This window comes from Brevundimonas sp. SORGH_AS_0993, assembly GCF_030818545.1.
Taxonomy (GTDB): Bacteria; Pseudomonadota; Alphaproteobacteria; order Caulobacterales; family Caulobacteraceae; genus Brevundimonas.
The window spans coordinates 227,847-284,156 of the sequence record NZ_JAUTAH010000001.1 but is presented as its reverse complement, the minus strand read 5'-3'; the positions used below and the strand labels follow the sequence as shown (position 1 = coordinate 284,156).

General features: G+C 67.9%; 57 protein-coding genes (2 of these 57 running past the window's edge). 29 read left to right on the top strand and 28 right to left on the bottom strand.

All coding sequences use genetic code 11. The features are described 5' to 3' along the window. Window positions 1-105, bottom strand: partial view of a hypothetical protein gene (locus tag QE389_RS01520; RefSeq protein WP_307363988.1) — the start only. The gene continues 1,800 nt to the left of window position 1, outside the view; only the first 105 of its 1,905 coding nucleotides appear in the window; the start codon lies at window positions 103-105; its stop codon lies beyond the left edge, outside the window. A 204-nt stretch (window positions 106-309) separates the two neighbouring features. On the opposite strand from QE389_RS01520, the gene QE389_RS01515 reads away from it, so the two are divergent. Then, complete coding sequence (locus QE389_RS01515) at window positions 310-1,134, top strand: DUF5677 domain-containing protein (RefSeq protein WP_307363986.1); 825 nt, start codon at window positions 310-312, stop codon at window positions 1,132-1,134. Beyond that, on the top strand, window positions 1,131-3,032 hold the full coding sequence (locus QE389_RS01510) for a DUF4209 domain-containing protein (protein WP_307363984.1): 1,902 nt from the start codon (window positions 1,131-1,133) through the stop codon (window positions 3,030-3,032). Before QE389_RS01515 ends, QE389_RS01510 begins: the two co-directional genes overlap by 4 nt. Before the next feature lie 87 nt (window positions 3,033-3,119). On the opposite strand, the gene QE389_RS01505 is transcribed toward QE389_RS01510, so the two are convergent. Further along, window positions 3,120-4,130: a hypothetical protein gene (locus QE389_RS01505; protein ID WP_307363982.1), complete on the bottom strand. Its 1,011-nt coding sequence runs from the start codon at window positions 4,128-4,130 to the stop codon at window positions 3,120-3,122. Window positions 4,131-4,299: 169 nt separating this feature from the next. On the opposite strand from QE389_RS01505, the gene QE389_RS01500 reads away from it, so the two are divergent. After that, a complete protein-coding gene (locus QE389_RS01500) occupies window positions 4,300-5,535 on the top strand; it encodes a hypothetical protein (protein WP_307363980.1) in 1,236 nt (411 codons plus the stop codon). Between the two features lie 243 nt (window positions 5,536-5,778). Here the strand turns inward: QE389_RS01500 and QE389_RS01495 are convergent, their stop codons facing one another. The 4 genes from QE389_RS01495 to QE389_RS01480 form a co-directional block, all read right to left on the bottom strand. Further along, window positions 5,779-6,393 carry a hypothetical protein gene (locus QE389_RS01495; protein ID WP_307363979.1) on the bottom strand — a complete coding sequence of 205 codons (615 nt, stop codon included), beginning with the start codon at window positions 6,391-6,393 and terminating at the stop codon, window positions 5,779-5,781. A 44-nt stretch (window positions 6,394-6,437) separates the two neighbouring features. After that, window positions 6,438-6,824, bottom strand: a complete 387-nt coding sequence (locus QE389_RS01490) for a hypothetical protein (protein ID WP_307363977.1) — start codon at window positions 6,822-6,824, stop codon at window positions 6,438-6,440. Window positions 6,825-7,131: 307 nt separating this feature from the next. Then, window positions 7,132-10,800, bottom strand: a complete 3,669-nt coding sequence (locus tag QE389_RS01485) for an SIR2 family protein (protein ID WP_307363975.1) — start codon at window positions 10,798-10,800, stop codon at window positions 7,132-7,134. Window positions 10,801-11,500: 700 nt separating this feature from the next. Continuing rightward, entirely contained in the window at window positions 11,501-11,743 is a 243-nt protein-coding gene (locus QE389_RS01480; protein WP_307363973.1) for a helix-turn-helix transcriptional regulator, read from the bottom strand. Between the two features lie 503 nt (window positions 11,744-12,246). Here QE389_RS01480 and QE389_RS01475 point away from each other — a divergent pair. The 4 genes from QE389_RS01475 (at window position 12,247) to QE389_RS01460 (ending at window position 19,157) form a co-directional block, all read left to right on the top strand. Further along, window positions 12,247-12,735, top strand: coding sequence for an RNA polymerase sigma factor (locus QE389_RS01475; RefSeq protein WP_307363971.1), 489 nt, complete (start codon window positions 12,247-12,249; stop codon window positions 12,733-12,735). Window positions 12,736-12,745: 10 nt separating this feature from the next. Continuing rightward, window positions 12,746-13,729 carry a FecR domain-containing protein gene (locus QE389_RS01470; RefSeq protein WP_307363969.1) on the top strand — a complete coding sequence of 328 codons (984 nt, stop codon included), beginning with the start codon at window positions 12,746-12,748 and terminating at the stop codon, window positions 13,727-13,729. 91 nt (window positions 13,730-13,820) lie between these two features. After that, window positions 13,821-16,772, top strand: a complete 2,952-nt coding sequence (locus QE389_RS01465; protein ID WP_307363967.1) for a TonB-dependent receptor — start codon at window positions 13,821-13,823, stop codon at window positions 16,770-16,772. A gap of 6 nt (window positions 16,773-16,778) precedes the next feature. Then, complete coding sequence (locus QE389_RS01460) at window positions 16,779-19,157, top strand: prolyl oligopeptidase family serine peptidase (protein ID WP_307363965.1); 2,379 nt, start codon at window positions 16,779-16,781, stop codon at window positions 19,155-19,157. On the opposite strand, the gene QE389_RS01455 is transcribed toward QE389_RS01460, so the two are convergent. From QE389_RS01455 to QE389_RS01435, 5 genes are all read right to left on the bottom strand, one after another. Then, a complete protein-coding gene (locus tag QE389_RS01455; RefSeq protein ID WP_307363963.1) occupies window positions 19,090-20,805 on the bottom strand; it encodes an asparagine synthase-related protein in 1,716 nt (571 codons plus the stop codon). The genes QE389_RS01460 and QE389_RS01455 overlap by 68 nt on opposite strands. Window position 20,806: 1 nt before the next feature. After that, window positions 20,807-21,463 (bottom strand): lasso peptide biosynthesis B2 protein, encoded by a 657-nt coding sequence (locus QE389_RS01450; RefSeq protein WP_307363962.1) that lies wholly within the window; start codon window positions 21,461-21,463, stop codon window positions 20,807-20,809. Window positions 21,464-21,556: 93 nt separating this feature from the next. Further along, window positions 21,557-21,682: a hypothetical protein gene (locus QE389_RS01445; protein WP_256371839.1), complete on the bottom strand. Its 126-nt coding sequence runs from the start codon at window positions 21,680-21,682 to the stop codon at window positions 21,557-21,559. Window positions 21,683-21,774: 92 nt separating this feature from the next. Further along, window positions 21,775-21,900: a hypothetical protein gene (locus QE389_RS01440; RefSeq protein WP_256371840.1), complete on the bottom strand. Its 126-nt coding sequence runs from the start codon at window positions 21,898-21,900 to the stop codon at window positions 21,775-21,777. A 69-nt stretch (window positions 21,901-21,969) separates the two neighbouring features. After that, window positions 21,970-22,536, bottom strand: coding sequence for a GntR family transcriptional regulator (locus tag QE389_RS01435; RefSeq protein ID WP_307363959.1), 567 nt, complete (start codon window positions 22,534-22,536; stop codon window positions 21,970-21,972). Between the two features lie 236 nt (window positions 22,537-22,772). Here QE389_RS01435 and QE389_RS01430 point away from each other — a divergent pair, with 236 nt between their 5' ends. From QE389_RS01430 to QE389_RS01350, 17 genes are all read left to right on the top strand, one after another. Then, window positions 22,773-23,267 (top strand): helix-turn-helix transcriptional regulator, encoded by a 495-nt coding sequence (locus tag QE389_RS01430; protein WP_298123392.1) that lies wholly within the window; start codon window positions 22,773-22,775, stop codon window positions 23,265-23,267. 81 nt (window positions 23,268-23,348) lie between these two features. Beyond that, window positions 23,349-23,612, top strand: coding sequence for a helix-turn-helix transcriptional regulator (locus QE389_RS01425; RefSeq protein WP_307363956.1), 264 nt, complete (start codon window positions 23,349-23,351; stop codon window positions 23,610-23,612). A 76-nt stretch (window positions 23,613-23,688) separates the two neighbouring features. Further along, window positions 23,689-24,300, top strand: coding sequence for a lytic transglycosylase domain-containing protein (locus QE389_RS01420; protein ID WP_307363954.1), 612 nt, complete (start codon window positions 23,689-23,691; stop codon window positions 24,298-24,300). A 1-nt stretch (window position 24,301) separates the two neighbouring features. Beyond that, window positions 24,302-24,601, top strand: a complete 300-nt coding sequence (locus QE389_RS01415; RefSeq protein WP_307363952.1) for a TrbC/VirB2 family protein — start codon at window positions 24,302-24,304, stop codon at window positions 24,599-24,601. Then, window positions 24,601-24,783, top strand: coding sequence for a hypothetical protein (locus QE389_RS01410; protein ID WP_307363950.1), 183 nt, complete (start codon window positions 24,601-24,603; stop codon window positions 24,781-24,783). The genes QE389_RS01415 and QE389_RS01410 overlap by 1 nt, the downstream gene beginning before the upstream one ends. Then, window positions 24,776-25,111: a type IV secretion system protein VirB3 gene (locus QE389_RS01405; protein ID WP_307363949.1), complete on the top strand. Its 336-nt coding sequence runs from the start codon at window positions 24,776-24,778 to the stop codon at window positions 25,109-25,111. Before QE389_RS01410 ends, QE389_RS01405 begins: the two co-directional genes overlap by 8 nt. Beyond that, window positions 25,104-27,479, top strand: coding sequence for a VirB4 family type IV secretion/conjugal transfer ATPase (locus QE389_RS01400; RefSeq protein WP_307363947.1), 2,376 nt, complete (start codon window positions 25,104-25,106; stop codon window positions 27,477-27,479). Before QE389_RS01405 ends, QE389_RS01400 begins: the two co-directional genes overlap by 8 nt. Beyond that, window positions 27,476-28,204 (top strand): type IV secretion system protein, encoded by a 729-nt coding sequence (locus tag QE389_RS01395; RefSeq protein ID WP_307363945.1) that lies wholly within the window; start codon window positions 27,476-27,478, stop codon window positions 28,202-28,204. Before QE389_RS01400 ends, QE389_RS01395 begins: the two co-directional genes overlap by 4 nt. Beyond that, window positions 28,201-28,416 (top strand): EexN family lipoprotein, encoded by a 216-nt coding sequence (locus QE389_RS01390; protein WP_307363943.1) that lies wholly within the window; start codon window positions 28,201-28,203, stop codon window positions 28,414-28,416. Before QE389_RS01395 ends, QE389_RS01390 begins: the two co-directional genes overlap by 4 nt. An 11-nt stretch (window positions 28,417-28,427) precedes the next feature. Then, a complete protein-coding gene (locus QE389_RS01385) occupies window positions 28,428-29,348 on the top strand; it encodes a type IV secretion system protein (protein ID WP_307363941.1) in 921 nt (306 codons plus the stop codon). Between the two features lies 1 nt (window position 29,349). Next, window positions 29,350-29,556: a hypothetical protein gene (locus tag QE389_RS01380; RefSeq protein WP_307363939.1), complete on the top strand. Its 207-nt coding sequence runs from the start codon at window positions 29,350-29,352 to the stop codon at window positions 29,554-29,556. Next, entirely contained in the window at window positions 29,553-30,236 is a 684-nt protein-coding gene (locus QE389_RS01375; protein WP_307363937.1) for a virB8 family protein, read from the top strand. Before QE389_RS01380 ends, QE389_RS01375 begins: the two co-directional genes overlap by 4 nt. Then, the gene (locus tag QE389_RS01370; protein ID WP_307363935.1) at window positions 30,233-31,060 is read left to right on the top strand and encodes a TrbG/VirB9 family P-type conjugative transfer protein; all 828 of its coding nucleotides are present in this window, start codon (window positions 30,233-30,235) and stop codon (window positions 31,058-31,060) included. Before QE389_RS01375 ends, QE389_RS01370 begins: the two co-directional genes overlap by 4 nt. Further along, window positions 31,057-32,184: a type IV secretion system protein VirB10 gene (gene virB10, locus QE389_RS01365; protein WP_307363932.1), complete on the top strand. Its 1,128-nt coding sequence runs from the start codon at window positions 31,057-31,059 to the stop codon at window positions 32,182-32,184. The genes QE389_RS01370 and virB10 overlap by 4 nt, the downstream gene beginning before the upstream one ends. Continuing rightward, window positions 32,184-33,191: a P-type DNA transfer ATPase VirB11 gene (virB11, locus tag QE389_RS01360; RefSeq protein ID WP_307363931.1), complete on the top strand. Its 1,008-nt coding sequence runs from the start codon at window positions 32,184-32,186 to the stop codon at window positions 33,189-33,191. The genes virB10 and virB11 overlap by 1 nt, the downstream gene beginning before the upstream one ends. Next, the gene (locus tag QE389_RS01355; protein WP_307363929.1) at window positions 33,157-34,974 is read left to right on the top strand and encodes a type IV secretory system conjugative DNA transfer family protein; all 1,818 of its coding nucleotides are present in this window, start codon (window positions 33,157-33,159) and stop codon (window positions 34,972-34,974) included. Before virB11 ends, QE389_RS01355 begins: the two co-directional genes overlap by 35 nt. Then, window positions 34,971-35,573, top strand: coding sequence for an LPD7 domain-containing protein (locus QE389_RS01350; RefSeq protein ID WP_307363927.1), 603 nt, complete (start codon window positions 34,971-34,973; stop codon window positions 35,571-35,573). Before QE389_RS01355 ends, QE389_RS01350 begins: the two co-directional genes overlap by 4 nt. An 11-nt stretch (window positions 35,574-35,584) precedes the next feature. Here the strand turns inward: QE389_RS01350 and QE389_RS01345 are convergent, their stop codons facing one another. The 10 genes from QE389_RS01345 to QE389_RS01300 all read right to left on the bottom strand — a co-directional run bounded on the left by QE389_RS01345 (window position 35,585) and on the right by QE389_RS01300 (window position 43,206). Continuing rightward, complete coding sequence (locus QE389_RS01345) at window positions 35,585-36,427, bottom strand: hypothetical protein (protein WP_307363925.1); 843 nt, start codon at window positions 36,425-36,427, stop codon at window positions 35,585-35,587. Between the two features lie 2 nt (window positions 36,428-36,429). Beyond that, window positions 36,430-37,446, bottom strand: coding sequence for a nucleotidyl transferase AbiEii/AbiGii toxin family protein (locus QE389_RS01340; protein ID WP_307363922.1), 1,017 nt, complete (start codon window positions 37,444-37,446; stop codon window positions 36,430-36,432). Further along, complete coding sequence (locus tag QE389_RS01335) at window positions 37,439-38,032, bottom strand: DUF6088 family protein (protein WP_307363920.1); 594 nt, start codon at window positions 38,030-38,032, stop codon at window positions 37,439-37,441. Before QE389_RS01335 ends, QE389_RS01340 begins: the two co-directional genes overlap by 8 nt. A gap of 69 nt (window positions 38,033-38,101) precedes the next feature. Further along, entirely contained in the window at window positions 38,102-39,097 is a 996-nt protein-coding gene (locus QE389_RS01330; RefSeq protein ID WP_307363918.1) for a relaxase/mobilization nuclease domain-containing protein, read from the bottom strand. Beyond that, on the bottom strand, window positions 39,094-39,615 hold the full coding sequence (mobC, locus tag QE389_RS01325) for a plasmid mobilization relaxosome protein MobC (protein ID WP_307363916.1): 522 nt from the start codon (window positions 39,613-39,615) through the stop codon (window positions 39,094-39,096). Before mobC ends, QE389_RS01330 begins: the two co-directional genes overlap by 4 nt. Window positions 39,616-39,804: 189 nt before the next feature. Further along, the gene (locus QE389_RS01320) at window positions 39,805-40,530 is read right to left on the bottom strand and encodes a hypothetical protein (RefSeq protein WP_307363914.1); all 726 of its coding nucleotides are present in this window, start codon (window positions 40,528-40,530) and stop codon (window positions 39,805-39,807) included. A 1-nt stretch (window position 40,531) separates the two neighbouring features. Continuing rightward, the gene (locus QE389_RS01315) at window positions 40,532-40,915 is read right to left on the bottom strand and encodes a hypothetical protein (protein ID WP_307363912.1); all 384 of its coding nucleotides are present in this window, start codon (window positions 40,913-40,915) and stop codon (window positions 40,532-40,534) included. Window positions 40,916-41,037: 122 nt separating this feature from the next. After that, entirely contained in the window at window positions 41,038-41,922 is an 885-nt protein-coding gene (locus QE389_RS01310) for an ArdC family protein (protein ID WP_307363910.1), read from the bottom strand. A gap of 73 nt (window positions 41,923-41,995) precedes the next feature. After that, complete coding sequence (locus QE389_RS01305; protein ID WP_307363907.1) at window positions 41,996-42,289, bottom strand: DUF736 domain-containing protein; 294 nt, start codon at window positions 42,287-42,289, stop codon at window positions 41,996-41,998. Window positions 42,290-42,627: 338 nt separating this feature from the next. Then, window positions 42,628-43,206, bottom strand: coding sequence for an SOS response-associated peptidase (locus QE389_RS01300; RefSeq protein WP_307363904.1), 579 nt, complete (start codon window positions 43,204-43,206; stop codon window positions 42,628-42,630). Between the two features lie 156 nt (window positions 43,207-43,362). Between QE389_RS01300 and QE389_RS01295 the strand changes: the two genes are divergently transcribed. After that, window positions 43,363-43,542, top strand: coding sequence for a hypothetical protein (locus QE389_RS01295; protein WP_307363902.1), 180 nt, complete (start codon window positions 43,363-43,365; stop codon window positions 43,540-43,542). On the opposite strand, the gene QE389_RS01290 is transcribed toward QE389_RS01295, so the two are convergent. Further along, complete coding sequence (locus QE389_RS01290; protein ID WP_307363900.1) at window positions 43,539-44,402, bottom strand: Ku protein; 864 nt, start codon at window positions 44,400-44,402, stop codon at window positions 43,539-43,541. The two genes, QE389_RS01295 and QE389_RS01290, sit on opposite strands and share 4 nt — an antisense overlap. Window positions 44,403-44,486: 84 nt before the next feature. Further along, entirely contained in the window at window positions 44,487-44,723 is a 237-nt protein-coding gene (locus QE389_RS01285; RefSeq protein ID WP_307363898.1) for a DUF5961 family protein, read from the bottom strand. A 147-nt stretch (window positions 44,724-44,870) separates the two neighbouring features. Here QE389_RS01285 and QE389_RS01280 point away from each other — a divergent pair, with 147 nt between their 5' ends. Genes QE389_RS01280 through QE389_RS01270 form a run of 3 tightly spaced genes read left to right on the top strand, consistent with a single transcriptional unit; the run spans window position 44,871 to window position 50,306 of the window. Continuing rightward, window positions 44,871-45,629, top strand: coding sequence for an ImuA family protein (locus QE389_RS01280; protein WP_307363896.1), 759 nt, complete (start codon window positions 44,871-44,873; stop codon window positions 45,627-45,629). Continuing rightward, complete coding sequence (locus QE389_RS01275) at window positions 45,544-47,064, top strand: DNA polymerase Y family protein (RefSeq protein ID WP_307363894.1); 1,521 nt, start codon at window positions 45,544-45,546, stop codon at window positions 47,062-47,064. The genes QE389_RS01280 and QE389_RS01275 overlap by 86 nt, the downstream gene beginning before the upstream one ends. After that, complete coding sequence (locus QE389_RS01270; protein WP_307363892.1) at window positions 47,061-50,306, top strand: error-prone DNA polymerase; 3,246 nt, start codon at window positions 47,061-47,063, stop codon at window positions 50,304-50,306. The genes QE389_RS01275 and QE389_RS01270 overlap by 4 nt, the downstream gene beginning before the upstream one ends. Window positions 50,307-50,340: 34 nt before the next feature. Here the strand turns inward: QE389_RS01270 and QE389_RS01265 are convergent, their stop codons facing one another. The 5 genes from QE389_RS01265 to QE389_RS01245 form a co-directional block, all read right to left on the bottom strand. Further along, entirely contained in the window at window positions 50,341-51,387 is a 1,047-nt protein-coding gene (locus QE389_RS01265) for a hypothetical protein (protein ID WP_307363890.1), read from the bottom strand. A gap of 84 nt (window positions 51,388-51,471) precedes the next feature. Then, the gene (locus tag QE389_RS01260; RefSeq protein WP_307363888.1) at window positions 51,472-53,193 is read right to left on the bottom strand and encodes a hypothetical protein; all 1,722 of its coding nucleotides are present in this window, start codon (window positions 53,191-53,193) and stop codon (window positions 51,472-51,474) included. A gap of 18 nt (window positions 53,194-53,211) precedes the next feature. Next, on the bottom strand, window positions 53,212-53,982 hold the full coding sequence (locus QE389_RS01255; RefSeq protein WP_307363886.1) for a DNA-binding transcriptional regulator: 771 nt from the start codon (window positions 53,980-53,982) through the stop codon (window positions 53,212-53,214). 62 nt (window positions 53,983-54,044) lie between these two features. Next, window positions 54,045-55,049, bottom strand: a complete 1,005-nt coding sequence (locus QE389_RS01250) for a DUF4365 domain-containing protein (protein WP_307363884.1) — start codon at window positions 55,047-55,049, stop codon at window positions 54,045-54,047. Further along, window positions 55,046-55,960: a nucleotidyltransferase domain-containing protein gene (locus QE389_RS01245; protein ID WP_307363882.1), complete on the bottom strand. Its 915-nt coding sequence runs from the start codon at window positions 55,958-55,960 to the stop codon at window positions 55,046-55,048. Before QE389_RS01245 ends, QE389_RS01250 begins: the two co-directional genes overlap by 4 nt. A 158-nt stretch (window positions 55,961-56,118) precedes the next feature. Here QE389_RS01245 and QE389_RS01240 point away from each other — a divergent pair, with 158 nt between their 5' ends. Next, window positions 56,119-56,310 carry the start of a hypothetical protein gene (locus QE389_RS01240; protein WP_307363880.1) on the top strand. The gene runs 555 nt beyond the window's last position, so 192 of the gene's 747 nt are visible here — the first part of the coding sequence; it begins with the start codon at window positions 56,119-56,121; its stop codon lies off the right edge, out of view.

The following is a 56,310-nucleotide window of genomic DNA, read 5'->3' as shown; positions in this document are numbered from 1 at the left end:
ATGAGCCTCAGCCTCCCACAGAGGGCTCGGGTGTTCGACGATCGGTATCGGCGGCCGGCCTCTCGGGCGCTTCACCTTGGTCGCAATGCTACTGAAGTCGGGCATTGTCTCTCCTTAAGCTGCCGCCAATGCGCGGCGGGAGAGAGACGACCGAGAAAGCTGGGGCCCCTAAATCAAACCCCCGCAGCTACGTCGTCCGGGACAACGGTTCACGCTTCCCTGCGCCGCAAACGCACCCAATAATCGTAGCGAACTGGACGCGACATGCGCGCTAGTCGTCACGCACGGCCTCGGACAGGGAACCGCGGGATGTCCATCCAAGAGGAAGGCTTTCTATCTCCCGACATCAGTCAGTTCATTCGGGAGCATCGGGAGAACAGCGAGGCGGCATTTAGCCTCGCAGGCGCCCTCAACCGAACGGCTCAGCACCTCCTGCTGACCTCAGAAGCGCCAGTCGACGGCGACGGCCTCAACGCGACTAATATTGCCCAGCTCCTGTTCGTTCGGGCTCTCTCGAATTTCCAGGGGGCGATCCTCATGGCGGAGCGCGGAGCCGTCGTCGAGGCCCGCACGCTGGCGCGCACCTGTCTGGAAACCGTGTTTGCGTTGGCGTCCGCCGTCAGCATGCAAGACGGATTCATCGACCGAATTGTCGCGAACGAGATGGGCTCGAAGTCCAAAGGAGCGAACTGGCTGCTCAATCAGCCGGAGCAGACGATCAAGATCGAGCCCGCGGCTCACTCGGAACTCAAGTCCTTCGTTGACCGCCTGAAGCAAGAGGCTGAGCCGACGGGCTCATTTGCGACCGAGGAAATGGCGCGGAACGGCGGGTTGGACGGGCTCTACGTTCTGTTCAGACAGCTTTCGTCCGATGCCGCTCATCCGTTGCTGGAGGCGCTGAATCGCTACGTGGACGATGGACAGGGCGGCTTACGAGCCGAGATTCTCTGGGGGCCCGCCTGCGGGGCAGACGAGATCGAAGACACCGTCACTATGGCGTGTTGCTTCCTTCTTGTCGGGGCCGTGACGCTCAATATGGCCTGCCCCGCCGTCGGTGTTGGGGATCAACTCGGCGCCCATTTCGACACCTACAAGTCGCTGCCCTCGTCCGCATCAGCACGGGGCAAATCATGAGCGCTTCGGAGCCAGACGAGCGCGGCGATGTCCAGCCTGACTGCCCGCCGTGGGCGGAAGCGACGGTGGACGATGTGGCGGCCTGCGCCATTGACGACCTCATTCCCGCTGACGCGGCGGCGGACTGGCACTCGCTGAGCGACCTCTTCCTTGCGGCTTCAAAGCAAGACGGCGTCGCCCCAGAGTCAGCCCGAGTGTTCCGACTGGTCTGGGGGCTGACCTCGATGATGCTGGAGGCCAGAAGCCCCACCGAGCCGTTCCGCCCCATCTTAGTCTGGGCGGACGGCCGCCGATCATCGGCCCTGCAGGACTTCCGGCCCTGCGTAGACGCCGTCGCGGCGGTCGCCCAGCGCTCCCAGCATCCCGCAATCGTGTCCCGCGCGGCCGATGTCGCATGGATCCTTCAGCGACGTCGTCACGAGATGGGACGCTTGGCGATCGACGCCTACCTTCGCCTTCTGAGCGGAGTGTCCTCTGGCTCGGCGACGTTCAAGCGCCACACCGATCAGGAAGGAGGACGGCTCGGCATCGGCGTCCTCAGGCGTTGCATGATGATCGCCCGATCGCGTTCCTTCGGCGATCATGCTCCGGACTGTGCGCCTATCGCCGAGAGAATAGAGGCAGCACGGTTGAGCACCCGCGAACGAGGCGATGTCAGCCGCCACATCGCACTGGGGGATCTCCAGCTCGACTATGGCCTCGAGGAGCCCGCCGTGCTTGCCGCTGACATCGAAGCGACTGTCGACACGCTCGACGTTATCAAAGATGGCCATCTCGCGGCCGATGCTCTCAAGGTCGCGGCCCGCATCTACCATCGCGCTTCGGAGACCCAGAAGGCCCACGCCTGCCAACGGCGACTCTCTGATGTTTATGTCGGCATGTCCCAGCAGATGGCCAACTCGGCGATGCTGTCGTCCGGCTTCCTCGCTGACGCCATCAGCGCCCTGGCTGGCGTTCGAGACGCGCGTGATCGCCGCCGAGAGTTACGCCATCTCTTGATCGACGCCCAAGCCGGCATCGGGGAGGAGATGGTGACTGTCTCGCATCCGCTGGACATCGACGATCTCCGGGCAGAGCTAGCCGCGCGCGTTGAAGGCCTCGGGTTCTATGACGCTCTCTTCCTCTTCGCGGTTCTGCGAAATTCGCCGGATCCCGAGAAGGCCCGGGAAGAGGCGCTTGAGTCCATGAAAGCTCATCCGATGAGCGCCATGTTCGCGGCGTCATTCCACGACCGCGAGGGCAAGGTTCGGCATTCGGCGGCAGGCGGCGGGTTCGGCGAAGCCGCCGACGACAGCAGCGTTCAGGCGCAAATTGCGCAGCATCAGTCTCTCAGCCGAAAGATCGACGTCGGCCTGCTGGATGTCGCCCGCCGATACATCGCCGGAACGTATTACGTTGCTCCGGATGTCCTGCGCCCAGCCCTGCAGATGAGCCCCTTTGTGCCCGAGGGCCTCCGAGACACCTTCGCCCGGGGTCTGAGCAACTTCCTGCGGGGCGACGCTAGCGCCGCGCTTTACGTGCTGACGCCTCTTGTGGAGGCTGGCCTCCGGTGCTGCTTAAAGTCGTCCGGCTACGAAGTGACCACCTTCGATGACGCGGCGCAGACACAGGAGGACAAGACGCTCTCAGCGCTGTTCCGTGATCACCGCACCGACATCGAAGCCGTGTTTGGGCCGGAGCTGGCGTTCAACATCGAGCAGGTCTTTCTCCACCCTGCCGGTCCGCAGATCCGACACGGCGTCGCACATGGCCTGCTGCACGATGGCGATGCATTCGGGCCAGACGGCTTCTACGCCTGCTGGCTGGTGCTGCACCTCTGCTTAATGCCGCTCTACGATCACAGAGCAGACCTCGGTCTGCCCGATCTCGGTACAGCAGAGCCAGAGCCGAGCCGATAGCAGTCGAGCCTGCCTGTCGGCCCCACGGGCCCTCCGGCGGTTCTCGCCCGGGATCTCGTCACCACGATCGCTTGTCTCTCCAAGCGCTCAGAAGAACCAGGAGAATGGCAGGTCCTGTACTCGCCGGCAGCGGGTGCAACGATGGGATTCCGACAACACAGCTCGGGCCGCATTGTGCATGGTGAGCGTTGCCGGCGCGCTGCATCCACCGCAGTTGAGGTGATCCGCGAAAGCCTCGGCGAGATTCGCACGCGAGGCTTCCGCCCCCTCCGGCCTGGCGGCGAACATGAAGCCGTAGGTCGATCTGACCTCGAACGCGCGTCGCCCGCCAGGCTCTGACGGAGCGATGCGCTGGAAGAGCTCCATGATCACATGAGACAGGAACAGCAGGATGTCCGGCAGGAGCCCGTAGACGCTCTCATAGATGTCATCGTCGGTGGGGTTCTTGAAGATGAAGTTGAAGTTCTCGGATCTCGTCTTGATCTCGACGCGCTGAACGGTCACGAGATGCACCGCGTGCTGGAATAGACCATAGAGTCCTCCTGGGGCGCCTGGATCGAAAAGCGCCTGTAGAAGAAACTCAGGTGTCATGAAGTCCCCCGCCGCCGTCTCTGCCAAGGCGTCCCGAAGGATGGCCAGGCGGCGGTTTCCCAGCTTCGAATGGGTTAGCTCCCCGGGGTCGCCTGACGTAAACTTCGCGTAGAAGCCGTCTTCATCCCCAAGCATCCATGCCAGATAGATCAGGCTGTCGGTGAGCGGCTTGCGGAGAAGGTTCAGGGCGACCACCGTCTTGCGGCGTTCGAGGCAGCGCAAGGCCTCGAAAAGGTGCAGGAGGACATCCGACACCATCGCCATGGTGATCGAATTGAGCACCACCCTCCGGGCTTCGGCCGGATACCCGGTGGCGCGCAAAGCATCGATCGCGTTCTGCTGCTTCGCCAGTTTCGCGAAGGTTGCAGCGTCCCTGCGATTTCGGAAATCGATCTCAACCGTCGTAGCCCTCCCCTCTTCGTACTGTTGGAGTAGGCGGACGCCTTCATCGTGGAGAAAGTAGCAGTACTCGTGAGCGAGCCAGAGCCGCTTGGGGATCTGCTGCAATCGAGACCTCGGAACCAGTCCAACGGAGCTCATGATTTCGACCCTTGCTCCGCGCTGGCGTTTCCGCTTCGACGGAGACTGCCGATCTGAGCGGCGATAGTAGTCCCGAGGACCGCGGGCGCCACCCGTCGTCCAGCATCATACTACCAGCGCTTCTTGGAGGGCCGTCATGCTATCCGTTCGCTACCCTCACCTCTTCAACGCTACGCAGCGCTTCCGCTACGGCCTGATGCCGATCAGGCTGCCCGACGGCACGGTCTTCCTGGTCATCAAGACCAGCAAGGAAGCGATCCTCGCGGCTCGGCTCAAGGGCGGCTTTCGGATCTATCTGATCTCCGATGTCGGCGGCGCCACCAGCCACCTTGGTCTGGTCACGACCTTCTTCGACGATCACGACAAGCCGCTCACGATGACGACGGCGCTCTTTGCCGGCGACGACCTCACGATCGACGTCTCGGCCTTGCTCGTTCAATCCGCGTTCGAGGTCTACTTCATCGATGAGCATGATCGGGAACTGCTGAGCGTCCGGGTCGACAACCCAGCCGCCTCCCGGTTTGCAGACGCAGTCCGATCCGCTTCGTTTCCCGAGTACGACGAGGATGGCTTTGCGCGGCTTATGAGACGTCTTAACGATCTCTTCTCCATCCGCGTTGCTGCGGACGATGAGGCGGCGTTCGAGCTTCGGATTGTCGACTTCCTCGCTCCAGAGGATCTGGCGATCCTGGATGCCCGCCCCGCGGCGACCGCTTTCCAGGCCACTTCTCACGGACCCTCCATTGCCACGCTCGTGCGAGAAGACCCCGGCCCGCCACAGGAGCGCGACATCGCTGTGATGTTCGGTCGCGTCTTTCCGGCGGACGCCATCTACCTGAACCCGTTCCGCGCCGACACGGGGAAGGAGCTGTGCGATGTCCTGATCGTCACGGCCAAAGAAATGCTGTTTGTGGAAGCGAAGGACAGTCCGAACACAGAGGCGTCCCTCGCCCGAACGCTCGATCGCAAGCGACAGACGATCCAGAACCAGATCGAGAAGGCCACCAAGCAGTTGAGCGGGGCACTCCTGTACGCCCGCAGCAACGATGGCGTCGTCATCACGTCGGAAGCAGGGCCGGTGACGTTGTCGCTGGAAGGGCGCCAGCCTCTTGGCCTGGTCGTCGTGCGCGAGATGTTCGACGACACCCAGTTCGAGAACAGCGAACCGATCCTCGCCGCGGTGGAAGCCATCCAGGTCCCACTGATGCTGATCGACTACCCGGGTCTGCATATGACGACGCAGAATCTCGGAGCGCCCCACCGGTTCATCGGCGCCCTGCATGACATCTTCGACATGGCCCTCGAGCACGGGCGGTTCCCCCGGTCGATCTGGAGCGGGCCGCCACCCGAGGAGGCACCCCAGTCAGCCTGAGTATTCAGCCTCGCTCATGATGAACTGCCAGCAGGATCGCCGAGGACGGCAGCATGGAGAGGACGGGAAGGCCGGGGTCCCTAGATCAGTTCCCCCTATTCACGACCAAGTGGGGTCCGTGATGCGCCAAAGGCAGACATCGCCGGACGGGCGGAATCCGGACACTTAGCGCCTCGGTCACATCTGCTGGAACGCGGGTAATGCCGCACGCCTTGAGGCGCGGCTTGGCCGGTCCCGATCGCCTCAATACCTCTCGTCGAGCGCGGCCCCCGGCAAGCGGTCCGCCAGCCCCCAGAAGAGAAGGATCGCATTGGAGTAGCGCCGTATATGTCCCATCTCGACTCTCATGAGTTCGGCGTAAGTATAGGTTCGCTCCAGCCAGTGATGATCCTCCTCGGGGATATCGTGCCAAAGGTCCGGTGCTGCCGCTCTAAGGGCGGTCACCGACCGACCATTGCCGTGGCGCAGCACATTGCCGACCAGAACAAGCTCATCGAGCGTCGCCTTCATCTCGGGCGTGCGTCGCGCGTCGGTGAGTCGAGCCAACCCTGCCTCCAGAAGATCGGCGAACTTCATCGAGCCCGCCGAGGGCGTCCCGGCCAAGAACAGCCATCGCCGCAAGTGACGTTCGAAGGTCGCCGCGAGGACGAGCGCGAAACCGCGCCGTGCCTCGGCGGCCGTCACATTGTCGAAATGCTTCGCCGCGCGATCCAGGAACTCCTCCTGGGAGGCCGCCCCCGAAAGTACAAGGCCCTGATGGGTCGGCAAGGCGGCCAGACCCGGCAAGATGACGTTATCGACCAACCGGGCCGTCAGATTCTGACTGATCCGGGGCTGGTTATCGCCTGAACCGATCATGGACCGGTTCAGGACATGATTGATCCGAGAGGGTCCTTCGCCGCTCAATGCACAACAGCCAACGACATCACATGCGCGAAATACTGTATGGCGAAAATCAGAGCCCCGCCGACCCCGAGAGCGGCGCGTGAGCGCCCCACGAGCGCCAAGGATTCAGCCGCCGTCAGAGCGGCCTTTTGGGCCTCGTCCAGGTCCTTGAAAAGGACCTGCCGGATCCGGACGTAGGCTCCGACTACGAGAACGGCGAGTGCGAGCCAGTGAAGAAAGGACAAGCCGGGTGCTTTAACTACGCTCGCGGCGAATCCGATGGCGCCAACAACGATCGCCTTCTCGACCGTCCAGAAGAATAGGTCCGTGTACTCCAGCAGGTCCCGCTGAAGCTGTCCCCGAACTCTCGCCATTTTCGCCCCGCACAGATCGTTGCAGATCACTCTGCCCCAGTTCAGCCATTACCCAAAACGTCCCGAACGGGGCGAGATGACCAAACCGGCATCAGTTCTGCTTCGCTCGCAGTCCGAACAGGTCGCTCGCAAGAGGGGTGGTCTGCGTCAACAGCGGTCGTTCACTCGCCGACGCAAAGCGGACATTCTCGGCGCACTCGGGTGAGCGTTTGCTTCCGACCCGTTGCAACAGGGCAGTCCGTCGTTAAGGCACCGATGGCAAGACGTTGATCTAGCCTGCCCACCTCGCCCCTTCCGCCCGTCGTGAGGGCATTTTTTTGATCTCCCGGCGCGGTGATTAGGCCTGGCTCAGGCGCTGGATAGCCCTGAGGCGCCGATACGCCGGCAAGCCGACCACGGTCCCGTCCGCCTCCACACAGTCATCAAGCACCGCCCCCAGATCGTCAGGCGCCGCCGCGATCTCCGGATCAATCAGGGCGTCCAGCAGAGCGATGAAGGCGATCGGATGATCCTGGTGCAGGGTCCTGTGGCCTTCGCCGATCAGGAGCGAATGAGCGATTCGGAACAGACGGTAGGGCGCAGCAACATCCTTGATCGCCTCCACCGCCTCCGGGAAGGCGTCGCCGGCGGCAAGCGCCATATTGACCAGAAGCTTGCTGGTCTCGGCGCTGCGCAACGCGGCGTCCAGTGGCCAGATGGCATCGAACACGGGCCCGACGGTGGTCCGCCACCGTTCGGCGGCGGACTCCGCCTCCGCCCCGAGCCGGCCGGTCAGGCGCCAGAGCTGCGAGGCGACGGTTTGCCGCAAGGCGGGCCGCCCCCGGGCCAGAACGCTGCGGAGCTCGGCGGCCTCCCCCTCATACTCCGGGTTGAAGCCCTTGATGTGAGAGATGACGATCTGCAGCAGCCGCCCGACGAGATGTCCGGCGTCCCGGTCCGGTATGGCCTCGCTGAACAGCGCCGACAGCAGATCCGGCCGCAGGGCGTTGTAGAGCTCCGGCCCGCCGATCTGGTCCGAGGCCTGGGCCTTCCAGAGCGTGGCGGCCTCGGGCTGCGTCCAGGCCATGAGCGGCACGAGCGTCCGGCCGGTCCAGTCCGGCGCCGTCCGGTGCAGCCAGGCCAGATGCCGGACCAGCCGAACCCGCGCCAGCAGCCCGCCCGGCTCCGGCGCCGCGACGGCCCGGTCCAGTCTCGCCTGCAGACCCTCGGGTGCGCCGGCGAACTCCGACCCCGCCGCCGGAGACGTCGCCGACAGGGCGTCCAGCAGGATCCAGGCGAGCACGCCGCCGGCGTCGTTCAACGACCGGGTCTCAAGGTCGCCGTCCGGCTCCGCCGGCTCGCCCGGCCTGTACACGAGGTCCGCCAGACGGTCCCACAGCGCCCAGAAAGTCGCCTCCGCCAGGGCGGCGCGTTGACGCCTGAGCCAGGAGGCCACGGAGTCCGCAAGCGCCGCCAGGGTCTCTGGCGGCGCCTCCAGCAAGGCCGCCGCCAGATCGGCTTGCAGCGCTGCGTCCTCATGATCGAACGCCGCCCACAGCAGCGGCCGCCATGCCTCCGGCTCCCAGGTTCCCGCTTCGGCTCTCGCCCTGAGCCCCCGCAGAGCACGGCTAGGGTCCGAGCCCACGAAGACCCGCCACAGGTCGTGTTCCTCATAGGCGTTCTCCTGCTGGAGGCGCAGCGCTTCCTCCACCAGCCGTCCGTCCGCGACGCTCTCGAGCAGTTCGGGATGGCCGTCCGGTCCCATCCGGGTCTCGGACCAGGAGCCGAAGTCGTCCCGGTCCCCGGGGCCGGGCCGCCACTCCGGATAGGCGGCGGCGATCCCGGCGAGCCGGGCCTCGCTCTCGGCCTCCAGGGCGCAGCCGGCGCCCTGGAGGCGGCTTAGCCGGCGGTAGACCGCATTCTCCAACGTCGCCGCCCACTCCCCGTCGTCCCACTCCACGTCCTCGCGGAACAGGTCGCGCGGCATGCCCTGGCGGATGCGTGCCTCCACGGCGACCCGCCGGTGGTGCGGCAGCTCCGCCCAGCGTGCGATCAGCAGACGGGTCATTTCGACCCGGCTATTGCCGATCCAGAAGGCGTCGTCGTCCATCCGGTCGACCCCGTCCATGGCAATCTCCGCCGGCACGGCGCGATGCTCGCCGGCGAACAGGGCCAGCCGACGGACCAGAGACAGTCGGGACGCCGCCCACGTCTGCGCCAGCGCCACCGCGGCCGGCGGATCGCCGTCGGCGAGCCGCGTCCAGAGCGCCGCGATCAGCTGGACGATTGGATAGAAGCCGTCGCGATACTCATTCTGGGGATGCGGGGCGACCGAGGGCACGTCCCGGTCCGCGCCGTCCCAGCCGGAGAGGAATCCGACGTCCTCGGCCTGTTCGAGCGCCTCCGTCAGGGTCCGGATGAGGGTCTCGATCAGGGCCAGGTTCGTCTCCGGCCGGTTCGGCCAGGCTTGCAGGATCTCGTCCACCGGACCCGGCAGGGAGGACTTGAAGTCGACCCACATCAGCCGGCCGAGGGTCTCCGGGCCCTTGATCTCCTCGCCGGCGTCGAACAGGTAGGGCTTGCCCACCGACAGGCGGGGCCGCGCCATGCCGGCGATCAGCCGGCGCGCGGGAAAGCCCGTATGGCCCGCCGCGATCCGCCGTAGGGTGCGGAACCAGTCCAGGCCGTAGTCCGGCGCTTCGCCGCCGGCCCGGGTCTCCAGGAGGAGGTCCCAAGCCTGCCGCCGGACCTCCGACAGGGGCGGATCGGCCTGATCGACCGCACGCCGGATGAACCAGACGGCGTCCTCGTCGAACGCCGGCAGCCCCGCGCAGGCCGTGATCATGGCCAGATCGTCGATCCGTCCCGCGATCCAGGCGCCTGGCTTGATCCGAGGCGGCGCGTCGACCAACGGCAGGGTCGCGCCGGAGAACAGACGCCCGCGTTCCCGCAGCGTCTCGAGCCAGGCTGGATCGGGATCGAGCTCCGCGAGCAGGGCGCCGGCGTCGCCGTGCGACAGGAGCTCCACCGCCCGCGAAACCCCGGCCTCGTCGGCCGCCGACGGCGGAGCCGCCAGCAGCGGTCTGACGGCCTCCCGCCGCCAGACGGTGGGATCCCCGGCGTAGAGCGCCCACTCTCCGAGCGTGTCATAGAGTGGTGCATAGCTGCCCGCGACGGAACGATGCAGGATGGGCTCCACCCCCTTCGACCGCCACAGCGCAGTCTGCAGCGCCTCCTGACCCGGCGCGGCATGGGCGAAGGCGTAGACGGGCTGCAGGTCCGAGAACCGCTCCCGGTCGGCTTCCAGCACTTCCAGCAGATAGCGCATGGGCGGGTCGTCCGCCTGGTAGCCGACCAGCACCACCGTATAGGCGCGCACCAGATCGTAGACATAACGCGAGGCCCAGCCGGCCCTCAGATAGGCGTCGCCGAACTCCGCACTGGTCAGGACGATGTCGGTGTCGCCCAGGCCGAGGGCGTCATCCCTCAGCCGGCCGTGAAGATGCAGCACGCCCGTGCAGGCCGCGGTCAGAGGCTGGGGCATGGCGGCGCCGGCGTGAGACGGCGCCCCGCCGCCCGGCCACGCCTGTTCGAACAGCGTGTCGAAATTGGTGGTGGCCAGCCGGGTCTGTCCCTCGGCCCCGCGCGACAGGGACAGAAGGGCGGCGTGGTGGCTCAGATCGACCCCGGGCGGCGGGACGAGCGAGGCGCGAACTGCGGCTCGCATGCGGTCGCGCATGCCTTGGGCGCGGGCGACGTTGGAGGCGGCGAGCCGACGCTCGAGCGACCTCAGCACCCGATCATACTGGCCCTTGAGGCTCCCATCGGCCGCCATCACCTCGCGTTCCGCAGCATGCGGCCCCCAGTCTTCGCCGAGCGCGTCATAGATGGCCTGGACCAGACCTCTGAAGTCTGGAAGGCCGATGTGCATGGACACGCCGGCGCCGCAGATGAACAGCACCTGCCCGCGCTCCTGGGCGAACACGAGCGGGTCGGGAATGTCAGGGCCGTCCGCTCTGAATCTCATGGCCCTCCCCGTCCCGCCCGCGTCGACGATCCGCGCTTATCGGCGCAATGCCCACCGCGCCGCAACCTAGAAGCGCAGGGATCGCCGCAACCGTCTGCGGACAGTCGACAGGGACGCTACGCCGCCTGACCGGAGCGGCCTTACTGCGGGGCGCCCCCTCTCAAAGGATAAGGACGGGCCCCGAAGGACCCGCCCGTCACCCTCCACCGCGCCGGACCGTCGGGCTGGCGGTCTGTCACAGGGGGTTGCCTCGGTCGCAGCGGATGCCGGAGCCTGTCGGTGTGCCGCGGCGCCAGGACCACCAAGCCATCGGCGAAGCGTACTTGGCGAATGGCGGGTAGGGGTCAGGAGCGGTCTTTAGGGTAGCCTCCGTTCAACTTCTCACGCTCCCACCACATCGCGCACAGGTCCCCAACGCGCCAAGCCCTGATCAACGGCGTCGGAGCCGTTTCAGCGTGGCAGGCGATCGTCATCCTTCGGAGTGTCCCATGCTCGCCAATGGCGGCGCTCGGCCGCTGAATCGACAATCGCGATGCCAGTGGACAAGATGAGGGTGGCGGGTTCCGGAACGAACAGGCGCTGGTCTTGAGCCAGGGGACGCATGCGTCGGCGGCGATCAGGGCCGAAACCTCCGGCTTCTACACAGAAGTTCCAGACCCGCCCCCTTTCTTCTCAGGGGATCAAAAGGGGCTGCGTCGGCTCAGTCGTTTTCGGGGTCGACGATGCCGGTGCGCACCCCGACCGCGACCGCTTCGATCCGGGTCCGTACACCCAGTTTGGCGCAGGCCTTCTCAATATAGCTGTCGACGGTTCGTGGGGAGAGCCCAACGATCTGACCGATGTCCGCAGAGCTCTTCCCGCGGCTTACCCAGAGCAGACACTCGGCTTCTCGTCCGCTCAAAAGCGGGACAGACCGGCCTTCCGCGTGGCGATAGGACTCCACTGTCGGCTCCCTTCCGTTGACTTCCATGCACGGTGAGCGGGAATCAGCAGCCGGGCAACGACAGTGAATTGCGGGGCGACCGCCAGTTTCTTGCGGTGAAAGCCTGCTGAGTCATAAGTCGCATTGACGCGCTTGCTCCGAGGTAGGCGCCCTTTTAGACCGTTCGAGTCGGGCGCCGTGAGATAGGCGCACAGCTTGAGCCGGGGTCTGTCCAGGTGACAGGGGCGCCGCTGTGAACCGAAGCAGCGGGCCTCGCGATCGCAGAGGATTCCAACGCCCGACCCCTCCGGCTTGCACCGGGATTCCGTTTGATTCATGGTGGCGTTGCCGACGCTTGCGTTGGTGGGGCCTGGAATCCCCTGTGCGATATCAAATCATCGACGGCTTCCGCTCTGCGCGTACGCCGGTTGCCGCCTTCTGAGGTCGCGCGTCTGCGCGCCTGCCCGGAATCGCGCGGCCACGCCCGGATTCCGCCCCTCTCGTCGAGAGGTCGGAGATCCGTGGTGACCGATACGAAGCAGCTAGGGACGGAGGCGCAGGACGGGATCAACCGTCTCTACCGGCGATACGCCGTCTGGCTGGGTCGCCGGTTACGCCCGCACATCGGCGCCGACGCTGCGGCGGATGTCGTCCAGGAGACCTACCTTAGGGCGGCGCCCTACGCCTTGTCGGACATCCGGCATCCAAAGGCGTTCCTGCTTCAGATCGCCCTCAACCTGGTCCGCGATGAGAGCCGACGAGAGGGTCGCCGTCGCCAGAGCCAAGCGCTCCAAAGACCTGCCGAGGCCGAGGCCGCGCCGCAGTTCGACCAAGTCCTTCTCGAACAGGTTATCCGGTCCATGCCGCAACTCTACCGCGACGTCTTCGTCTTGAACCGCTTTGGCGGTATGACTTATCCCGAGATCGCCGTGTCGCTCGAGATCAGCGTGAAAACGGTGGAATGGCGAATGTCCAGGGCGCTCGAGTACTGCGCGTCTCGGCTGGACCTGTAGGCAACGGATGATGATCGAGGCTGAAGCCGACATCAGGCGCAAGGAAGCCGCCGACTGGTTCAGCAAGTTGAACCAGCGCAAGGTCACGACCACCGACGTCAAGGCGTTCAGCGAGTGGCGACGAGACCCGGAGAACGCGCGCGCGTTCAGCCGTCTCGAAGCCATGTGGGAGGCGGCAGGGACGCTGGCGCAAAGCCCCGCGATGGCGGTGCTCGCCGACGAGGCCTTGGGTCGGGTCGAAAAGGCGCGCCCCCGGCGTCGAATGCGGGACGCTGGCCGTCTGATCCCGCTTGGCGTCGCGGGCGCCCTGGCCCTAGTGATCGGAGTCGGAAGCCTGACCTGGTGGTCCCTGCAGCGGCCGGACGCCTACGCCACGGCCATCGGCGAGCAACGCACCGTGCGGCTGGAAGACGGCTCCCGCATCGTCCTCGACACGGACTCGCGGGTCACCGTTCACTTCACTGACGCCCGTCGCTTGGTCACGCTCTCTGCAGGACGCGCCATGTTCGAAGTCGAGGGCGACGCCGCGCGGCCTTTCCTTGTCCGGGCAGGCGACACGGAGGTCACCGCCGTCGGCACACGCTTTGACGTTCGGCGATCCGGCTCCGGGGCGCGTGTCGTCATGGTCGAGGGGCGCGTCGACGTTCACAAGCCGTCTTCGACGACGGCCCAGTGGAGCCTGTCGCCCGGCCAGCAGGTCATTACCTCGGGTCCGACGCCCCGGGTCGTCGCGGTCAATGTCCCGGCCGAAACCAGCTGGACGGTCGGCCGGCTGACCTTCGAAAACACGCCGATCGCCGCGGCCGTGACGGAGGTGAACCGCTACACCTCCAAACCGATCGAGCTTCGCGACCAACGCATCTCGTCGATACGCGTCAGTGGCGTTTTCAACGCCGGGGACATCGACGGCTTCGTCGCCGCGCTGCGCGACCTCTATCACCTGGAAGCCGCCACAGCGGCCGACGGCCATCTGATCCTCTCGGGGCCGGCCTGAAAATAATCTGCGTCCGGACTTAGGGGGCGCCCCGCGACCCAACGTCTCCTCCCCGCCCCGCAAAGCCGCGGGTAGAAAAGAGGGGGAGATCATGGGTCACACGTTTACTTCAACCGCGCTCGCCGCGCTCATGCTGGGTGTCGCGACGCCGGTTATCGCGCAATCGACCCAGGCCGTCCGGACGTTCAGCATCGGCGCCGGTCCGCTGGAGCGCAGCCTGCCGGTGTTCGCCCAACAGAGCGGCCTGCAGATCCTTTATCCCAGTGCGCTCGTCGCCGGCCGGCAGGCCCGCGCCCTCACCGGCGACTACACCCCTGAGGCCGCGCTCGCGGAGCTCCTGCGCGGGACGGGCTTGACCTATCGCCAAAGTCGTCCGACGGTCTTCGTACTCGTTGATCCCTCGGCCCGCGCCGAAGCCGAACCACAGGCCACCCAGCTTGAGGAAGTCGTGGTCACGGGGACCTATCTGCGCGGGGCCGACAGTCCGTCGCCGGTCACCGTGATCACCCAGGACGACATCGCCCGGCAGGGACGCGCGACGGTCGCCGAGACGCTCGCCGCCCTGCCCCAGAACTTCACGGGCGCCGCCTATGAGGGCTCAGCCGGAACGGGCGCGGACCGCACGAGCCGCAACTCGGCCTGTGCGACCGGGGTGAACCTGCGTGGCTTGGGGGCGGATGCAACCCTCGTTCTCGTCAACGGACGGCGCATCGCGGGCACCGGCAGCGCCGGCGACTTCTCGGACATCTCCAATCTTCCCAGCAGCGCCATCGCCCGGGCGGATGTGCTGCTCGACGGCGCCTCGGCCCTCTACGGCGCGGACGCGGTCGGGGGTGTGGTCAACATCATCCTGAAATCGCGGTTTGATGGCACCGAGAGCCGGCTGCGTGTCGGCGGCACGAGCGACGGCGGGGCCGAGGAACTGCTCCTGTCCCACAGCGGCGGCTTTAACTGGTCCAGCGGCGGCCTCATCGCCGCCTACGAATTCCACGACCGGGGCGAGTTGCGCGCCGCCGACCGTCGCGCGACCGCGAATGCGGACCTGCGCCCATTGGGCGGCTCGGACTGGCGCTTCACCTACGCGGCCCCGGGCAACCTCATGGCGTTCGATCCGGTCAGCGGATCCTATGAACCGGTCTACGCCATCCCTCGCAACCAGAACGGCGTGGGCCTCGCACCTGGAGACTTTCGCCTGGGCGAGGTCAATCTGACCAACCAGATGGAAGGCCTGTGGAGCCTGCCGCACCAGCGTCGGCACAGCCTGTTCGTGGCGGGCCGCCAGGACCTTCCGGGCGGCTTCAGTCTGGACGGCGACCTTCGCTACACCGACCGGACCTACAGCCAGGACTCGGTGGCCGACATCGGCATCCTGTTCGTGACACCAGACAACCCCTTCTTCGTGCCGGTGGCGGGCGAGCTGTACCAAGAGATCGCCTATTCCTTCATCAACGACCTGGGGCCAGGCCGTGACGAAGGCTTCTCCCGCAGCGTCGGCGGCGCCGTCGGGATCACAGGTGAACTCGCCGGCTGGAACCTCGCCGCCTATCTGAGCGGCGGCCGGGAAACCACCGGTCTCACGGCTTCGAACCGGGTGCAGACGACCCGTCTCGACGAAGCCCTCGGCGCCACGCCCGACAATCCGGGCACCGCCTTCAATCCGGCGGTCGACGGCTATTTCAATTCCTATGGCGATCCCGCCGCCCACAGCCCTGCGCTGTTAGCCTTCATTGGTTCCGGCTATCTGCGGTCCGAGAATGTCAGCACGGTCGGCTCTTTCAACCTCAAGGCCGACGGCGTCCTCTTCGCCTTGCCGGGCGGCGACCTGCGCATGGCCGTGGGCGTCGACTATCGCCAAGAGCGTTTCGAAACCTCCGGGGAGAACTTCATCTCCGGCGCGACGCCTCGCATCGCCGCTCCGACGGCGTTCGATCGCGACGTCTCCGCCGCCTTCGTCGAACTGCGCGCCCCGCTCGTGGGACCCGACAACGCCAGGCCTGGCCTCGAACGGCTGGAGTTGTCGCTCGCCGGGCGCATCGAGGATCACGAGGGGATCGGCCAGACCAGCAATCCCAAGGTCGGCGTCCTCTACAACCCGACGCCCGATTTGCTCCTGCGCGCCAGCTACGGCACCTCTTTCCGCGCCCCGTCGTTGAGGGAGTTGAACAGCGCCTACCGGCTCGGCCCGGTGTTCCTGGATCGCGCCGGAGCCAATGTGATCAGCATCGTCCAGTATGGAGGCAATCCCGATCTCATCCCGGAGACTGCGGAATCCTGGACCGCGGGCTTCGTCTGGACGCCCGCCGCCGTCGAAGGGCTGCGGATCGAGGCCGGCTGGTTCCGGACGACCTTCGAAGACCGGATCGCGACCCCGGTCGCGGAGAACCTGATCAATGCCCTCAACGACCCGACCCTGGCGCCGTTCATCCGGTATGTGAGCCCCGGCTCCAACGCGGAGGACCGGGCCTATGTCCAGTCCCTGCTCAGCCACCCGGGCAACTTCAATCCGAACGTCTTCCCGGCGACCGCCTACGGCGCCGTCATCGACAATCGCTACGTCAACGCCTCGGCCGTGGAGGTGGAAGGGCTCGACCTCTCGACCCGCTATCGCTTCACCCTGGGGTCGGACGACATCTCGCTCGACGCCAGCATAACCCACCTCCTGACCAACGACCGGGCGGTCACCGCTGCGTCTCCCACCGAGGACCTGCTCGGCGCCCCGAACTTTCCGGCGCGGTGGCGGGGCCGCTTCGGCGCCCAGTGGCTTCGCGGCCCGCTCACCCTCGGCGGCGCCCTCAACCACGTCAGCGGAGGACGCGATCGGGTCAACGGACGCGGGATCGACGACTGGATCACCGTGGACGGCCAGGTCCGCTACGACCTCGGGAGCGGATGGCCCGAAGGCCTTTCGTTCACCCTCAATGTGCTCAACCTGACCAATGAGGAACCGCCCTTCTACGATGCGCCAGCGGGGATCGGTTACGACGCCGCCAACACCAATGTGCTGGGCCGGCAGATCTCCCTTCAGCTCGTCAAGCGCTGGTGATCGTCCATGCGCATGGTCGTTCTCGCCCTCGCGGGCCTGCTCGCGACGGCGTGCCCGTCGGCGGCCCGGTCGGATCCGCTCACGGTGGATGTCATTCTGGGGCTGGAGAGCTTCGGACGGGTCGCGATCGATCCGTCCGGCGCGGTCGCTGTCTTCGAGGAACGGCGCGCCCGCGGCGACCTCCCGCGCCATGATCTGGAGGCCGAAGGCGCCAACCGGTACGCCCGGCTCTACCGCATCGACCTCGACGACCCCGACCGTCCGCGCCCGCTCCTGGCGATGGAAGACGACGCCGGCTATTCCGTCGGCGCCTTCTCGCCGGGCGGCCGGCGTCTGGCCGTGTTTCGGCTCCGGAACGACGAATGGCGGCTCGGGATCGTCGAGTTGGCGACCGGACATGTGGTCTGGACCGAGGTGGCGCCGGAGCTCGGCCTGTGGGGCCGGTCCCTGGAATGGCTAACCGACGACGCCCTCGTTGCCCTGGGCACGGCGGACGGGGCGCTTCCGCCAAGACTGGCCGGGCCCCGCGCCGAACAGGCGCGCCTTCTGGCGCTCCGGGCGGCGGCGACGGCCGGGTCGCCGGCCGCGATCACGGTGGGCGAAGACGGCCCGCCGGAAGCCTTGCCAGCGCGACGTCTCTGGCGGATCGACGCCGTCACCGGAGAGGCCGCGGCGATCGTCGACGGTCCCTTCCTCGACCTCGAGGCCTCTCCGGACGGACGATACGCCGCGCTGCTCCGGGACGGTCCCCTCCTGCCGCCGCCCGCCGCCGACACCGCGAGCGAGGTGCGCCGAGCCCGGGGGCTGGAGATCGTCGATCTGACCACCGGGGCCGCCATCCAGCCGCCCGAGGCCGGCAACATCTCAACGAGCCTGCTCGCCTGGTCGCCGGCCTCCGACGCGCTTCTCTTGGCGGCCATCGGCGACGGACCGGCGCGGCTCCTGACCGTCGCTCCGGACGGCGCAGCGCGGGACGTGACCCCGGTCGGGGCGCACCCGACCACGCCGATCGACTTCCAGGGCATGGCGACGGCCGAGGGGGGCTGGCTGGACGAGTCCCCGATCTTCAAGGGCCGCTCCGTATCCAGAGAGGGCTGGTTCGTCGCCGGCGCCGACGCGCCGCTCCCGGGCCTGTCTCCGGACGCCCGGCTTGTCGCCGAGGGTCGCTCCTCGGTTCTGTTCGCCAGCAGCGGTCGCGTCATCCGCCTCGGCGCAGACGGCGAGTCCGCCGATCTCGGGGCCGCCGCCTCGGCGGTGAACCCGCGCGGTCCCTTCGGATTACGGGCTCAAAGCGGTCCTCTCAAGGCGGACTTCGCGGTGATCGAACGTCCCGACGGGCGACTGTGCCAGATCTGGGCCGATCCCGGGACCGAGCCCCGGTGCGTCGCGGCGAGGCCCGGGGCCGCGATCAGCTGGAGCCGGGAGATCGGCCTCGACCGGAGCGGGCCGGAGGCCGAACCGAATACGCTTCGCCTCCAGCGCGGCCATAGCCGGGAGGTGGTTTGGCGGCTGAACCCTGAACTCGACCGGATCGCGGTCGCGGCGCCCCGACGGGTCACCGGCGTCGGCGGCGCGGGCGGTTGGCTCTATTCGCCGTTGAACCCGACAGCGGCGCCGCCCGTGATCGTGGTGCCCTATCAGGGCGAGGCCTACCCCGCCCCGCCGTGGTGGATGCGGCGGGAGTCCACCAGCCTGTCGCTGGCGCCGCAGCTGATGGTCGCGGCGGGCTACGCCATCCTCATCCCGGACCTCCTCGCGACCCCGGAACCGGCGGACGGCCTCGCCCAGCGCATCCTGGCGGTCGTCGACGCCGCGGCGGCGGAGGGGCTGGTCGATGCGGAGCGCATCGGCCTGTGGGGCTGGAGCTTCGGCGGCTGGTCCGCCGTGATGAGCGCGGCCCAGTCTCCCCGCTTCGACGCTGTGGTGGCCTTGAACGGGCCGATGAACTTCTCGACGGTCATCGGGGACGTCGGGTCGACCCTGCGGCTGGAGGGCGGGCATGCGCTCGCCGCGACGGCCGGCGCCCGCTGGCTGGAATCCGGCCAGGCCGAGATGCGCGACGCCTATTGGCGCGCACCCGACCGGTATCGGCGCAACAGTCCGTTCGAGCAGGCGGACCGCATCACCGCGCCGACGCTTCTGGTGGTGGGAGAGTACGACCTGATGCTCGGTCAATCGGAACAGCTCTACGGCGCCCTCCACCGTCTGAACCGCCCGGTAGCCCTCACCCTCCTGATCGGCGAGGACCACGGCGTTCAGAGCCCGGGGAATATCCGGCTCTACTACGATCAGGTGCGCGACTGGTTCGACCGGCATCTCAGGGGATCCGGCGGCCCAGCCGTTCCCGCCAGCGACGCACCCAGGCCTCCGCCAGCGCCAGACTGAGCAGTTGGGAATGCCCGCCGCGCCACAGCAGGGCGTCCCGGGTGAGTCGGTCCTCCAGGCCGGGATCGATCAAGCCCGCCTCCGCCAGGGCGCCACCGAGCAGATAGTCGCGCAGAAAGCCCAAGTGCGCGGCGACCGCGCCGCCGTAGTAGGCGCCCAGTTCGCCCTTGGAGCGGCGATCCAGGATCGACGGCGGAAGGACGTCCGCGAAGGCGGCGCGCGCGGCGGCGCGGTCGCGTCCGCCCCAAGTCAGATCGACCGCCGACAGGGCCAGCCCCGCCTCCACCACCGGCTGGCTGAGCAGCGGATTGACGCAGGGACCGAGGCGGCTGCGCACCGCCGGCCCCTGGAAGGTCTGGCAGAAGGCCAGGGCGGACATCTGCAAGGCCTTGGCCGGCGGGACGCCGCCCAGATCGTCGAGCCAGGGGTGGTCCCAGCCGGCGCGATGGCGGACCTCCTCGCGCCAGTCCCGGGCCAGCGCCGTCGGCCACAGGGGGCGCCGCAGCCATCGCGACAGCCGATGCAGGACCGCCAACCGCGCGCGACCTCGCCGCTCCCAGATCTCGTCCAGCCCGATCAGCAGGCTGGGCATCTGGAAGAAGACCGCATCGCCGCCCTGCCCCGTTAACGAGCCCCAGCCGCCCGTCGCTTCGATCCGGTCGGCGATGTCTTCGTTGTAGTCGGGATCGATGTCGTTGGCCGCCGGCCGGAAGGTCTCGGCGCAGGCCGCCAGACGAACGGCGTCGAGCCTGAGGCCGTCGCGACGGACTTCCGTCAGCGCAAAGCCGTGCCGTCCCGCGACCGCCCGGGCATAGTCCCGCTCGTCGCCCTCCGGCTGGTCGACGTAGTGGTTGACCCAGGCGGCGACGCTTCGACGCTGATCGGCGGTCAGGACGCCCGCCACGATGGCGGAGTCCAATCCGCCGCTGACCTCGGCGATCCAGCGCCTGTCGCCTGCCAGCGCCTGCACCGACCGTTCCACCGCCCCTCGGAGATCGGGCGCCGGACGCGAGGCCCGGTCCCGATACACCTCTGCGGGCCGCCAGATCTGCTGCGCCCGGTTGACGCCCTTTCCGATCACCCGCAGCTCGCCGCCGGCGACGGCCTGCAGTCCGGTCAGCGCCAGCCGATGCCGGTGCTCGCCGGGGCGGCCCACCAGGACGGCGACCGCGTCCCAGTCCAGCGCCATCCCATCGGGCAGCCAGGGATCGATGACGGCCGCAGCGGTTGTCGAGATCAGGGTCACGCCGCCCTTGCGCCAGATGACGCAGTCCAGGGCGCCGGATGGGTCACGGAGCACGGCGACGTCGCCCTCGACCCGCCGGACCAGAAGGTATCGCCCCCAATGGTCCGAACAGACCGTGCGGGCCTGCGCCGCGTCCAGACGCCGGCATCCCAGGGCGCCGCGCGCCCGCAGCGACAACGCTTGGCCCTCGCGGTCGTAGATCTCGCCGATCACCACCCCGTGCCCGTCGAGCCCCCGGGCGACCTGGAGCCGCCCGCCTGTCGGAGCGAACACCTGGATGAAGGGGTCGTGCGATTTGCGCGACCAGCCGGCCCGGCTCAGCCGCTGCCGAACCGGCGCGACCAAGGCGTCGAGCACGGCCGGATTGTCGCCGACGAGAATGATCGCGCAGTCCGCCGCCACCTCAGATCACCAGGATCGGCCGATAGACGGTCAGGGTTTCCGGGGCCTCGCTGACGCACCGGTCGCCGCTCTGCAGCCAGCAATGGGCGAGAAAGGGAAAGGTGCGGACGCCGAACACCCAGTCCGCGTCCAGATCCGCGGCATTGACGAAGCGCAGCAGCAGTTCCGCCTGGAGCAGGCAGGCGCCGGTCCAGGGCGCCAGCGGCAGCAACTGGCGGAACACCTCGACCCGCGCGGCGAGCGCCTCGGGATCAGACTGGCGACCGCGACGCCGGGCGTATCGCCGGCTGAGATCAAGAAGCGTCGGTCGACGCCGCACCGCGTCGATCCAGATGACGCCGAAGGTAACGAAATCTCGCAGCGTCGGCCGGATCGGCGGCGCGGGCGGTAGGCGCGCCGACGGCAGGGCCGGCGGCGGGGCGCGATCGTCCAGCGCCGACGTGGGATGCAGCAATTCCTCGGCGGCCAGGCGAAGAAGATCGTTCATCGATCCCAGAGCCCGCCGTCCCTCGATCCGGAGATCACCGCACTCCGGCAGGCACAGATAGTCGTCTGCGGCGAGATCGAGCAGAACCAGATCGTCGCCGACACGGACTGCGTGAATGCCCTCGGCGAGCCAGCCGCAGTGACCGTCCTCGGCGCGAAGCGCTTCGGCCATTCCCAGACCTCCCCCTGTTGTAGCTGAACTTGCCCGGTCCGCCCTGCGGCGGGACCCGGCGGGGCCGTCCGGAACCGGGCGGCCCCTTTGGTTTCATTCCGGCGGCATCGTCCAGTGACGGGCCGGGTTCAGTTCGGTGAACGGTCCCATCAGGATCGCCCGGGTCAGCCGACGGGCGGCTCCCAGACGCAGGACGCGCGTCTCGTTCTGGATCTTCATCGATCCCTCTCCTGTGTCAGGATTGCCTCTGGTCGCGGCGTCCGGGGCGAGGCCGGGCCCGGACGTCCGGGCCGCCGAAGCGGCCCGTCCGGTCATTCGCTGGGCGGAATGGTGTACTTCAGCACCGGATTCAGCTCGTCGAATTCGCCGCGCGAGACCGCGCGGGTCAGGGTGCGGGCGGACCCGAGGCGCACGAGGCGCGAGGTGCTTTTGGTCATGATCGTCTCCTGTTTTGAAGGTCGACAAAACGTCGACGACGAACCATCAACGCCGGGAAGCAAATCGATTCAAACTATATTTCGCGTATACTTCGACTGATCTGGATCGATCCGTCGAACACGGGATGCGAGACCCGTCGCGGCGATCCGCCAGCGCGCATAATAGGCCTCGACCTTGCTCGCCGGCGCGGGGCCGGCGGCCGCTTCGGTCGGGCCGTTCAGGCGTCTGAGCGGCGCCAGGCGACGGCGCACGCGAACGAGGCTCTCGATCAGGGGTTGGTTGTCGCAGGCGTCGACCAGGTCGTCGATCCACGCCTCGACGGACGCGTCCGTGGCGTCGCGGGGCTGGGCGACCCGGGTGTAGAGCGCCGCAAGACCGACATGAGCGGCCTCCAGATCGAGCAGCCCCAGAACATCCTCCAAGGGGGCGGCGCGGGTGAAATAGCCCAGACCGCGGCGATCCTCGACGAGGCCCTCGCCGCACAGGCGGGACAGGGCTTCGCGGACCGGGCTGGTGCTCAGGCCGAGCGACGCGGCGATATCCACCACGGACAGATGCTGTCCGGGGGCCAGGCCGTCCTCAAGCGCGGCGCGCAGGCTGGCGAGCGCCAGGCCGAAGGGATCGCGCTGCCTCACGGCCGCCTCCAAACCAGCCCACAACGCAAAGCGACGACCGGCAGGCTTCGGGGCGATCGGGTCATGCAACGCCTCCTATACTGTTGTCCGCAAGAAAGTTGCGTCACACCCGTAGCTTTTATGCTGTTGATCTTTCTAGGCTTTCATTTGACGCATCGCTGAGGCATTTTTCAACCTGTAGGGGTGCACTCGCTTGGTAGTCGCGTGGCGCCGGAGGCGAGGGAGTAACAGGAGACATGGACGCCCGGCACACCCAGACGGCGAACGCGGTGCTCTCCTCCAGCCTGCGCCTGATCCGGTCTCATCGGCGGATGCGGGCCGCGGACGTCGCCCAGGGCATGAACATGGCGCTGCGGTCCTATGAGCATTTCGAGTCCGGCGCCGGTCGGATCAACATCGAGCGCATTCACCGCTTCGCGGAGGTCACCGACAGCGATCCGCACGGGATACTTGCCGCCCTCGCTCTGGGGTCGCCCGCTTTCGCCTTGCGGTGCGCCGACAACAAATTGGCGACCATCCTCGCCGTGGCGCTGCAGGAGTTCGACGAAGAAGCCGGGGACGCCATCGGCGATCTGGACGCCCGCACCATCATCAACGCCTTCACCAAGAGCCTGAAGGACCTGGCCGATCAATCCGTCCGACGCGACGCCGAGGCCGAGGCCTGGCTTGAACAGCGCCGGGGACGGTTGATGGCCCCCGCCCGGGAAGATGGGACCGGCGACGGCGCATAACGGCCCTCGCCACGGTCGTAGACTTGCGGTCCGAAACTCCCGGACTGGTGCACGGGGTCGGTTGCGCGGTTGGATTCGGGCATGAACGTCCTCACCCCTCATCCCTCCGCCCCGACCGCTTCACCCTGCGACCGCCTTTCGGATCGCCAGCGGGAATGTCTGGACCTGGCGGCCCTCGGTCTGACCTCCGCCCGGATCGGCGATCGTCTCGGCCTGTCGCCCCGAACGGTCGATGAGCATCTCATGGCCGCCTGTCGCCTCCTCGGCGTCCGCACCCGCATCCAGGCTGTCGCCCGCCTCGCTGCGGTCCAGCGACCGCCTGAACCCCGGATCTTCCTACCGTAGATCTCCGGCGGGGAGCTCGCGGGTCGCCGGTCCCGCTCCCGATCGGGTTTGCTTGGGGCTCACGCTGGAGCCCGTCTTGCTGGACCTCAATCTGATCCTCGCCCTCTCCCAGGCCTGCGCGCCGCAGGTGGCCCCGGAAACCCTGGCGGCCATCGCCTATGCGGAGAGCCGGTTCAACCCGATCGCGATCGGCGTCAATCGAGGTCCCCGCCCGGCCCGTCCAGCGCGCGACGCCGCCGACGCCGCGCGCATCGCCCACGGACTGCTGGCGCGGGGCGCGAACCTCGATCTCGGCGTCGCCCAGATCAACAGCGACAACCTGGACTGGCTCGGCCTGTCCGTGGAGGCGGCGTTCGACCCCTGCCGCAACCTCGCCGCCGCCGGCGTCGTCCTGCGCGCGGGCTATCGCCCCGCCGAGGGCGTCGATCGCCAGACGACCCTGAGGGTCGCGCTGTCCCGATACAACACCGGCCATCCGGAGCGGGGTTTCCGCAACGGTTACGTCGCCCGCGTCGAGGCGGCCGCCGCGACCCTTGGCGTTCTGCCGCTCGCCCCCCTTCGACCCGTCGCGGACGACCTATCCGCACCGCCGACCCCGACGCAGCCCCCGGCCGCCTGGGACGTCTTCGGGCGGGCTCAAGCTAGCGCCGTCCTCACCTTCACCGCTGCCCCAGACACGGAGTTCTGAGATGACCGCATCCGCGACCGTCCGAAAGGCCGGCGCCGCCGGCGCCATCGCCCTCGCCGCCAGCCTCGTCCTCGTCCAGCCGGCGTTCGCCTCGGCCAATGTCGAAGGCCTGCTGCAGAACGTCGTCGACATGCTCACCGGCAACACGGCCCGACTGCTGGCCGTGCTGGCGGTCGTGGTCGTCGGCATCCTGTGGATGTTCGGCCTGTTCGACCTGCGGCGGGCGGCGATCGTCGTGCTCGGCATCGTCGTGGTCTTCGGCGCGGCCGAGATCGTCAACCTGATCACCGGCGGTGCGTGATGGACGCGCCTGCGCCCTGGCTGGCGATCGTTTCGGCCTCGATCGTCCTGGCCCTGTGCCTGATGCTCGGCCTGAAGCTGATCTCGCCCAAGCGGTTCGCCCAAGTCCTGGCCGGCCTCGCCTCGGGGCTCGTCCTCGCCCTGATCCTGTCCCGTCTGTCCGCCGGAGGTCATCATGGCTGACGAACGCCTGACCGAGGATCCGCTGTTCCTGGCCTGCACGCGGCCGGCCATGATCCTCGGCGTGCCCATGGAGGCCATGGGGGTCAACGTCATCGTCTCGGGCGTCGTCTTCCTCGTCGGAGGCAGCCTGCTCTATCTGCTCGTCGCCCCGGCGCTGCACCTGGTGTTCCGGGCGATCTGCCGGGCGGACCACAACGCCTTCCGGCTCCTCTTCGTCTATGTCGACACCAAGGGCCGGTCGCGGAATGCGGCCCTCTGGGGCGGAAGTTCGGCGACGCCCCTTCCCCTGGTTCGCCGCTATCGTCTGGTGGAGCTGTCCCGTGGCTGAGGGCGGCGTTCCTCCGGCGCGGCTACGACGCGAGGCCGACGCCCGCCCGCATCTGCCCTACGCCCGCCATGTCTCGGACCATGTGGTGGCGCTCGACAGCGGCGCCCTGATGATGGTGTTCCAGATCGACGGGGCCAGCTTCGAGACCGCTGACGCACGGGATCTCAACGACTGGCACGTCAAGCTCAACCAGGCCTGGCGCAATCTCGCCGATGACCGCCTGGCGGTCTGGCATCATGTGGTCCGCCGTCCGGTCGACCTGGAGAGGTCCTCCGGCTTTCGATCGACCTTCGCCGGAGAACTCGGCGCCCTCTACGACGATCGGGTCGCGGGCCGGCAGCTCTGGATCAACGAGCTGTTCGTCACCCTCGTCCTGCATCCGGGTCGCGACGCTGGCGACCGGGCCGCGGCGCTTTCGAAACGCCTGAAGGCGGCGCGCCGCAGCGACGGCGAGGTCGAGGTCGCCCATATCCGGCGCATCGAGGAGGCCGGGCGCGATCTGGCCCAGTACCTCGGGCGATACGCGCCGTGCCGGCTCGGTCTCTATGAACGCGACGGCCTGTGGTTCTCCGAGCCGATGGAAGTCATGCGGCTCGTCTTGACCGGACGCCGGTCGCCGGTCCCGATCGTGTTCGGCCACCTTGGCTCGGCGGTCTACACCGTGCGGGCCATCTTCGGTCGCGAGACCCTCGAGCTGCGGGACGCGGCCGATGCGCGATACGCCGGCGTCCTGGCCATCAAGGAGTATCCGGCGACGACCCGGCCCGGGCTGTGGGACGAACTGCTGAGCGTCCGGTTCGGCTTCGTGATCAGCCAGTCCTTCGCCTTCCTGTCCAAGGCCTCGGCCCGCGCCGTGATGGAGCGCAAGCAGAACCAGATGGTCTCCGCGCGGGACCGCGCGGCCTCGCAGATCACCGGCCTGTCGGACGCGCTCGACGATCTCGTCAGCAACCGCTTCGTCATGGGCGAGCACCAGGCCTCGATCCTCGTCCATGGGGACACCCCGACCGCATTGGCCGACCACCTGTCCAAGGCCCGCGCCATCCTTGCGGACTCCGGCCTCGTCGTGGCGCGCGAGGATCTCGGCCTGGAAGCCGCCTTCTGGTCCCAGTTCCCCGGAGCCTTCGCCCGCCGCACCCGGCCCGCCGCCATCACCTCGCGCAATTTCGCGGCCCTGGCGCCGTTCCACGCCCATCCCGTTGGCAAGACCCGCGGCGCCCACTGGGGCGAGGCCGTCGCGGTGCTCCGCACCACGGCCGGTTCGCCCTTCTGGTTCAACTTCCATGTCGGCGATCTCGGCCACACCTTCATCTGCGGACCGTCCGGATCGGGCAAGACCGTGGTCCAGAACTTCATGCTGGCGCAGCTGGAGCGGTTCGACGCCCAGCAGCTGTTCATCGACAAGGACCGGGGCGCCGAGATCTTCGTCCGCGCCTGCGGCGGGACCTACCTCGCCCTGCGCAATGGCGAGCCGACCGGCTTCGCCCCATTCAAGGCGCTCGACCCCAGCCCCGCCAACCGCGCCTTCCTGGTCCGGCTCGTCCGGGCCCTGGTCGCCCGCCCGAACGAGACCCTGACCGTGCCGGAGGCCCGGGCCATCGATCAGGGCGTCGCCGCCCTGGAGGCCTTGCCGCGCGAGCGTCGTTCCATCGCCGCCCTGCGCAGCCTCCTCGGTCAGGGCGACGCCGGCGGCGTGGGCGCTCGGCTGGAGCGCTGGCAAAGGGGCGGCCCGCTCGGCTGGGTGCTCGACAACGACGAGGACGCGCTCAGTCTGGAGGCCCGCTTCGCCGGCTTCGACATCACCCAAGTGCTCGATCACGACGAGGTCCGCACGCCGGCGATGCTGTACCTTTTCCATCGCATCGCCGAGCGGGTGGACGGTCGCCGCCTGGTCCTCGACATTGACGAATTCTGGAAGGTGCTGGGCGACCCGGCCTTCACCGATCTCGCCCAGGACGGGCTCAAGACCTGGCGCAAGCAGAACGCCTTCATGGTGTTCGGCACCCAGTCGCCGGCCGACGCCCTGCGCTCTCCGATCGCCCACGCCATCCTCGAGCAGTGCGCGACCAAGATCTTCCTGCCCAACGCCCACGGTCAGGCGCGCGACTATGTCGAAGGCTTCGGCCTGACCCAGGAGGAGTTCCGCCTCGTCCGCGAGGTCCTCACTCCGGAGTCGCATCGATTCCTGGTCAAGCAGGGCCACGACAGTGTTGTGGTGGAGCTGGACCTGGGCGGCATGGACGACGCCCTGTCGATCCTGTCCGGCCGCACCGAGACCACCGCCCTGCTCGACCGGCTGCGCGCCGAGTTCGGCGACGACTACGCGCGCTGGCGCGATCCCTTCCATGACCAGAGGAGGTTCCTGTGAGAGCCCGCATCCCCTTCGCCGCGGCGGCCGCCGCCCTCGTCCTCGCCGTCGCCCCGACGGTCCAGGCCCAACAGATCGTCCACGACCCCCGGGCCTTGGCCCAGATGATCGAGGAGGCGCGCACGACGCTGGACCAGCTGAGGGCGCTGCAGACCCAGGTCGAACAGGGCCGGCAGCTGTTCGAGAGCCTGAACGACCTGTCCGGCGTCAACGCCCTCGCCAGCGAGCTCGGCCTGCCGGCGGTCCGCAATCCGCTGCCGGACATGAGCGCACTGCGCGCGGCGGCTGACGGCGACCTGACCGCACTCGGGGACCTTGCCGACCGCGCCGACGCCATCCGCCGCGACACCCGGCTTTACACGCCGCCGGAGGGCGACCTCGATCCGGCGGAGGCCTATTACCGAGACAGCCTCGAACGCGCCGGCACCCGCACCGCGCGGGACCTCGCCGTCGGCGAGGCGGTGGCCGGCGCCGCGGACCGGCGTCTGCAGGGTCTGGAGACGCTCCGGTCCGCCCTCGACACCGCGCCCAACGCCCGCGCCGTCCTGGATCTCGAAGCCCGCCTCGCGGCCGAACAGGCCCTGATCCAGAACGAACAGGTCCGGCTGCAGGGTCTCGCCCTGACCCAGGCGGCCGAGGCGCGGCTGGAGGAGCAGCGCGCCCGCGAGCGCGCCGAAGCCGCCCGGACGGCGCGCATGGGCGTCTATGAAAGGGCGTTCCGGTGAAACGGTCCGCGCTGCTCGTCGCCCTCGGCCTCGTCGGCTGCGGGGCGACCGACCGGACCGCTGAAGACTTCGCCGCCGATCCCGACGCGGCCGAAGCGGTCGTGGCGGCATGCGACGCCGGCCGCACTAACGACGAATGCGAAGCGGCGCGTCAGGGCCTGGCCGCAGCGCGTCGGCAGGCGCGGATGCGCGTCTATGAGCGAGCCTTCTGAGGATCCCGACGATGAGCTTTCGCGTCTTCGAGCCCAGCTACGACTTCATCGACGAACGGCTCAACGTCTTCCTCGGCGACCGTCTGTCCTCGGTGATCGCCGAGGTCGAAGGGCCGCTGCGCATCGCCCTGGTCCTCTATGTCGTGCTCTACGGCGTCGCCATTCTGCGGGGTGCGATCAGCGAACCGGTGATGGACTTCGCGGTCCGCTCGCTGAAGCTGGCCTTCCTCTATCTGCTGGCGACCACGGCCGCCTATTCCACCTTCGTCACCGAACCGCTGTTCACCGGCCTGCCCAACGCCCTGACCCGGGCGGTCAGCGGTGCGGACACGCCCAGCGTCGGCGCCGCGTTCGACCAGTTCTTCGCCTATGCGGCTTGGCTGGGCGAAGACATCTCCCGCGACGCTTCCCCGTTTAACCCTGGCCCCTATGTGGTCTCGGCCGCCGTCTTCATCGTCGGCGCCCTGGCGGCCGCCCTCGGCTTCGGCGTGGTGCTGGTCGCCAAACTGGCCTTGGCGCTGCTCGTCACCCTCGGCCCCATTTTCATCGCCTGCGCCCTGTTCGACGCGACCCGCCGCTTCTTCTTCGGCTGGCTCAGCCAGGCCGTGAATTACCTCGTCCTGTTCGCCCTGATCATCGTCATCTTCCAGCTCGTCCTGTCGCTCGTGCGCGACCAGTGGGGCGCGATCCAGGGGGCCGACCCGATGATCGGCGGTCTGATCTTCATCGCCCTGTGCCTGCTGGGGGCGATCTTCTTCCTGCAGACCCCGGCCATCGCCGCCGGCATTGCGGGCGGCGCCAGCGCCGGCCTCGCCGACTTCGCCAACGCCGCGGCCCTGGGCGGGAGCGGTTCAAGCCGCACCCAGGGTCCGCAAGAAGCCAGCCGCCAACCGCCCAGGGGCGGCGGCTCCATCCGACCGAGAGGCGCCTGACATGACCCACCGCTCCCTCCTGCTCGCCGTCCTGATGCTGCTGGGCGCTTGCGCCCACCGGGGCGATCCCGCCCTGCCGACCTGCGACGGCTCCGCCCGGCGACCGGCCAATCCCCATGGCTCGGTGCTCGCGCCCCGGGTCGAACCCCGACCGGCCGAGGCCGCCGTCGATGCCGGCCCCGACGCCGGAACGGGAGGCTGCGCATGAGCGGCGTCCCCTCCTCGGAGCTGAAGCGCTATTTCACCGAGGCGCGGCGCTGGGACCAAGACCGTCTCGCCTCGGCGCTACGGTCGCGCCGCCTGGCCTGGTCGGCCGCCGCCGTCGCCACGGGTCTGGCGGTGATCGCGACCGGCGCGGTGGCGATGCTGACGCCGCTGAAATCCACCGAGCCCTTCGTCATCCGCGTGGACCGGACGACTGGCGCGGTCGATGTCGTGCGCGGCCTCTCGGCCGAGGAGGGCCCGATCCGCTACGACGAGGCCGTCAGCAAATACTTCCTCGGCCAGTATGTGCGCCAGCGCGAGGGCTATCTCGACCCCGCCGCCGAAGAGTCCTTCCGGCTTGTCTCCATCCTGTCCGCCCCAGCCGAGCAGCGGCGCTGGGCCGATCTGTTCCGCGGCTCCAATCCCGACAGCCCGCAGAACCTCTACGGCCGCGACGGCGAGGCCGTCATCTCGATCCGCGCCATCGGCTTCATCAACGACGGCGTCGCCAACGTCCGCTTCCACCGCACGGTCCGCAAGGCCCAGCAGACGGTGGAGAGCGACTGGATCGCCACCATCGCCTTCACCTACACCCGCGCGCCGATGTCAGAACCGGACCGGCTGAGAAACCCCCTCGGCTTCCAGGTGACGTCCTATCGCGCCGATCCGGAGGTCATCCGATGAGACGCCCTTTTTCTCTCCTATCCCTGGCCGCCGGCCTCGCCCTCGCGTCGCCCGTCGCGGCGCAGGCCTCTCTGGATCCTCGCATCCGCGAGCTCGCCTATGATCCGGCGGCCGTCTACCGGGTCACGGGAGCGTTTCGGACGGCGACCCAGATCGCGTTCTCGCCGGAGGAAACCATCCGCCATGCCGCCATCGGCGACAGCGTCGCCTGGGAGGTGGCCGCGGAAGGGTCGGTGCTATTCCTCAAGCCGCGCGAACGCCATCAGGCGACCAATCTTCTGGTCGTCACCGAGCGCGCCGGCGCGATCCGCCACTACGCCTTCGAACTGGTCGCCCGCGAGCCCGGCGACCGGACGGCGATCGCCTATCAGCTCCGGTTCCGCTACCCGGTCGACGACGAGGCCGAGGCCGCCCGGGCGTTGGCCGTTCAGGCCGAGGCCGTCGAGCGGCGCCTCATCGGGCTGGAGCTGGAGCGGGGCGTGGTCGAAGGGACCCGCAATCTGGCCTGGTCGGCGCAGGGCGACGCCGCCCTGCAGCCGAGCGAGGTCAGCGACAACGGACGCTTCACCGTGCTGCGCTTCCCCGGCGTGCAGTCCCTGCCGGCGGTGTTCGAGATCGGCGAGGACGGGTCGGAGCGCCTCGTTCCCTATGACGTGCGCGGCGAGTTCGTGGTGATCCACGGCGTGACGCGCGGGCTGCGGCTTCGGCGGGGGCGGTCGGTCTTGTGCCTGTTCAACGACGCCTATGACGCCCGCGGCGTTTCGGTCGGCACAGGCACGGCCTCTCCAGCCGTCGATCGGGCGCCGATCGGAGGCCGCTCATGACCGCGCCCGCTCCCACGCCGCCCGGTGACACGCCGCCTCCATCCACCGCGGCCAGCGATCGGGGCGTCTCCCCGATCGCCGGGCGGTTCGGCGGACGGCAGGGCAAGGTCATCACCGTGGCCGCGCTGGCTGTGGGCTGCGGCGTCTTCCTGATCGCCAGCTGGGACCGCGGGGACGCCGAAGGCCGCGAGGCGGACCATCGCGACGAGCCGGCCCGGCAGACGACGCCGTTCGAGCCCGCCCGCCGCGACGCGCCGCCTCTGCTGAGCGAGGCCGCCTCCGATCCGAACGCGCCGACCTTGACCGACGGCGAGGTCATCCCAGCGCTCGACGCCGCCCCCGGGGCTGAAAACCCGCCCCGTTCCGGCCCTAGTCCGGCCGAACAGCGACGCGTCCTGGCCGAAAGCGCCCGGCGCGCACCCGTGCTTGCCTATAGCCGGGCCGGCGGCCAACCCGTCCCGCCGCCGGTCCCGCCGACGCCGACGCCGACGCCGCCAGGAGAACCGACATCGCTCGATCGCTTGCGGCAACTGGCGCCCGTGGGCCAGACCCGCGCCGGCCGCCTCCCCGACCGCAACCTGCTGGTCACCGCAGGGACCAGCGTGCCCTGCGTCCTGCAAACGGCCTTGGACAGCACCACGCCCGGCTATGTGACCTGCGTGCTGCCGCGTGACGTCTGGTCGGACAACGGCGCCGTTGTGCTGATGGAGCGCGGCACCCGGGTGCTGGGGGAATACCGAGGCGGTCTCCAACAGGGCCGTCGCCGGCTCTTCGTACTCTGGACCCGGGCGGTGACGCCGACCGGGGTCGCCGTCGCCCTGGCCTCCCCGGCAGCCGACGCTTTGGGGCGGTCAGGGTTCGACGGCGTGGTCGACACCCATTTCTGGGACCGGTTCGGCGGCGCCCTGCTGCTCTCGATCGTCGACGACGGCGTCTACGCCGCCGCCGGCCGGACCGACGGCGCCTCCGCCATGGCCCGCGTTCCGTCCGATGCGGCGAGCGTCGCCCTGCAGGGCTCGGTCGAGGTCCCGCCGACGCTGCGCAAGGACCAGGGCTCCGAGGTGTCGATATTCGTCGCCCAGGATCTGGATTTCGCCGGGGTCTATCAGCTGCGGCCGCGCTGATGGACGACACCTCCGTTCTGGACCACTACCTCGCGCCGCTTCGCCCGCTCCTCGAGCCGTCCGCCGTGACCGAAGTCGTCATCAACCGGCCCGGCGAGGTCGGGGTCGAGGCGGACGGGGCCTGGCGCTGGACCGAGGCGCCTGAACTGACCGAGGCCTGGCTGCGCACCCTGGCGGTGGCGGCCGCGGCCTACACCCGTCAGGACGTCGGACCCGAGCAGCCGATCTGTTCGACCACCCTGCCCGGCGACGTGCGCTGCCAGATCGTCCTGCCGCCCGTGGCTGCGGACGGCGGCCTGTCCCTGACCCTGAGAAAGCCGTCGCGGCGACGTCTGGGATTGAAGGAGTTCGCGGCGGCCGGTCTCTTCGATGAGGTCGCCGACGCCCAGACGGAGACGACAGATCTCATCGACGCCGAACTGGTGCGTCTGCGGCAGGCCGGCGACTGGCCCGGCTTTCTGACCCTAGCGGTCAGCGCCCGACGCAACATCCTGATCTCCGGCGCAACGGGGTCCGGCAAGACGACCCTGGCCAAGGGGTTGATCGAGCTGATCCCGGACCATGAGCGCCTGCTGACCATCGAGGACACCCGCGAGTTCGTCGTGCCGCATCGCAACGTCGTCCATCTGGTCTATTCCAAGGACGGTCAGGGCCTGGCCCGGATCGGCCCGAAACAGCTTCTGGAAAGCGCCCTGCGCATGCGGCCGGACCGCATCCTGCTGCAGGAGCTCCGCGACGGCACGGCCTTCTTCTATCTGCGCAACGTCAACTCGGGGCACCCGGGATCGATCACCACGGTGCATGCGGATTCGGCCGCCCTGGCCTTCGAACAGCTCACCCTGCTGGTGCGGGAATCCGAAGGCGGACGCGACCTGCCGCGCGAGGACATTCGCGCCCTGCTGCATCTGCTCGTCGACGTCGTCATCCAGATGAAGAAGGTCGATGGGCGCTTCCGCGTGACGGAGGTCTGGCATGACCCGGTTCGCAAGCGCCAGCCCGGGCGCTAGGGCGGCGGCGGTCGCCGTCGGCAGCCTGGCCGCCGTGACCCTGCTGGCCGTTCTCGCCGCCCTCATCGCCCTCGTCGGCCTGGGCCAGTTCTCCGGCGCCATCGATCCCGCCCGCGTCCCCGGCTGGTTCTGGTACTATCGCCAGGATCCCGAGGTGCGGCGCTGGCTGACCGTCGGGGTCTCGGTCTCGGCTCTCCTCGGAGGGATCCTCGTCGCGGCGACCCTGATCTCCCGGCGCCGACCCCTGCACGGCGCCGCCCGCTGGGCCTCGGGATCGGAACAGCGACGCGCGGGACTGCGGTCCGACCGCGGCATCGTCCTGGGGCGTGCCGACGGCGGCTTCCTCATCGCCGACGGGCCCGAGCACGTCATGCTCTATGCCCCCACCCGCACCGGCAAGGGCGTGGGTGTCGTCATCCCCAACCTCCTTGCCTGGCCGGACTCCGTGGTCGTGCTGGACATCAAGCGCGAGAACTTCCTCGCCACGGCGGGCTATCGCGCCGAGGCCGGCCAGACCGTGCATCTGTTCGATCCTCTGGCGCGGGACGGCCGCACGGCGCGGTTCAATCCGCTCGGCCATGTCGATCGCACGGACCCGGTATCCGTTCTGGACGAGCTGCAGCGCATGGCGGTGATGCTGTTCCCGGTCCACGACCGAGCCGATCCCTTCTGGGCGGAGGCGGCGCGAACCGGATTCATCGGCGTCGGCGGCTACGTCGCGGCCACGCCCGAACGGCCCTTCACCCTGGGCGAAATCTTCCGCCAATTGACCGCCGGGGACGCCCGCGCCCGACTGCCCCGGATCGTCGCGATGCGAGACCGGGAAGGTCGCCCCCTGCCTGGTCCGGTCGTGGCGGCGCTCACCGACTTCACCAGCTCCAGCGAGAACACCTTCGCGTCGGTGCGGCAGTCGATCACCACCCGGATGGGGCTGTGGCTCAATCCCCGGGTCGACGCCGCCACCGCCGCCTCGGATTTCGATCTGCGCGACCTGCGCGGCGGCCGCCTCACCCTCTATCTGGGCGCCACCCCGGACAACATGCTGCGGGTTCAGCCGCTCTATGCGCTGCTCTTCCAGCAGCTGGTGGACCTGAACAGCCGCGCCCTCCCCGGCCTCGCCGACCGAACCGCCCTGATCGTGCTCGACGAGTTCGCCCGCCTCGGGCCCGCGCCGGTGCTGGCCCACGCCTTCGCCTGGGTCGCCGGCTACGGCCTGCGGCTGCTCGCGGTGCTGCAGAGCCCGTCCCAGCTGAGGGCCATCTACGGCCCGGACGTGGCCGAGGAGGTGATGACCAACTGCGGGGTCGAGATCGTCTTCGCGCCCAAGGAGCTCAAGATCGCCCAGGAACTCAGCGATCGGCTCGGCGCCTATACGACAGAGGGCCGCAGTCGCAGCCGGCCGACGGGACTGGGCGCCGGTCGCCGCAGCACGACCGTTTCCGACCAGCGCCGGGCGCTGATGCTGCCCCAGGAGCTGATGCAGCTCCCGCAATCGGCCCTGATCGTGTTGAAGGCCGGCCTGCCGCCGGTGCGGGGCCGGAAGATCGCCTACTTCCGGGAGCGCGTCTTTCAGCGCCGGCTCCGGCCCGCCCCCGACCTGGCTCCGGTCTCCGCGCCGACATCGCCCCCTGTCCCGGAGGAGGATCCCATGGATTTCGACGTCATCGCCCGCACGTTCGCCGCCGAAGGCCTGCCGCCGCCTCCGCCCGGCGCGGATGAAGACGTCGTCGGCGCCTGGCTGAACCGCGTCGTCGATACGGCCGTCCTGGAGCGGAAGCCGTGAAGACGCCCGACCCCGCCCCGTCCAACCGCCTCGGTCCCGCGCCGGGCCCGACGGGGTCGCGGCGTTCGACCGCCAAGGGCGATGTGCCAGAGGCGGTGCTTGATCGCTATCTGGTCGAGCGCGACCTCCGCGGCCGGCCGGAGCGCTTCTTCCGCGATCATCGCGCGGCCGAGCCGATGTTCCGCGACCGTGGGAAGTCGCTCGTCTCCAGCCAGGCCTATCCGGATGCGATCATCGACATGCTCAAGATCGCCCGCCACCGCGGCTGGGAGCGGATTCGGGTGTCCGGCGACCCGGCCTTCCGGCGCGAGGTCTGGATCCAAGCCCAGGCCCTAGGAATCGAGGTGCAGGGCCACCGGCCGCGAGCGCGGGATCGCCAAGCCGCCGGCCTAGACCGTCTGTCCCCCCGGCGAGACGCCGAAGCCGCGAAGGCGCACGACGCGCTCGGCGAGCGTTTGGCGAAGGCCGCCATCGTGGTGGCGCGCCTGGTCCCTGACGCCGCGATCCAGACGCGCCTGCTCGAGGCCGCTTGGGCGCGCGCGGGCCGCCCACGCCCGACGGAACGCAAACCGGCGCGCGGACGCGAGCGGCAGCGTTAGCGGCGCCCTGTCTAGAACCGGTTCTTCAGGTAGGGCGAGACCGTGAAGGCCGGAAACGCCAGGCCGCCCCGCTTCAGGTTCATCAGGTCCCAGTACATCCCGAGCGCCAGGGGATCGCGAATCTCCGTCGGGACGTCGAAGCTGTAGTCGCCGTCGAACCGATCGCCGCGCTGCCAGGCCCGCGCGTACTCCGGCGACAGATAGTCGAACAGGGCTCGCCGGATCTGGTCCAGGAACTCCGCGATGGTGCTGGCGTGATAGGAAAAGACGTCCGTGTAGAACCAGTGCTGGAAGTCCGGAAGGGTGCGATAGACCCTGCCCTCATCGACGTCATGGCCGTGCCGGGCGAGCATCTTGCGGATCTGTTTCACCCGCGCGTCCAGCCGCGAGAAATTGTGCTTGTTGGCGTCGCCGACCACCTTCAGAAGCCAGATCCGCGAGACCCGCAGGTCGAGAGACAGATCCAGTTCGGAAAGCCAGACGGCCGGGCAGTGGCATTCGGCGTTCAGCCAGTCAGCGAAGGCTGAAGCCGCCGACGCCAGCCCCGAGGGGTCGGGACCGAGTTGCGGCTGGCGGCCGATGGCCTCGAGATAGAAGAGATAGGTCCGGTCGGTTTCGCGCGGAGGCTGACCGGATGGCGCGAAGGCGAACGGCAGGGCCGAGGGTTTCGGCTGGGCCAGAAAGTCGGCCAGAAGGACTGCGAAGACTCGCTTATGCGAGCCGGACGCGAACACCAGATTGGTCGGCCGGGAGGTTACCGGATACTGGAAGATCTCCAGATTGACCATGTCGTCGATCATGTCCCAGACCGCCTTCAGCAGGATCGCCTCCTGCTCGATGGCGGCGTAGGTCATCGTCAGACCGCCGCCGCGGCGTTGGCGCGCCGGGCGAGATCCGCACAGGTCTCCATCAAGTCCTCGAACTGTTCGGCGTCCGCCTCGAGCAGACCGTCCTCGACCATCCGGCGATAGTCCTCGCCCAAGGCCTCCAGGGACGCGGCTTCCGGCTTCAACTGAAGGCCGCCCCCGACCGCCCGACCGTAGTCGACCTCCGCCCCGTCGGCGGTCTCTCGGAAGAACATCGTCTTGTGCCGCGCGACCGCCTCGGCCACCGCGCGATCGGCGATCGCCGTCCCGGCGAAACCGGCGGCGTCCAGGCGGGCCAGGTCATACCAGTGACGCGAGAAGCGGTCCCCGCGCAAACGGCCCTGGGCGCAATAGACGTGGGCGGCGGTGGCCTTCTCCCAGAAGGTCCGCTCGGCGGCCATCACGCGCGGCGTGGCCGTCGGGAACTCCACCCCCGGCAGATGGGCGGCCGCATCGCAGAGCACCGAACGCGGCGCGCTCGGCTCGCCGGTCGCGCGCGCGCCGAATTCAAGCATCACGCTGGGGGAAACATAGCCTGTGCCTGTACTGGTCGGGGCGTAGTCCACGAAGGCCTTGGCCCCCTCGATCCGGACCTCGGCCGCGAGGCCGTCGGCGGCCATGCGCGACTCCAGCATCGGCCGGACCTGGACCTCGACCCAGATCGGCAACAGCCGCTGAACGTCGCGGGACCAACGCCGCTCCTCGGCGCGCGTCTCCGGCACGGGGTCTTCGGGCGCGTCGGCCAGGTCCGGAAGGAGGCGGCGGATATCATAGGTCAGGTCGATGTCTTCGGAGAAGCGCTGGATGACGTCATAGGCCTTGGACAGAGACGTGCCGCCCTTGAAGACCAGCGCCTCGCCCAGCGGCGCCTCGAACAGGGCCCGAAGCGCCCACACGACCCAGACGTCCTTCTCCAGCAAATGCGCGGGACGGCCGGACTCGGCCGCCGCCGCCGCAAGCGCCTCGATCCGGTCCTCGGCGGACAGCTGCAGGAAGACGTCAGACATGCGCCGCCTGGCTCACCGAACGCGCCAGCCACGTCGGCAGACGCGGACCGACCGAGACCAGTTCCCTGAACGCCGAAGGCCCCAGCTTGCGCTTCAGGGTTTCGAGCGCGGTTCCGGCCTTCTCCGGCCCGAGCCAGGCCAGGGCGCGAACCGCCTCGCCAGCGGGACGATCGGCCAGGAGCAGCTGCCATGCGGGCGCGTGCTGGAACTCCACCGTCTGCTTACCGACGCTGAAGGTGCGGCTCTTCCCGTTGGTCAGATAGACCAAGCGGATCGGCACCTGAGTGGTCAGGCCCAGGGCGTTGGCCGCCGCCGCGCCATTGGAGGCGACGACCTCGCCGCGCTGTTCGCTGACGGCGCGCACCACCTTCTCGACGGACGGTGTGCGGGAGCCGAAGCGGCTTTCCAGCGGACGCATGTAGACGCCCCGACCGGCGCGCAGGAGCCGACCCCGGCGAACCAGCCGCGACAGGGCCTGGTCCACCGCTGCGCGGCTGCCCAGGTGCAGCAGCGACTTGGCGACGATCGGCGCGCCTTCCGGCAGCGTCGAGGCGCGCTCCATGATTTGATCGGCGAGTATTTGCATCAAAACCTCTGTGTCAGAAATATAGGATAGTTTCTGACACTCCGCAAATGCGACGATCTTGCCGCCTCCCTACCGGTCCCGCGTCCGATCGGCATGATGTCGTCTTCCCTGCCGCTCTCTGAGTTCCTCATCCCGCGTCATCGGGGCCGGCCTGTCCCGCACGAACCGTTCCACCAGGGCCGCAAGCGCGCGATCGTGCGATCGTTCCGATCGCGACAGGCGCACCGCTTCGGCCACCAGGACCCGCCGGATCGCCAGCTCACGGGTCCGGATCGCGCCAAGCCAGGGCGCTTCGCCACCGCCCGGCGTGAGCGCCGCCCGATAGCCGGCGGCGAGCACCTCAGGCAGAGCTCCCCGCCCCGCCATGAAACGCTCCCGCATCTTGCGGATCGGCGTCCGCTCGGCCTTGCGGGTCACGCCCCGCGTCCGGCGCGGCGTCGCCTCGGCCTCGATCGACCGGTCGCGAAGGGCGCGCGCGAAGCCTTCCCGCCAGACCTGCAGGTCCGCCTTTCGAGGGTTCAGCCGCTCGCCATCCCGTCCGAGCCTTCGCACCGTCAGATGGACGTGGGGATGTCGGCCTTCATCATGCAGGGCGAAGACATAGGGAAAGCGCTCGCCGAATGTCCCGGCCGCAAACGCCCGCGCGGCGTCGTGCAGGCGGACCGCGTCGGTCCCGGCCGGCATGCTCAGCACGATCGACAGGGTGATCGACGCGTCCCGCCGGCGTCCCGGTTCGAGGGCGAAGTCCTCGGCCCAGTCGCGTGCAAGGTCACGGATCGGCTCGCGGCCGTCCAGCCGCTCTCCATCGAGTCCTTCCAGCGCCAGGGCGCCGTTGCGGCTGATGTAGTCCAGGTGCGCCATCAGGTGGGCGCCGTCCCGCGTCCGCCCGGTGATCTTCACCATCACCTCGGGTACGCGGCGCGCCACCCGCGCGAACCGCGCGGACGGATCGCCGCCCTCCCCGCTAGACGGACGCAGCACCGCGGGCGTGATCCGGGCGCGTCGGATCTCGACGGGTGGACGCAGCACCTCCTCGAACCCGCGCGACGGCCGGAAGTCGGTCACGCCGTCGGCGTCCAATAGGCGAGATTACCCTCGAAGGCCTCACCGAGCGCCTCGACCCAGGCCGAGATCTCGGCCTGAAAGGCGCCGAGTTGCCCCAGCTCCAGATCCAGCACCGTGCCCTCCATCACCGCCGTGTTCAGCGCGCGGGCGATCTGGTTGATGTTCACACCGATCCGCCGGAGCTCGCGGCGCGCCTCGATCAGGGCCAGAGCCTCGGGCCGGCTGAACTGCGGCCGATCGTGCAGACGCCGACGGATGAGCGCCACGCTCCACTGGGTTCGCGACAGGCCTGCCGCGGCCGCCTCGTGCTCCAGGAGACGCAGGTCCGCTTCGCCAAGACGCAGGGTCAGCTTGCCCGACCGCACCGCCACCGGTGCATCCTCCGGCGCGGGAAGAGCCGCCTGAGCCGCGCCGTCCATGAGCCGCCGGAGAAGCCGCGAGCGTCCGCCCTGGAGGGCCGCGGCGGCGTCGAACCGGCGGATCAGATCGGGCGAAACGCGGAGGGTAAGGCGGTCCATGGGAGAGCGGGTGTGTCAGACATTGCCGGCGCAAAGCCTATCCTGCCCTAGACCGTCATCCCCTTCGCCCCGTAGGCCTCCGGTGCTGTCCGCCCTCCCCTCGGCGTCCGCTCCGCGCCCGCTCGCCCGCCGCCCTGAAGGGCGCCCCAGCCGGGCGGAGACGCTCTCGCCGAAGCTGCTCTGTGAACGTTAGGGTTCGGAGCGCAGACGCTTCAGCGCCACCCGCGTATCCGGCGTCATCGCGAAGAACCGCGTCGCCAGATCCCTCGAGATCTCCTGGCTGATGGGCCCCGGGATCACTGACATGAGCAGCATGAGCGCCGGGTTCAGCCGCCGCGCATCCCACCCGAGGGCTTCCATCAGGCCGGGCACGTTTCCGCTGTCCAACTCGAGAGCTTTGGCGGCCAAGATCGCTGCATCGTCTTGCGGGGACACCCCTTTGACGAGGGGATCGAACAACGCGAACAGGTTCGACAGCGGGCGAACGAGGCGTACGGGATGCCCGAACGCGGCCGACGTTTTGACCAGGCCGAATGACGCGAGCTCGGCGGCGGCGTCCTCAAGATCGCGCTTGGCGGCCTCCGGGAAGGCCGCTGAAACAGCGTCGAAACCGATGGGATCCTCCAAGCCGTAGGCCGAAGTCTCCGCGAGCCAAAGCGCCAGCGCCGTCGCGTCGGGCGACAACTTGAGCTTCGGCTGGTGCGCGGCCTCCAGCGTCTGCAGCCGCGCCTCATGATCGTTGGCGGTGTCGCTCACCACTTCGTGCCACCGCTCGACGTCCTTCTGGAACTGGGATGGGTGCGTGGTTTGGTAGAGGCGGGCGAGCGCGGCGGTGACCGGCGTGAACTGCGTCGCGGCTTCGGCCACGGCGCGCCACAGCGCCCGATCCACATTCTCTTTCGGGGGCTCGATCATGTCAGTCCTCGAGCTCGGCGTCGCCAAACGTCGCCGTCGGCCCGACCTGGGTAACAGACACGAAGTCCACCTTCACGTCGAGCGGCTTGCTCAGCAGGACGACGAGCGCGCTCTTATCCCGACGACTTTTGATCTTCCAAGCCGATGTCGAGAGGTGGAACCGCTGCCCGTCGAGAGCCTCGATGCGCTCAAGGACGGCGTCCCGGCGTTTGTCGTAGCCCCCCTTCCCGGGCACATCGACCTTGCTGATCCGATAGGTCACCAAGAAAGTCTTCACCTTCTCGGCGTCCTTCAGCCGCGTCTCTTCTTCATGAATTGTCGCGGTCACGCTCTTGCCGGGTGTCGCGGGCTTTTGCCGAAGCGCGCTTTGGAAGCGATCAGTCATAATGTCTCCCCTGAACAACGACCGGCGCTCCGAGTCGCCGCCGTCTTTCCCTGCATATGGGAATGGCCAAGGCAGACGAAAGGCGCTGGCGCCGCGCGACGTCGCGACGCCAGCGGGGAGCGTCAGGTCTGCAGGTCGTGCAGCCACGCGACGGCCTTCTGCGAATGCGCCGCCGCAGACACGATGAACCGCTTGTCGTCGCGGAGCACCTTCAGCCACGAGCCGATGTAGGCGGCATGGTCCTCCCGCGGTTCCAGCGCCAGACCCAGGTCCGCGCACAGGAAGGCCGCGCCAAGTTCGGCTACGAGTTCCTCGCGGGCGTAGCCGGCGTCGCCGTGACGTTGGCGACCAAGGTCCCGGTCAAGTCGGGACGGATGGCGGGTCCAATGGGTCATCTCATGCCCGAGAGTGGCGTAGTAGCTGTCGGCGTCCTTGAAGGTCTCGAAAGGCGGCATCTGCACATAGTCGGGCCCGGGTGCGTAGTAGGCGCAGCCTCCGCCGTGACGGACATCGGCCTCGCACCGGCTGAAGAAGGCGTCGATCCGTTGGATGCGCTCATCCGGGTTGAGGGCGGGCCTCCCTTCGTCAGGCGTCGTACACGGCAATCCCTCGATCTGATCGACGTTGAACACCGTATAGGCCTTGAGGAACGGGATGCGTCGCTCGACGTCCTCGCCGGCGTCATCCGCCTCGGTTCTCACCAGCTGGTTGGCGTAGACGACGGTGGCTCCGCGCTGCCCCCTGCGAACGCAGCCGCCGAGCGCGAGGGCCTGACGGAAGGTCATCCAGGTCGGGCGGGTGAAACCTCGGCTGGCGGCCTCCGACCAGAGCAGGACGACGTTGATGCCGGTATAGGGCGTGCCGTCGTGGCGGAGCGGGCGGCTGACGGGTGCGGCGGCTGTCCAGGGCTGGGTCCAGGGCCGGACCCCGGCCTCAAGCTGGGTGATGATCTGCTGGGTGATGCGGGCGTGGATGTCCGGGCGTGCGGGAGCGGCGGGGCGCGACATGGCGGCCTCCTCGGATTTGACGGATGGAAAGGAGTGAGCGACGGCGCGTGACCCGCGCCGCCGCGGCTTCAGGTCAGCGGGACCAGATCAGGCTGTGCCCGCCATCGACCTCGACCAGGGAGGCGTAGATCGGGGCCGGGAAGCTGGGATCGTCGAGCTTGACCGAGAGGTAGTCGCGGTTCTGCTGGCTGGTCTTCTTCCAGGCCGCGCCGAACTCGGTCTGGCCGGCGAAGATGCGATAGTCGGGGGCCTTGTCGTCGCTCTTCTCGTTTGGCCGCAGGACGGCGGTCTTGACGTTGAGGGTCAGGGTCTTGATCGAGCCGGTGTAGCCGTCGCCCTGGGCGGTGAAGGTGCCGATGGTGGCCATTGCAGTCTCTCCTTTGCTGTCGGGCCACGCCTGCCGCGGCCTCGATGGCGATCGGGCGACCGGAGACGGGACGGCGCGCAGGACGACCGCAGGGAGCCCCGCAGCACAGCGGAGGACCGCTAGGGAGGCTTTCTTGTCTCGCGAGGAGGCCGTCAGGCCGGGGAAGAAAGCCGAGCGCGCGGTTGCGCGAAGCCGGACCGGCTCCGGTCAGATCCGCCCATTGAGAGGCCGCGCCCGCTGGCGCGCGTCAGGAGAGATGCAAGTCCGCCGGTCCGCCGCCCTCCCAAGGACAGCAGAGACCGGCTCGGCACGCCCCTCGGCTCTCCTCTCGACACGGCTCACGCCGCTGCCGGGAAGACCTTCTCGACATCTAGGGACCCGGCGGGCAGCGCCCGCAACAGCTCGGCCTCCGGCTTCTGGAGATGCAGCCAGGCCGCGCCTTCCTCGGGACGCAGCACGACGATCTGACGGTTGTGATAGGGCGCGATATCTGGCCCCGGCTCGGTGGTCAGCATGGCGAAGGCGCCCTCCTTCACCAGGCCCGCGATCCAGAAGAGGCGTTCGCCGGAAAGGGTGAAGCGCCACTTCGTCTTCCGCTTCTGTCCGGCCTCCGGATCGGTGAACTCGAAGAAGCCGTCCGCCGGGATCAGGCACCGGACAGAGTTGGCGAAGGATCGACCGTCCGACCGGAAGTTGAAGACCGGCGGACCATGCGGCGACTTCCACGCCCAGGGCGTGGTGACGAGCTGCGGCCCGGCCTCGCCGAGCGTGATGATCGGGAACCGATCCCCGATCCGGATTGAGGCCATGGGCCCGAAGTTCGGCATGCCGCCCGGGAACACCAGCGGATCGCCGCTCCGGTTGAAGGTTTCGATCACCTCGTCGAAGGGCAGGATGAGCTGGAACTCGTTGCACATCGCGTCATCTCTCCTCGCGCCTACGGTCGCCGGCGGCCCGACCTGTATCCGCCGCCATTTCGCATCGTCCGTCCAGCATCGTCGGACGCCCGTCCGGCGCTGTCACGGAACCCGACTCGCCAGCACGGATTCCCCTCTCAGCAAAGGGAGACCGTCATGTCCAAACGCGAGCTGATCGAACCGACCCCCGGCGACAAGCGCTATGTCCGCCGCGACAGCGAGGGCCGCTTCGACGAACAGGTCGATGTCGGCAAGTCGTCGGCGCAGGACCAGAAGCGCCAGGCCAAGACCGCGTCGAAGCCGGGCTACGGCGACAAAGGCGATCGACGCCACTAGCCCGCCCGACGACGCGCCGCCGCCCGCGCCGGTTTCGCGGCCGCCGGCGTCCGGCCGGCAGTCCGAGTTCGGCTGGTCCGCGGCGCGGCCGAGCCCTGCAGGCTGGCGCGCAGCGCCGCCATCAGGTCGCCGACCTGGGTGTCATCCGGCTCGGCGGAGCGCACCGGCGTTTGCCCCCGCTGCTTGGAGGCGATCAGCGCCTTGAGCGCCTCCTCGTAGCGATCGACGAACTGGTCCGGGTCGAAGGGCCCGGCCTGCTGTTCGATGATCCGGCGCGCGATATCGATCATGGCCGGGTCCGGCTGCTTTTCCGAAATGGCGCCGAAGACGTCGCGCGTGTCGCGCACCTCGCCGCGCGTCCGCAGCGAATAGGCGAGGATGCCCTTGTCGCGCGGCTCGAGCGCCAGCAGACGCTCTCGCGTCGAGAGGACGACGCGGCCCAAGGCGATCTTGCCCTCCGAGCGCATGGCCTCACGGATGACGCCGAAGGCCTCTTCGGCGATACCGCCGGCCGGGGCGAGGTAGTAGGGATTATCCCAATAGAGCCGATCGATTTCGTCCTCCGGGACGAAGCGTTCGATGTCGATCGTCTTGGTGCTTTCGAGCTTGACCGACTTGATCTCTTCGTCGGTCAGCAGAATGTATTCGTCCTTGGCGACCGCGTAGCCCTTCACCAGCGAGGACCGGTCGACAGGACCGGTGTCGGGGTCCGTCGTCACCATCTTGATCCGGTTGTTCGTCTCCGGATTGATCAGGTTGAAGTGCACTTCGCCGCCCGAACTGGTGGCGGTGTAAAGGGCGACCGGACAGGTCACGAGGGACAGGCGCAGGTGTCCCTGCCAGGTGGGCCGGTAGGCCATGGTCGACGTCTCCCTGCGGAGCCCGCATGGCCCCGCGCAGACTCGACTCAACACCGACGCAAGTGATTCGCTCCGACCGCCGGGTCAGTCGCAGGGCTCGGCGTGACCGTCTCCGAGATCGATGGTGAAGCAGTGCTCCTGGCCGTCGTCCAGGCCGGCGACGAAAACGCGGATATCGCCGTCGCCGTCCACCGGCGGCGTGTAGAGCTCGGTGTAGCCGACGGCGGCGGCCTCGTAGCTGCCCGCCTCGACGACATGCCCGTGGCCCCGGCCGACGCTGTCGGCCCAGGCGAAATATCGCTGCTGCTCAGGTTCAGTCATCGGATCTCCTCAGGCGTCAAACGCGAAAGCCGCCGGAAGGATTCATGGCGATTCGCGCGGGGATAAGGCGCCCGCGCCGTTGACTCCGCCGTGAAATGAGAACCAGAACGAAACACGAACATTAGAGACCTCGGAAAGGAGGCCGCCATGCACCCCCGGCCCGCCGCCGATCTCGCGGCGCTGCGCGCCCGTATCGAAACGCTGGAGGCCACCGGGCGGCCCCGCCCGGCGGTCCTGCCGTTCGGCGTGCCCGGCCTGGACGCAGCCCTTCCGCAGGGCGGCCTCGCGCTGGGTGCCCTGCACGAGGTGGCCGGCGGCGGCGACGGCGCGGTGGACGGCGCGGCGGCGGCACTGTTCGCCGCCGGAATCGCCGCCCGCCTGCCGGGCCAGGTGCTCTGGTGCGTCACGCGGCCCGATCTCTTCGCGCCCGCCCTGCGTCAGGTCGGGCTGGAGCCGGACCGGGTGCTGTATCTGGAGGCGGGAGACGAGAAGAGCCTGCTCGCCTGTTTCGAGGAGGGGCTGCGTCACGGCGGTTTGGGCGCCGTGGTCGCGGAGGTGGCGCGGCTGTCGATGACGGCGTCGCGCCGCCTCCAGCTTGCCGCCGAGGCCTCAGGCGTCACTGCTCTCGCGGTGCGGCGTTGGCGCCGGGCGGCGGAGGCTGCCGACTTCGGACAGCCGACGGCCGCGGCGACGCGCTGGCGGGTCACGCCCCAGCCGTCGTCCCCCCTGCCCGCCCCCGGGGTCGGTCGTCCCCGCTGGTTCGTCGAACTGATCCGTTGCCGCGCCGGCGACTGCGCCGATTTCTCCCTGGAAGCCTGTGATGAAAAGGGTCGTCTCGCTCTACCTGCCGAACTGGCCGATCGATCGGCTGCGCCGGCGGCTGGGCGACGCCGCGCCGCCGCCTGAGGCCCCGATCGTGCTGGTGGGCCGCGACCGACGGCGTCGCATCGTCACCGCCTGCAATCCGGCCGCCCGCGCGCTCGGCCTCCGGCCCAGCATGGCCGCGACCCAGGCCCACGCCCTCGTCCCCGGGCTCGCGCCCTTCGACGCGGACTTGGCGGGCGATGACGAGGCCCTCGACCGCCTCGCCCTGTGGGCGCTGAAACACTACGCCCCGATCTGCGCGGCCGACGCTCCGGACGGCTTGGCCATCGACGCCACGGGCGCGGCTCACCTCAAGGGCGGCGAGCGCGGCCTGCTCGCTGATATGGAGGCACGGCTCGCCGCCGTCGGCGTCCAGGCGCGCGCCGTCATCGCCCCCAGCTATGGGGCGGCCCATGCCGTGGCGCGGTACGCCTCCGCCCCGGCCATCGTCGAGGACGGCGAGATCGGCCGCTCCCTGGCCCACCTCCCCCTCGTCGCCCTGCGACTGGCGCCGGACTTGGTGCAGGCGCTCGGCCGCATGGGGTTCGAGACAATCCTCGACCTCGAGCGCCAGCCCCGGGCGCCCCTGACCCTGCGCTTCGGCCCCGAGGTCGGCCGACGCCTCGACCAGGCCTTCGCTCGGGTGTTCGAGCCCATCATTCCGGTCGCGGCGCCCGAGACGCCCCTGGCGGAGCGGGTCTTCGCCGAGCCGATCGGTGCGGCGGAGACGCTCGAGCGCTACGCCGGGCAGTTGGTGGATGACCTCTGCGCCCGGTTGGAGCGAGACGGCCTGGGCGCCCGGCGGCTCGACTGGCTCTGTCACCGCGTCGACAACCGCATCGAAGCCGTCCGGGTGGGCACGGCGCGCCCCGTCCGCGACCGCAAGCGGCTCACGCGACTGCTGCGCGACAAGATCGAGACGATCGCCCCCGGGTTCGGCATCGAGCGCATGACCCTGACGGCTTCGATCGCCGATCCGCTGGACTGGCGGCCGGGTCCGTCGGCCCTGACGGACGTGGCCGCGCCCGACATCTCGGGCCTTGTCGACGTGCTGGCCAACCGGGTGGGCGCCCAACGGCTGTACCGGGTCGCGCCTGTCGAGAGCGATGTTCCGGAGCGTTCCGTGGCGAAGGCCCCGCCGCTCGCCACTCCCTCCGGCCCGGACTGGTCGCCGGACTGGCCCAGGCCGGTGCGACTGTTTCGATCGCCTGAGCCCGTCGAGACCCTGGCCCTGCTGCCGGACAATCCGCCGACCCATTTCACCTGGCGCGGGGTGCGGCGACGCATCCGCCGCGCCGACGGGCCGGAACGGATCTACGGCGAATGGGGCCGCCGTGATGCCGAGCTGTGGGCGGTCCGCGACTATTTTCAAGTCGAGGACGACGCCGGGGAACGGTTCTGGTTGTTCCGGGCCGGCGACGGCGAGGACGCCCGCACCGGGCCGCAGACCTGGTTCATCCACGGCAAGTTCGGATGAGATACGCCGAGCTCCAGTGCGCCTCCCACTTCTCCTTCCTGCGCGGGGCCAGTTCCTGCGAGGAGCTGTTCAGCCAGGCCGCCGTCTGCGGGGTCGAGGCGCTGGCCATCACGGACCGGAACAGTCTGGCCGGGATCGTGCGTGCCCATCAGGCGGCCAAGGTCACGGGCGTGCGCCTGATCGTCGGCTGCCGGCTCGAACTGACCGACGGCGCGACCGTCCTGGTCTACCCGACCGACCGGCCGGCCTATTCGCGGCTCTGCCGCCTGCTGTCGCTCGGCAAGCGGCGCGGCGGCAAGGCCAGCTGCCTCCTCGGCTGGGACGACCTCGCCGATCATGCCGAGGGTCTGATCGCCGTCCTCGCGCCGGACCGGCCGGACGCGGTGACGCACCGCCGGCTAGCGCAGCTCCGCGCCATCTTCGGCGCGGACGCCTACCTCGCCCTCACCCTGCGCCGCCGTCCCCGGGACCAGATGCGGCTGCACGACCTGTCCCGGATGGCCGCCGCGGCGGGCGTCGCGACGGTCGTCACCAACGACGTGCTGTTCCATCACCCCGACCGCCGCATCCTGCAGGACGTCGTCACCTGCATCCGCGAGGGCTGCACCATCGATGGCGTCGGCTTCCGGCGCGAGCGCTCCGCCGATCGCCATTTGAAGCGGGCGGTTGAGATGCACCGCCTGTTTCCCCGCTATCCCGAAGCCTTGGCGCGCACGCTGGCGATCGCCGACCGCTGCCGCTTCTCACTCGACGAACTGGCCTACCAATACCCCGAAGAAGCGTCCCTGCCGGGCATGACGCCCCAGCAGGCGCTCGAACATCTGACTTGGGAGGGCGCGAAAACGCGCTACCCCGAGGGCCTTCCGGACAAGGTCCGCAAGAGTCTCGAGCACGAGCTGCGGCTGATCGCCGAACTGGCCTACGCCCCCTACTTCCTGACGGTCCACTCGATCGTCCGGTTCGCGCGCAGCCGCGACATCCTCTGCCAGGGCCGCGGCTCGGCGGCCAACTCCGCTGTCTGTTACGTCCTCGGGGTCACCTCGATCGACCCCGAGCGCAACGACCTGCTGTTCGAACGCTTCGTCAGCCAGGAGCGCAAGGAGCCCCCCGACATTGACGTCGATTTCGAGCACGAGCGGCGCGAGATCGTCATGCAGTGGATCTTCGACACCTATGGCCGCGACCACGCCGCCCTGTGCTCGACGGTCATCCGCTACCGCTCCAGAGGCGCCCTGCGCGATGTTGGCAAGGCCCTCGGCCTGTCCGAGGATCTGATCAAGACGCTCTCCTCGCAGGTCTGGAGCTATTCGAGCGAGGGCGTGGAGGACAAGCACGCCGAGGAGCTCAACCTCAACCTCGAGGATCGCCGCCTGCGGCTGGCGCTCGACCTGTCGCGCCAGCTGATCGGCTTCCCGCGCCACCTCAGCCAGCACCCGGGCGGTTTCGTCCTGACCCACGACCGCCTGGACGACCTTGTTCCCATCGAACCGGCAGCGATGAAGGACCGGCAGGTCATCGAATGGGACAAGGACGACATCGACGCCCTGAAGTTCATGAAGGTCGATGTGCTGGCGCTGGGCATGCTCAGCTGCATGAAGCGCGGCTTCGATCTGCTGGCCGAGCACAAAGGGATCGAGTTGGACCTGGCGACCATCCCCGCCGAGGACCCCAGGACCTATGCGATGATCCGCAAGGCGGACACGCTCGGGGTCTTCCAGATCGAGAGCCGGGCCCAGATGGCCATGCTGCCCCGCGTCAAGCCGCGCACCTTCTACGACCTGGTCATCGAGGTCGCCATCGTCCGGCCCGGCCCGATCCAGGGCGACATGGTCCACCCCTATCTGCGCCGGCGTGAGGGCCGCGAGCCCGTCGTCTACCCCAAGCCCGAGCTCGAAAAGGTCTTGGGCAAGACATTGGGCGTGCCCCTGTTCCAGGAGCAAGCGATGCGAGTCGCCATCGAATGCGCCGGCTTCACGGCCTCCGAGGCGGACCAGCTTCGGCGCGCCATGGCCACCTTCAAGTTCACCGGCGGGGTCAGCCACTTCAAGGACAAGCTGGTCAGCGGCATGGTCGAGCGCGGCTACACCGCCGAGTTCGCCGAAAAGACCTTCAGCCAGTTGGAGGGCTTCGGCTCCTACGGCTTCCCCGAGAGCCACGCCGCCTCCTTCGCCCTGATCGCCTACGCCTCCTCCTGGCTCAAATGCCACCACCCCGACGTCTTCTGCGCGGCGTTGCTAAACGCCCAGCCGATGGGCTTCTACGCCCCGGCGCAGATCGTGCGGGACGCTCGCGAACACGGGGTCGAGATCCGGCCCGTCTGCGTCAACGCCAGCCGCTGGGACTGCACCCTTGAGCCGGCCGGCGACAGCTTCGCCGTCCGCCTCGGCTTCCGGATGGTGCGAGGCCTCGCCAACGCCGACGCTGCCCGCATCGTCGCCGCCCGCGAGGACCGCCGCTTCGCGTCGGTCGACGATCTCTGGCGCCGCGCGGCCGCCCCGGTCTCCAGCTTGGTCCGTCTCGCCGAGGCCGACGCCTTCCGGTCCGACCTCAGGCTGGAGCGCCGCGAAGCGCTCTGGGCCATCAAGGCGCTACGCGACGAACCCCTGCCCCTGTTCGCGGCCGCCGACGAAAGAGAGGAGACGCCCCGGCCCGAACTCCCGGAGCCCGCGCCCGATCTCCGACCGATGACGCCCGGCACGAACGTCGTCGAGGATTACAGTCACATTGGCCTGACCCTGCGCGAGCATCCGCTGACCTTCCTTCGCGATACGCTCCACCAACGCCATGTGATGACCTGCGCGGACGCGACCGGCATGCGCGACCGGAGACTGACCCGGGTCGCGGGCCTTGTGCTCGTCCGTCAGAAGCCCGGCAGCGCCAAGGGGGTGATGTTCATCACCATCGAGGACGAGACCAGCGTCGCCAACCTGGTGATCTGGCCGAGCCTGTACGAACAGCAACGCCGGATCGTCCTCTCTTCCAGCCTGCTCATCGTCGAAGGCAAGGTTCAGCGCGAGGGCGAGGTCGTCCACATCGTCGCCACCAAACTTCATGACGGCTCGGACCTCTTGGCCTCCGTTGGGGACCGCGGCGAGGTCTTCCCCATCCGCCATGGGCGCGGCGACGAGGTCTATCACGGCAGCGCCCCTGACCCGCGCCAAGCCCGCCCCAAAACCCGGGACATCTACATCCCAGATCTCCACCTCGACACGATCCGGCCGCGTACGAGGGATTTCCGCTGAACTGTCGTCCGACTGAAAAGCGTTACTCAGCAGGTCAGCCGAGACCCAGGGCAGCCTCGTTAATCCGAAGCGCGGTGTAGGCAGCCTTTGCGTCGTCGAACGCGGCCTTATCTCGCTTCAGGTGCGGCTGTTGCCGGAGTGACCGGCCCGGATGAATGAGGTTTCGTGATTGCCGCAAGTTCTGCAGCAGCGCGTCGACTAGAAAGACGAAATCGTCGTCTTCGAGAACCCCAAGCCAGCCCGCAGCACGCGAGACATGCACGAGGCTGTCCAAGGTCCAATCGGCGGGGTCGGGCCTTTTCGGTCGCTCCCTAGCCGGCAAGGTCTGACGCGCGGCCTGGGCGACCTCGGGCGCGCGCAGACACCATAGCAGCAGCAGCCCCTCGACCGCAGCGCCCCACAGAAGACACCCGGCGAGATAGGCCCCGGCGCCGCCAGCCGCCTCTGCTTCGCGCTCATAGGAGTCTATCAAGGTGGTCAGTGCCACCAAGTGATTGTCCTTCTCGAAGACGGACCGTCGGCCTTCTTCACGTAGCGCGTCATATTGTGCGGGATCGGTTTCGCGAAGGCTGGCAAGGTCGGCCTCTCCGAACTCGCGCATCGTCTCCACGAGCTTCGCGTCGAGACAGGCATCGTACGCATCGGCAAGTGCTCGATACTCGTCGGGCTCGTCACCGCGCTTCCAATACTCGTTCTCCGCCAGGCCGTACGAACGTGCGATCTGATCCATCGCCTCGCTAATCGGGGCGAGGTCGGCGCTGTAGGCGCCCTCGTGGGAACGATGGTCGGAGACCAGTTCCATCCGGCTGCCGATCTGCAGCACATACTCCGCGAAGGTGATCCGTCCTGCCTGACGAAGCGCCCTTACGAGATCGAGATGTCGCCGCGCCGCCTCTGGATCGCCGTAGTGAGACCGCTTCTCCCGCGCCTGCAACTCCGTGGCCAGCTGGTGCGCGACCCTTTGTCCTTCGGCCCTCTCCCGAAGGTGAAGCAGGGTCGCGTCCCTCTCGTCAGCATCCAACGCGCGAAGCGGATTTGATCGGCTCCAGAACCGTTGGGGATTATCGTCCGACTCGGTCATCGCCTACGCCCCGCCCCGCCGTGCTGATCGGAAATCCGATGCTGACGTTGGTGCGACCATCGAACGTCACGCCCAACCGACTTCCTACCCGTTGGTCTTCCGGCCAGGGACGTCCAGCGCCGCCAGCACATTTGCAAGGGAAACGTCGATCTCCGAGGCCAGAGCCAGGAAATGGGCGGGAAACGACCCGTGGGCCTGAAGGGCCGCGCTGACCAGCGCGGCCTTTTCTCTCGGAGATGAGTGGCCTTTCACCTTCGAACGAAGATGGTGAAGCGTCTTGAACGGTTGAACGGTCTTCACCGCTTCAGCCTCCCTCATCCCGCGAGCGCGAAGCGCGGCGGCTAGCGCGTTCAACCCTCCCGAATGAGTCGGAGGATCTCCGCCCGCATGTTGAGTCAGCGCCTTCAGACCGCGCTCAATGAAGCCCTCAACGACCAGATGGTCGAGCGCAAGGATTTCGTCGGACCACTCTTTTTCGGAATCCGTATTGGGATATCGGGTGGTGTCCAGAAGCCCTTCCGCACGGGGCGACCACCAAGGCAGTCCAGCCTTATTCAGCAACTCAATGGACTGCTTCACCTCCTGCAGCGGATCATACTGGGAGGACCACTCACCCTGGAAATCCGTTTCGAACGCGCGTTTAGAAATGCCGGCTTTGGGGGCTTCATTGAAAGCCTTCCAATAGCGTTGCTCGGCAATGGGTAAATCTGCCAGGTAGACCAGATAGGTATGGACTTGGCCGGCTTCGTTGATGTCGAAGGTCTTCAGCGTCCAGGCGTTTCGACAGCTGATTGACCGGTCGTCGAGCCGGTATTTTTCGGGATCAGCCTTGTACCTGGCTAAAACCTCTGCGCGGAAAAAGGCTGGCGAGAGCTCGAACGGCAGGTCGTTGTCAGTGAAATAGTTTCCGGTCGCTTCAGGCGCACACGATGTTTCCACGACCCGCCGGTTCTTCCAGTCATAGGCTATGAAAGTCTCGTACTCTCGCTGCGCCTTGGACGAACTCTCAGCGGCGAAACGCGCCTCTAGGTCGGCTATGGTGATTGAGGTCCGCAACAGCTGATAGCCGTTCGCCCAGCTCCCGTTGCCACCGCCCAAACCCAGGTTGTAGTAGAGCTCGTCCTGACCCTTGGTCTCTCGTTGTGGCTCGCCCCACCCGGTGAAGGTGCGATGATCGACCCGGGTGAAGTCGAACCGGCGAACAAGCGTCATTTTGCTGAGCGCGAGGTACTCCGCCAAATCCTCGATGCGGATCGTCACCATTTCTCTGCGATCGAATGCGTCCGCGCCTTCTTCGCGGTGGATGTTGATCACATCCTCAAGGTCGCCGTTTGAATCGAGGCGGCAGTACGCTTTTCGGTGTTCGACGAAGAACAAGCCCAGACAGTGCAGAAGCTTCTGATTGATCTCGAAGGGCTCAACGCGGTCCATTCCGTAGAAGGTTCGACGAAAGACCGGCAAATCTCCGCCTTCGAGCGCCTTGGCGGAGAAGGATAGAGGGGGATCGAGGTAGACCCGATGTCCGTCCCCTCCACCGTAGCTTTTCTGAATGACCCAGGTGTCATCCAGAGAAATGCTTGCTTCGCTTAGGCTCTCACGATCGACGGGATAGAGCCGTTCGGTAAGCGCAAACGCGCTTACGATCCAAGCGCACGGCATGCTCGCATACAGGACAACGAACCCGCTCGTTGCATTGGAGCCGAGGAATTTGACGCTGTCTTCGGCGGCTGAGAGCCACTGGGTCCGTCCTTCGTCTGGAAGGACGCCGACCGCCTTCAGGGCCTCAAACTGCTTTTTGCTGCTCATGTGGTCTGTCCACCCGGTTCAAGCTGGGCAGATCATGTCGGACTTGCGCTTCGGCGGGCCGATAATCCCGGCGGCAACCAAGTTCTCATCGACCAAATCCATCAACACGCCTGTGATCCGATCGATGCAGCCTTCGGGATCGGCGAGGATCTCCTCACCGCTAAACGTCATGACACGGAAGCCCTGATCGACCAGCGCTTGCTCGACCCGAAGACGGCCAGGCAGTCGCTCATTCGGCCTTTTGCTGTCGACGAAGACGGCCAGCCGCCGCGCGTGCTCGTCATGGCGGGTTTCGAAGGCGACGTTCGGATGGAGACCGTTGCCCAGCACGGGTTTGACAACCATCGTCGTCCGCCACCCTGACTTCGGCAGTCGATCCCAGCTCTCGGTCCATTCGATGTCGTTGTAACCGTCGGTCGCCGTCTCAAGGAATCCGAGGAGGATGGCTTCAGCGAGCGGCAGCGACGCTGTATCGCTCAACCAATTCTCGAACTTGGTCTGTGCCCGGTCCGAGGCGGTCTCGTGCAAGCGATCTCGGACAGAGTTCTCAACGCTCTCCCGGTCAGGGTAGCGAGGGTCGATCGTGATTGGCGACCAAGGCCGAACATCGAACCGGAGCGCGGCCAACGCCAGGCGCAGCATCGCTGGGGGCTGGCGTCGACCGGCTTCCCAATCCTCTATGGAGCGGCGGGATCCGCCGAGTTTCTCGGCGAGTTCGGCTTGGGTGAGATCCAGATTTTGGCGAAAGGTCCGGAGTTCATCCGGCTGCAGGTCGAGAAGTTCGGGCATAGCGCACGATACCACGCAATGCGTGGTCGTAAATCCAAAATCCACGCATCGCGTGGATTGCATCAAGACGCGGGAGCGACGGGCGCGGCTGCTCCCGGCTCAGGGGCGGATGTGATCTCACTGAGAGCCGTCGGCAAGAACCACTCTCTACAGATATCCTCGTAAGTCTTCGGCAGAAGCGACAGACATCGCCAGAGCTCCAGGATATTCAGCCGCCGGAAGTATTCAGCCTGCTCCGGGCTTTCGGCTGGCGTTGCCTTGCCGTCGGGCCCTTTGAACAACACCACGCCACCCTCGGTGTCGTATTTCCGGAGCGCATCGGCCCACCAGGCGATGGGTTGCCACATCTCGACATCGTCCCAGAAATCGTAGGGCAAGATTCGGCGCAGGAAGTACCGCGCCATGGCGTCGAAGCCATCGGTCTCGAACGCATAGCCCAACTCCGAGAATTGGAAGGTGAAGCGTTGAAACGCGGCCATCAGCTTGGGCCGTTTTGCATACCAGCGCAGGGCGATCTGGCCCGCGTCCGATCCGATCTCGTTGCGGATGGGCACATGGATCGTACGGCTCGCCTTGACGCGGTAGTCCTCGTGTCTTGGGATCAGAATCTTGTCGATATAGTCGTTCACACAGACGAACGAGCATCGGTCGTTGGCAAGGTCAGCGATCACCAGCAGCACCGGCACGCCGATTCCCATGCGTTCGATCGTCACCAGCTCGGGCGTCTCCAGCGGGAACCGATAGGTGTCCACTTCGCCGACCAGGTCGTCTCTGCGAAGCACCTCCATGGTCTTCTCGACATTGCTCCGGGCGAAGAGCTGCAAAGGCGCGATTTGAGGGTCGGCGATCGTCTTCAACTGGATGAAGACATGCTCGCCCAGGGTTTCGTACCGCGTACGCCCCTGGTCATCGGGCTTGCCCTCGCTGAAGAGCTCGAGAACAAAGTCCAGCCCATAGTCCGGGGGATACTCTCGCAGTACCCAGTGACGAGGCAGCTTTCGGCGCAGCAGAGCTTGGCCCTCCCGATCGATCAGGTGTTGATCGACCTGCTGCTTGGCCCGGCTCATTCCGAGACTTCGGCGCGTTCGCGCAGCGTCAGCAATCGCTCTTCGCACACCGTCTTGGTCAGGCCACGCAATACCTCCACTCGCTCCGTCAGCCAGGCGAGTTCCTCGCCGCTGATCTTGTAGTGTTTGGAGTAGCGCGCTTTCATGTAGGCTTCGCGCAATAGCTCGAAGCAGCGGCGCTCGAACTTGGTTTCGCGCGGCCAAGCGTCGGCCAGACGGACGTCGATGGCCTCGGCCTTCTTGCGGAGGAAGGCCAAGTTGTGAGCCTTGCCGCTGTACAGCGTCACTACCAACAGAATGCAGTGGTACAGGTGTTCGGACGACTGGTGGAGATTGAACGCCGCCAGTTTCGGATCATCGCCCTCACCCATGTAGAACTTGGCGCCACGTGCAAAGCTGGCCGAACTCGCCATCCATTCGGTGAAGAATTCCTCCGCCTCGGCCAACGCCACCTGAGCCTTAAGGTCCGCCGGCTTGTGCAATTTGGTGCCGGGCGTGTCGAAGAGAACGATCCCCTCGCGAAGGATGTCCGCGAAGAAGTAACGCCCACGATCAAGCTGCTCATTCACGTCGTCGAGGCTGTGAACGATGATGCTAACAGGCGTCCGGATTTCGCCCTCACCGGGCATCGTACGGTTCTCGGCGTCATGCCAGAACTCGCCGTCCGTCAGGTCTTCATGATCAACGACGACCAGCAGGTCGAAGTCCGAGAAATAGCGCCCGACCGGATCGTGCACCCAGTCGCCGCGCGCGTACGATCCGTACAGAATGACTTTGAGGATCTTGCCGTTCTTTAGACGCGCGGCGCGGCGCGTCGAGATCGCCTCCTCGAACGCGGCTTTGATCACATCGACCACGTGGCGGAGTTCCGACTGCTTGCGCAGCGGCAGATGATCGAGACTCTTCTTCACCCGGTGAGTCTCCCCGACCACCCCAGTTCGGGCAAGCGTATTCTCATGGATAAGCGGCCTCGCGTCGTGATGGGGTCCAGTCTACAGCGTTTTGCGCCGTCACAACCGCAGGAAGAGCCGTGCCCGTGAAAAGAGAACATCTGGGACCAGCGATTGGGATGGGCCTTGTGTTCGTGTCGATCTGCCTGCTGATCGGTGCGGACGCCTTCGTGCCCGGATTCGCCGCCGGCGTGTCCTCAATCCACAAATGGCAGGATCTGGCTGGAGCCGCGATCGCCCTGCTCGCCGCCATCTACGGCGCCAACTATGTCCTGTCGCAGATCAGGCAGGCCGATCGTATCGAGGCCGAA

Coding starts and splice junctions, on each gene's coding strand:
- QE389_RS01285 (WP_307363898.1), bottom strand. CDS start 44,723: ATGACTGAACCTGAGCAGCAGCGATATTTCGCCTGGGCCGACAGCGTC.
- QE389_RS01260 (WP_307363888.1), bottom strand. CDS start 53,193: ATGAGCAGCAAAAAGCAGTTTGAGGCCCTGAAGGCGGTCGGCGTCCTT.
- QE389_RS01410 (WP_307363950.1), top strand. CDS start 24,601: ATGGACGCGCCTGCGCCCTGGCTGGCGATCGTTTCGGCCTCGATCGTC.
- QE389_RS01495 (WP_307363979.1), bottom strand. CDS start 6,393: ATGATCGGTTCAGGCGATAACCAGCCCCGGATCAGTCAGAATCTGACG.
- QE389_RS01485 (WP_307363975.1), bottom strand. CDS start 10,800: ATGAGATTCAGAGCGGACGGCCCTGACATTCCCGACCCGCTCGTGTTC.
- QE389_RS01440 (WP_256371840.1), bottom strand. CDS start 21,900: ATGACCAAAAGCACCTCGCGCCTCGTGCGCCTCGGGTCCGCCCGCACC.
- QE389_RS01265 (WP_307363890.1), bottom strand. CDS start 51,387: ATGACCGAGTCGGACGATAATCCCCAACGGTTCTGGAGCCGATCAAAT.
- QE389_RS01340 (WP_307363922.1), bottom strand. CDS start 37,446: ATGTCTGACGTCTTCCTGCAGCTGTCCGCCGAGGACCGGATCGAGGCG.
- QE389_RS01375 (WP_307363937.1), top strand. CDS start 29,553: ATGAGCGGCGTCCCCTCCTCGGAGCTGAAGCGCTATTTCACCGAGGCG.
- QE389_RS01515 (WP_307363986.1), top strand. CDS start 310: ATGTCCATCCAAGAGGAAGGCTTTCTATCTCCCGACATCAGTCAGTTC.
- QE389_RS01425 (WP_307363956.1), top strand. CDS start 23,349: ATGAACGTCCTCACCCCTCATCCCTCCGCCCCGACCGCTTCACCCTGC.
- virB11 (WP_307363931.1), top strand. CDS start 32,184: ATGGACGACACCTCCGTTCTGGACCACTACCTCGCGCCGCTTCGCCCG.
- QE389_RS01305 (WP_307363907.1), bottom strand. CDS start 42,289: ATGGCCACCATCGGCACCTTCACCGCCCAGGGCGACGGCTACACCGGC.
- QE389_RS01250 (WP_307363884.1), bottom strand. CDS start 55,049: ATGAGCCGGGCCAAGCAGCAGGTCGATCAACACCTGATCGATCGGGAG.
- QE389_RS01345 (WP_307363925.1), bottom strand. CDS start 36,427: ATGACCTACGCCGCCATCGAGCAGGAGGCGATCCTGCTGAAGGCGGTC.
- QE389_RS01300 (WP_307363904.1), bottom strand. CDS start 43,206: ATGTGCAACGAGTTCCAGCTCATCCTGCCCTTCGACGAGGTGATCGAA.
- QE389_RS01270 (WP_307363892.1), top strand. CDS start 47,061: ATGAGATACGCCGAGCTCCAGTGCGCCTCCCACTTCTCCTTCCTGCGC.
- QE389_RS01460 (WP_307363965.1), top strand. CDS start 16,779: ATGCGCATGGTCGTTCTCGCCCTCGCGGGCCTGCTCGCGACGGCGTGC.
- QE389_RS01500 (WP_307363980.1), top strand. CDS start 4,300: ATGCTATCCGTTCGCTACCCTCACCTCTTCAACGCTACGCAGCGCTTC.
- QE389_RS01380 (WP_307363939.1), top strand. CDS start 29,350: ATGACCCACCGCTCCCTCCTGCTCGCCGTCCTGATGCTGCTGGGCGCT.
- QE389_RS01290 (WP_307363900.1), bottom strand. CDS start 44,402: ATGGCCTACCGGCCCACCTGGCAGGGACACCTGCGCCTGTCCCTCGTG.
- QE389_RS01470 (WP_307363969.1), top strand. CDS start 12,746: ATGATCGAGGCTGAAGCCGACATCAGGCGCAAGGAAGCCGCCGACTGG.
- QE389_RS01385 (WP_307363941.1), top strand. CDS start 28,428: ATGAGCTTTCGCGTCTTCGAGCCCAGCTACGACTTCATCGACGAACGG.
- QE389_RS01280 (WP_307363896.1), top strand. CDS start 44,871: ATGCACCCCCGGCCCGCCGCCGATCTCGCGGCGCTGCGCGCCCGTATC.
- QE389_RS01355 (WP_307363929.1), top strand. CDS start 33,157: ATGACCCGGTTCGCAAGCGCCAGCCCGGGCGCTAGGGCGGCGGCGGTC.
- QE389_RS01405 (WP_307363949.1), top strand. CDS start 24,776: ATGGCTGACGAACGCCTGACCGAGGATCCGCTGTTCCTGGCCTGCACG.
- QE389_RS01445 (WP_256371839.1), bottom strand. CDS start 21,682: ATGAAGATCCAGAACGAGACGCGCGTCCTGCGTCTGGGAGCCGCCCGT.
- mobC (WP_307363916.1), bottom strand. CDS start 39,615: ATGGACCGCCTTACCCTCCGCGTTTCGCCCGATCTGATCCGCCGGTTC.
- QE389_RS01465 (WP_307363967.1), top strand. CDS start 13,821: ATGGGTCACACGTTTACTTCAACCGCGCTCGCCGCGCTCATGCTGGGT.
- QE389_RS01415 (WP_307363952.1), top strand. CDS start 24,302: ATGACCGCATCCGCGACCGTCCGAAAGGCCGGCGCCGCCGGCGCCATC.
- QE389_RS01510 (WP_307363984.1), top strand. CDS start 1,131: ATGAGCGCTTCGGAGCCAGACGAGCGCGGCGATGTCCAGCCTGACTGC.
- QE389_RS01335 (WP_307363920.1), bottom strand. CDS start 38,032: ATGCAAATACTCGCCGATCAAATCATGGAGCGCGCCTCGACGCTGCCG.
- QE389_RS01315 (WP_307363912.1), bottom strand. CDS start 40,915: ATGACTGATCGCTTCCAAAGCGCGCTTCGGCAAAAGCCCGCGACACCC.
- QE389_RS01370 (WP_307363935.1), top strand. CDS start 30,233: ATGAGACGCCCTTTTTCTCTCCTATCCCTGGCCGCCGGCCTCGCCCTC.
- virB10 (WP_307363932.1), top strand. CDS start 31,057: ATGACCGCGCCCGCTCCCACGCCGCCCGGTGACACGCCGCCTCCATCC.
- QE389_RS01275 (WP_307363894.1), top strand. CDS start 45,544: ATGAAAAGGGTCGTCTCGCTCTACCTGCCGAACTGGCCGATCGATCGG.
- QE389_RS01295 (WP_307363902.1), top strand. CDS start 43,363: ATGTCCAAACGCGAGCTGATCGAACCGACCCCCGGCGACAAGCGCTAT.
- QE389_RS01320 (WP_307363914.1), bottom strand. CDS start 40,530: ATGATCGAGCCCCCGAAAGAGAATGTGGATCGGGCGCTGTGGCGCGCC.
- QE389_RS01450 (WP_307363962.1), bottom strand. CDS start 21,463: ATGGCCGAAGCGCTTCGCGCCGAGGACGGTCACTGCGGCTGGCTCGCC.
- QE389_RS01255 (WP_307363886.1), bottom strand. CDS start 53,982: ATGCCCGAACTTCTCGACCTGCAGCCGGATGAACTCCGGACCTTTCGC.
- QE389_RS01310 (WP_307363910.1), bottom strand. CDS start 41,922: ATGTCGCGCCCCGCCGCTCCCGCACGCCCGGACATCCACGCCCGCATC.
- QE389_RS01430 (WP_298123392.1), top strand. CDS start 22,773: ATGGACGCCCGGCACACCCAGACGGCGAACGCGGTGCTCTCCTCCAGC.